This window comes from Alteromonas sp. a30 (assembly GCF_026788005.1).
In the GTDB taxonomy this organism is placed as follows: domain Bacteria; phylum Pseudomonadota; class Gammaproteobacteria; order Enterobacterales; family Alteromonadaceae; genus Paraneptunicella.
Genome location: NZ_JABEPE010000011.1, coordinates 115,343 through 168,905, shown reverse-complemented (window position 1 = coordinate 168,905; position 53,563 = coordinate 115,343). Strand labels below are relative to the sequence as shown.

At 42.9% G+C, this 53,563-nt stretch carries 50 protein-coding genes and 1 pseudogene (1 of these 51 only partly in view); 45 read left to right on the top strand and 6 right to left on the bottom strand.

All coding sequences use genetic code 11. The features are described from left to right. Positions 1–154 precede the first annotated feature (154 nt). The 21 genes and pseudogenes from HJG39_RS12455 (at position 155) to HJG39_RS12360 (ending at position 20,957) form a co-directional block, all read left to right on the top strand. On the top strand, positions 155–559 hold the full coding sequence (locus HJG39_RS12455; protein WP_268409561.1) for a hypothetical protein: 405 nt from the start codon (positions 155–157) through the stop codon (positions 557–559). A gap of 45 nt (positions 560–604) precedes the next feature. Then, positions 605–748 (top strand): hypothetical protein, encoded by a 144-nt coding sequence (locus tag HJG39_RS12450; protein WP_268409560.1) that lies wholly within the window; start codon positions 605–607, stop codon positions 746–748. Continuing rightward, positions 741–890: a hypothetical protein gene (locus HJG39_RS12445; RefSeq protein ID WP_268409559.1), complete on the top strand. Its 150-nt coding sequence runs from the start codon at positions 741–743 to the stop codon at positions 888–890. The genes HJG39_RS12450 and HJG39_RS12445 overlap by 8 nt, the downstream gene beginning before the upstream one ends. 167 nt (positions 891–1,057) lie before the next feature. Then, on the top strand, positions 1,058–1,456 hold the full coding sequence (locus HJG39_RS12440) for a hypothetical protein (protein WP_268409558.1): 399 nt from the start codon (positions 1,058–1,060) through the stop codon (positions 1,454–1,456). Positions 1,457–1,776: 320 nt separating this feature from the next. After that, positions 1,777–2,193 (top strand): annotated as a pseudogene (locus HJG39_RS19435) (DNA/RNA non-specific endonuclease); the annotation flags it as partial. 2 nt (positions 2,194–2,195) lie between these two features. After that, entirely contained in the window at positions 2,196–2,633 is a 438-nt protein-coding gene (locus HJG39_RS12435) for an immunity protein YezG family protein (protein ID WP_268409557.1), read from the top strand. A gap of 579 nt (positions 2,634–3,212) precedes the next feature. Continuing rightward, complete coding sequence (locus HJG39_RS12430; protein WP_268409556.1) at positions 3,213–4,808, top strand: S8 family serine peptidase; 1,596 nt, start codon at positions 3,213–3,215, stop codon at positions 4,806–4,808. 503 nt (positions 4,809–5,311) lie between these two features. Next, positions 5,312–7,483 (top strand): S46 family peptidase, encoded by a 2,172-nt coding sequence (locus HJG39_RS12425; RefSeq protein WP_268409555.1) that lies wholly within the window; start codon positions 5,312–5,314, stop codon positions 7,481–7,483. Positions 7,484–7,838: 355 nt separating this feature from the next. Continuing rightward, positions 7,839–9,404, top strand: coding sequence for a hypothetical protein (locus HJG39_RS12420; protein ID WP_268409554.1), 1,566 nt, complete (start codon positions 7,839–7,841; stop codon positions 9,402–9,404). A 22-nt stretch (positions 9,405–9,426) separates the two neighbouring features. Continuing rightward, positions 9,427–10,251: a hypothetical protein gene (locus HJG39_RS12415; protein WP_268409553.1), complete on the top strand. Its 825-nt coding sequence runs from the start codon at positions 9,427–9,429 to the stop codon at positions 10,249–10,251. Positions 10,252–10,267: 16 nt separating this feature from the next. Then, the gene (locus HJG39_RS12410) at positions 10,268–11,104 is read left to right on the top strand and encodes an N-acetylneuraminate synthase family protein (RefSeq protein WP_268409552.1); all 837 of its coding nucleotides are present in this window, start codon (positions 10,268–10,270) and stop codon (positions 11,102–11,104) included. A 20-nt stretch (positions 11,105–11,124) separates the two neighbouring features. Next, positions 11,125–11,787 carry a KdsC family phosphatase gene (locus tag HJG39_RS12405; RefSeq protein WP_268409551.1) on the top strand — a complete coding sequence of 221 codons (663 nt, stop codon included), beginning with the start codon at positions 11,125–11,127 and terminating at the stop codon, positions 11,785–11,787. Next, positions 11,784–12,491 (top strand): acylneuraminate cytidylyltransferase family protein, encoded by a 708-nt coding sequence (locus tag HJG39_RS12400; protein ID WP_268409550.1) that lies wholly within the window; start codon positions 11,784–11,786, stop codon positions 12,489–12,491. The genes HJG39_RS12405 and HJG39_RS12400 overlap by 4 nt, the downstream gene beginning before the upstream one ends. Continuing rightward, positions 12,488–13,303 (top strand): SDR family oxidoreductase, encoded by an 816-nt coding sequence (locus HJG39_RS12395; protein ID WP_268409549.1) that lies wholly within the window; start codon positions 12,488–12,490, stop codon positions 13,301–13,303. The genes HJG39_RS12400 and HJG39_RS12395 overlap by 4 nt, the downstream gene beginning before the upstream one ends. 39 nt (positions 13,304–13,342) lie before the next feature. Then, complete coding sequence (locus HJG39_RS12390; RefSeq protein ID WP_268409548.1) at positions 13,343–14,197, top strand: sugar phosphate isomerase/epimerase family protein; 855 nt, start codon at positions 13,343–13,345, stop codon at positions 14,195–14,197. After that, the gene (locus HJG39_RS12385; protein ID WP_268409547.1) at positions 14,184–14,945 is read left to right on the top strand and encodes an SDR family NAD(P)-dependent oxidoreductase; all 762 of its coding nucleotides are present in this window, start codon (positions 14,184–14,186) and stop codon (positions 14,943–14,945) included. Before HJG39_RS12390 ends, HJG39_RS12385 begins: the two co-directional genes overlap by 14 nt. A 23-nt stretch (positions 14,946–14,968) precedes the next feature. After that, positions 14,969–15,808: an SDR family oxidoreductase gene (locus HJG39_RS12380; RefSeq protein ID WP_268409546.1), complete on the top strand. Its 840-nt coding sequence runs from the start codon at positions 14,969–14,971 to the stop codon at positions 15,806–15,808. A gap of 23 nt (positions 15,809–15,831) precedes the next feature. Next, on the top strand, positions 15,832–16,911 hold the full coding sequence (locus HJG39_RS12375; protein WP_268409545.1) for a methyltransferase domain-containing protein: 1,080 nt from the start codon (positions 15,832–15,834) through the stop codon (positions 16,909–16,911). A gap of 50 nt (positions 16,912–16,961) precedes the next feature. Next, positions 16,962–17,594, top strand: coding sequence for a class I SAM-dependent methyltransferase (locus HJG39_RS12370; protein ID WP_268409544.1), 633 nt, complete (start codon positions 16,962–16,964; stop codon positions 17,592–17,594). A gap of 111 nt (positions 17,595–17,705) precedes the next feature. After that, on the top strand, positions 17,706–18,566 hold the full coding sequence (locus HJG39_RS12365; protein WP_268409543.1) for an FkbM family methyltransferase: 861 nt from the start codon (positions 17,706–17,708) through the stop codon (positions 18,564–18,566). A gap of 582 nt (positions 18,567–19,148) precedes the next feature. Then, entirely contained in the window at positions 19,149–20,957 is a 1,809-nt protein-coding gene (locus HJG39_RS12360; protein WP_268409542.1) for a hypothetical protein, read from the top strand. Between the two features lie 120 nt (positions 20,958–21,077). Here the strand turns inward: HJG39_RS12360 and HJG39_RS12355 are convergent, their stop codons facing one another. Beyond that, entirely contained in the window at positions 21,078–21,905 is an 828-nt protein-coding gene (locus HJG39_RS12355) for an FkbM family methyltransferase (protein ID WP_268409541.1), read from the bottom strand. Positions 21,906–21,940: 35 nt separating this feature from the next. Next, positions 21,941–25,570 carry a motility associated factor glycosyltransferase family protein gene (locus HJG39_RS12350; protein ID WP_268409540.1) on the bottom strand — a complete coding sequence of 1,210 codons (3,630 nt, stop codon included), beginning with the start codon at positions 25,568–25,570 and terminating at the stop codon, positions 21,941–21,943. A 247-nt stretch (positions 25,571–25,817) separates the two neighbouring features. Between HJG39_RS12350 and HJG39_RS12345 the strand changes: the two genes are divergently transcribed. The 4 genes from HJG39_RS12345 to HJG39_RS12330 are packed head-to-tail and all read left to right on the top strand — an operon-like array spanning position 25,818 to position 29,354. Beyond that, complete coding sequence (locus tag HJG39_RS12345; protein ID WP_268409539.1) at positions 25,818–26,885, top strand: Gfo/Idh/MocA family oxidoreductase; 1,068 nt, start codon at positions 25,818–25,820, stop codon at positions 26,883–26,885. Further along, positions 26,878–28,083 (top strand): methyltransferase domain-containing protein, encoded by a 1,206-nt coding sequence (locus HJG39_RS12340; RefSeq protein ID WP_268409538.1) that lies wholly within the window; start codon positions 26,878–26,880, stop codon positions 28,081–28,083. The genes HJG39_RS12345 and HJG39_RS12340 overlap by 8 nt, the downstream gene beginning before the upstream one ends. After that, positions 28,080–28,601 carry a WbuC family cupin fold metalloprotein gene (locus HJG39_RS12335; RefSeq protein ID WP_268409537.1) on the top strand — a complete coding sequence of 174 codons (522 nt, stop codon included), beginning with the start codon at positions 28,080–28,082 and terminating at the stop codon, positions 28,599–28,601. The genes HJG39_RS12340 and HJG39_RS12335 overlap by 4 nt, the downstream gene beginning before the upstream one ends. Before the next feature lie 18 nt (positions 28,602–28,619). Next, the gene (locus HJG39_RS12330; protein ID WP_268409536.1) at positions 28,620–29,354 is read left to right on the top strand and encodes an SDR family oxidoreductase; all 735 of its coding nucleotides are present in this window, start codon (positions 28,620–28,622) and stop codon (positions 29,352–29,354) included. A gap of 18 nt (positions 29,355–29,372) precedes the next feature. On the opposite strand, the gene HJG39_RS12325 is transcribed toward HJG39_RS12330, so the two are convergent. Both HJG39_RS12325 and HJG39_RS12320 read right to left on the bottom strand, forming a co-directional pair. Beyond that, on the bottom strand, positions 29,373–30,662 hold the full coding sequence (locus tag HJG39_RS12325) for an O-antigen ligase family protein (protein WP_268409535.1): 1,290 nt from the start codon (positions 30,660–30,662) through the stop codon (positions 29,373–29,375). Positions 30,663–30,681: 19 nt separating this feature from the next. Next, positions 30,682–31,635 (bottom strand): Wzz/FepE/Etk N-terminal domain-containing protein, encoded by a 954-nt coding sequence (locus HJG39_RS12320; RefSeq protein WP_268409534.1) that lies wholly within the window; start codon positions 31,633–31,635, stop codon positions 30,682–30,684. Between the two features lie 303 nt (positions 31,636–31,938). Between HJG39_RS12320 and HJG39_RS12315 the strand changes: the two genes are divergently transcribed. The 8 genes from HJG39_RS12315 (at position 31,939) to djlA (ending at position 39,757) form a co-directional block, all read left to right on the top strand. Next, the gene (locus HJG39_RS12315; protein WP_268409533.1) at positions 31,939–33,399 is read left to right on the top strand and encodes a PfkB family carbohydrate kinase; all 1,461 of its coding nucleotides are present in this window, start codon (positions 31,939–31,941) and stop codon (positions 33,397–33,399) included. Then, the gene (locus HJG39_RS12310) at positions 33,396–34,121 is read left to right on the top strand and encodes a nucleotidyltransferase family protein (protein ID WP_268409532.1); all 726 of its coding nucleotides are present in this window, start codon (positions 33,396–33,398) and stop codon (positions 34,119–34,121) included. The genes HJG39_RS12315 and HJG39_RS12310 overlap by 4 nt, the downstream gene beginning before the upstream one ends. A gap of 66 nt (positions 34,122–34,187) precedes the next feature. After that, positions 34,188–34,853 (top strand): HAD hydrolase family protein, encoded by a 666-nt coding sequence (locus HJG39_RS12305; protein WP_268409531.1) that lies wholly within the window; start codon positions 34,188–34,190, stop codon positions 34,851–34,853. A 124-nt stretch (positions 34,854–34,977) separates the two neighbouring features. Further along, positions 34,978–35,892: a DUF2608 domain-containing protein gene (locus HJG39_RS12300; protein ID WP_268409530.1), complete on the top strand. Its 915-nt coding sequence runs from the start codon at positions 34,978–34,980 to the stop codon at positions 35,890–35,892. 267 nt (positions 35,893–36,159) lie between these two features. After that, complete coding sequence (locus tag HJG39_RS12295) at positions 36,160–36,831, top strand: hypothetical protein (RefSeq protein ID WP_268409529.1); 672 nt, start codon at positions 36,160–36,162, stop codon at positions 36,829–36,831. Between the two features lie 188 nt (positions 36,832–37,019). Next, positions 37,020–38,042, top strand: a complete 1,023-nt coding sequence (locus HJG39_RS12290; protein ID WP_268409528.1) for an aminoglycoside phosphotransferase family protein — start codon at positions 37,020–37,022, stop codon at positions 38,040–38,042. A 60-nt stretch (positions 38,043–38,102) separates the two neighbouring features. Then, positions 38,103–38,810 carry an N-acetylmuramate alpha-1-phosphate uridylyltransferase MurU gene (murU, locus tag HJG39_RS12285; RefSeq protein ID WP_268409527.1) on the top strand — a complete coding sequence of 236 codons (708 nt, stop codon included), beginning with the start codon at positions 38,103–38,105 and terminating at the stop codon, positions 38,808–38,810. Next, positions 38,807–39,757 (top strand): co-chaperone DjlA, encoded by a 951-nt coding sequence (gene djlA, locus HJG39_RS12280; RefSeq protein WP_268409526.1) that lies wholly within the window; start codon positions 38,807–38,809, stop codon positions 39,755–39,757. The genes murU and djlA overlap by 4 nt, the downstream gene beginning before the upstream one ends. 1 nt (position 39,758) lies before the next feature. On the opposite strand, the gene HJG39_RS12275 is transcribed toward djlA, so the two are convergent. Both HJG39_RS12275 and HJG39_RS12270 read right to left on the bottom strand, forming a co-directional pair. Then, positions 39,759–40,391, bottom strand: a complete 633-nt coding sequence (locus HJG39_RS12275) for a peptidylprolyl isomerase (protein ID WP_268409525.1) — start codon at positions 40,389–40,391, stop codon at positions 39,759–39,761. Between the two features lie 27 nt (positions 40,392–40,418). Next, complete coding sequence (locus HJG39_RS12270; protein WP_268409524.1) at positions 40,419–41,660, bottom strand: methyltransferase; 1,242 nt, start codon at positions 41,658–41,660, stop codon at positions 40,419–40,421. A 46-nt stretch (positions 41,661–41,706) separates the two neighbouring features. Here HJG39_RS12270 and HJG39_RS12265 point away from each other — a divergent pair, with 46 nt between their 5' ends. The 12 genes from HJG39_RS12265 to nqrF form a co-directional block, all read left to right on the top strand. Further along, complete coding sequence (locus HJG39_RS12265; protein WP_268409523.1) at positions 41,707–42,330, top strand: alpha-ketoglutarate-dependent dioxygenase AlkB family protein; 624 nt, start codon at positions 41,707–41,709, stop codon at positions 42,328–42,330. A gap of 278 nt (positions 42,331–42,608) precedes the next feature. Beyond that, positions 42,609–42,944 (top strand): transcriptional regulator BolA, encoded by a 336-nt coding sequence (gene bolA, locus HJG39_RS12260; protein WP_268409522.1) that lies wholly within the window; start codon positions 42,609–42,611, stop codon positions 42,942–42,944. Between the two features lie 323 nt (positions 42,945–43,267). Further along, on the top strand, positions 43,268–43,738 hold the full coding sequence (locus HJG39_RS12255; protein ID WP_268409521.1) for a TRAP transporter small permease subunit: 471 nt from the start codon (positions 43,268–43,270) through the stop codon (positions 43,736–43,738). Between the two features lie 2 nt (positions 43,739–43,740). Then, entirely contained in the window at positions 43,741–45,102 is a 1,362-nt protein-coding gene (locus HJG39_RS12250; RefSeq protein WP_268409520.1) for a TRAP transporter large permease, read from the top strand. A gap of 115 nt (positions 45,103–45,217) precedes the next feature. Further along, positions 45,218–46,312 (top strand): TRAP transporter substrate-binding protein, encoded by a 1,095-nt coding sequence (locus HJG39_RS12245; protein ID WP_442781024.1) that lies wholly within the window; start codon positions 45,218–45,220, stop codon positions 46,310–46,312. 180 nt (positions 46,313–46,492) lie between these two features. Continuing rightward, positions 46,493–47,674 (top strand): enoyl-ACP reductase FabV, encoded by a 1,182-nt coding sequence (fabV, locus tag HJG39_RS12240; protein ID WP_268409518.1) that lies wholly within the window; start codon positions 46,493–46,495, stop codon positions 47,672–47,674. Between the two features lie 544 nt (positions 47,675–48,218). Continuing rightward, positions 48,219–49,559, top strand: a complete 1,341-nt coding sequence (locus HJG39_RS12235) for a Na(+)-translocating NADH-quinone reductase subunit A (protein WP_268409517.1) — start codon at positions 48,219–48,221, stop codon at positions 49,557–49,559. 2 nt (positions 49,560–49,561) lie between these two features. Then, on the top strand, positions 49,562–50,779 hold the full coding sequence (locus HJG39_RS12230; protein WP_268409516.1) for an NADH:ubiquinone reductase (Na(+)-transporting) subunit B: 1,218 nt from the start codon (positions 49,562–49,564) through the stop codon (positions 50,777–50,779). After that, positions 50,766–51,524, top strand: coding sequence for a Na(+)-translocating NADH-quinone reductase subunit C (locus tag HJG39_RS12225; RefSeq protein WP_268409515.1), 759 nt, complete (start codon positions 50,766–50,768; stop codon positions 51,522–51,524). The genes HJG39_RS12230 and HJG39_RS12225 overlap by 14 nt, the downstream gene beginning before the upstream one ends. Before the next feature lie 12 nt (positions 51,525–51,536). Beyond that, positions 51,537–52,172, top strand: a complete 636-nt coding sequence (locus tag HJG39_RS12220; protein ID WP_268409514.1) for an NADH:ubiquinone reductase (Na(+)-transporting) subunit D — start codon at positions 51,537–51,539, stop codon at positions 52,170–52,172. 5 nt (positions 52,173–52,177) lie between these two features. Then, the gene (gene nqrE / locus HJG39_RS12215) at positions 52,178–52,786 is read left to right on the top strand and encodes an NADH:ubiquinone reductase (Na(+)-transporting) subunit E (RefSeq protein ID WP_268409513.1); all 609 of its coding nucleotides are present in this window, start codon (positions 52,178–52,180) and stop codon (positions 52,784–52,786) included. Positions 52,787–52,822: 36 nt separating this feature from the next. After that, positions 52,823–53,563: the 5' portion of an NADH:ubiquinone reductase (Na(+)-transporting) subunit F gene (gene nqrF, locus HJG39_RS12210; protein ID WP_268409512.1), read on the top strand. It continues 492 nt past the right edge of the window; the window shows 741 of its 1,233 coding nt (coding positions 1–741); its start codon is at positions 52,823–52,825; the stop codon falls past the right edge of the window.

The window sequence follows — 53,563 nt, the reverse complement described above, 5'->3', positions numbered from 1 at the left end:
CACAGATTGCAGAAACAATGGCAGCTATTAAAGCAATGAACAAACTTACCAGGATAGGTATGCCTGAAACCTACAAAGTGGCCTGAAATGGGGCTTCATTACTGATGTTTTGTCTATGGAATGAATTGATCAACAGAGCCTGTTGGAGGTTGAAGTGGATATTGAGTTATTAGCTAATTTAGGTTTAGATCTATTGGAATTTGACGACAGATTGCCGTCAATGAGGTTTAAGTTGTTGTATGAAGTTAAGTATTTTGGAGGAGAGTTTAGATTTAACTATTCAAATCTTTGGGTTGAGTGTGGAGTTTGGGAAAATTGGTTAGAACAGCTTTTAGAGTTGCAGTTTGATGCGCCGAAAAAGGCGGTGTTTCATGATATGGATAAAGACTTTTTTATTACTATTACTAAAGAGTCCGAAGGTCAATTCGTGTTTGAAGTTGATTTTGCGCTTGATGAATTTGAAATGCCAACTACTCGGATCAATAGTACTTTTAAAGTCTCTCAAGACAAATTGAGTAAAATAATATCTTCTTGTCAGAGTTTCCCGGTGGTATGGTAATTACCTGTCCCGTTTGCTGGTGGCGAGTTACTTGAACTGGCGCAAGTGGTTTTAGGCGGTGCATCACAGGCAATTGTGGGCGTGGTATTTGACCAATTAGCGCAAACGGAAGCGGGTGAAGAAATACTTGCCCGAGCGGCGCAGCATTCAGAAACCTTGTCGGAAATGATAGGGGCGACGGGTGCGTAATGTTGAAGGACCGGATGCATTGATAAATGGTGTAAATTGGGAAATAAAAGAGGTTTCAGGCACGGGTAAGCATTCTTTTTACGATAACATTGGTAAGGGGATTAGCCAATTTGATAATAGCGCTGTTAAAAAATGGGCCTAACTACAAATGATAGCAGGATTCTTGTTGATGTTAGAGGTAATTCTACATGGGATGCGGAAGCTAATATTAATAAAGAGCTTGTTAAAAGAGGGGGGATTTTAGACAAAAAGGGAGGAGAGAGATTAAAGTAGTAACAAGTCAAGGTATAATTAGTTGGAAGCTGTAAAATGAGTAACTGCTACTTTTTAGTTTGTATGGATTGTAAATCAGGTATTTTATTAGGAAAAACTGTTGAAGCTAAATATTCTGATATTACCAAGTCTACAAGTGGATTCAGTGAGTTGGGCACAAATAAAGACCATTGGCATTTCAATTATAAATGTGCTGTAAACTTGCAGCATTTTTTGATGCTTCATCGGGGGCATGAATTGAGGGTATTACCGGACACGGTAGATAAATTGGCTAGAGATAAGGGATTTCCCAATACATGGGTTGGTGAAAACAACGATCCTGATCCTGACTATGATCGATTGAGCTTTCTTAATCAAGATGTGGGAATCCCAGATCCAGAGAGTGAAATGGAAAATCTTCCAAATGAGTTACTTGAGCGATTGTCAAAATTTTAATTGCCTGTCCCGTCCAAACGTCCACTAGATAACGGATAATATTGATTTTAGGTTATTGCATAAAAATCAACCTGTCATTTCTTAAATCCTTACCAACATTTTCAAAATCACTGCTGAATTTTCAAATCTTGTCTCAATTTCAGAACAAAAAACAATCAAAAAATTCATTTGAAGCATGGCTGTCCCGTGGACGGGGATACCGACCTCCACTGGTCAACAAATCAACTCCACACCCGTTAATAATCCACCCCATTTTTCAAAAGTAACCGTCCGTCGATTGGAATAAAGTTGTAAACAATCCAGAAGCTAATACGCGGTATGAATTTGAAAACGGCTACGCATACCAAACTGATAGTGATGGACGGGTGAGTTCTATGGAAGCAGACTTGCAATTAGATCCTTGGGATAGAAATACTTATAGGCAAAGAGCGTCTGGCGGGGAATGTAGGGAAAACGCCGAGAGTGGCGGACATTTAATTATCTCAGTGTTTGGAGGGTAGAGAGAAAGTGTTAGCCTTGTACCAATGAATGTCAAACTGAATGGTTCTGGGGGGAAATGGTATCAGCTTGAGCAGCAATGGAAGTCTGTATTGCAAAACAATGGTTCTGTGAAAGTGAAAATTCAACCCGTTTATTTAGGTGGTAGTACAAGACCTCAGTCATTCAAGGTCAGTTATTCAATCGATAACATACCCCAGCAACCAGTTACATTAATGAATACATCTACAGGAAACTAATTATGAGTGAAGCTCATTTATACGAGAAATTAGGAAAGCTTTTGTTGGGAATTATGCCCGGTGAGGTAGAGTTGATTTATTGTGTTGGGAGGATATATCCGGAATTTCATCAATTGGGTCCAGAATGGGTGAATAAAGATTCCAGTATTGGGCGTTTTGGATTTGATGATTATCCAGATGAGTGGTGTGATGAGTTCTTCAGTGTTGTTTCTTCATTGCAGAAATTAAGCATTTCGAGCAAAGAGAATTGGACTCACTTCAAAGCCTCTCTAACAGAAAAAGGTAAATTCAAAATTGAATTTGCCTATATACCAGAAGATGATTCGTGGCCGGGAGTATATATGAAGAGAGTTAGTGATTTAACAGAAGAAGAAGCCAAAGCTCACTACATTCCTGAGCAGGATTGGCTTGAAAGAGTGAAGAAATATAAAAGTCAATAATGTCCCGTCCAAATGTCTGCCCTGTCTGCCTCGTTCAAACGTCCAAAAGATAAAGGGTAGTATTTTTTAGGTTGATTTTAGGGGTTTATTTAAAATCAGTCGTTTTCTATTAAATTCCTACTAGAATTTTCAAAGTCCATTTCGGAATTTAAAATTCCGTCTTAATTTAATAAAAAAACAAAATTTAAACTCCTCCGAAATACAAAATACATCCAAGAATATTTAAACGCAGAGCCTCAGCCGCAGGGATGCGGCTGCGGAGCCTCCAAGGTAGGATTAACGGCGACTCTGCGTTAATATTCTTGGGTGTATTAGCTCTAACGCCTCTATTTTTTTCATCACGTTATTTGTTATTAAAAACAAATCCATACAACGTAATTCCGTCAATTTAAAAAAGAATTACGCTCTATAAATACTTCCAATTTGTTCCTTTCTCCTCCACCTTGCGTAAATCCCAAAAGCGTCTATACCTACCTTTCAGGCCACATTGCTTTCCTAATAAAAACTTCCAAGTCAAACGTTTTAAATAGCGAAGTAATAACGCCTATAAAAAATAATATTTACGAGGATTTAAAACATATGAAATTAAAACATGTCGGAATAGGTGTTTCCGCGTTATCACTGGTTGCCACTAGTGTAATCGCTGCATCACCACAAAAATCGTCTGAATTTAGATTCGACAATGCATTGCAAGCAGCGAAACAAGATCAGTCCAGCCAGTACATGGTGGTATTCAAAAAGGGTGCGAAAACGTTTGCTGGTAATGCAACTAGCCGTGGTGCTCAGGAAGTGGCATTAGTGAACAACGGCGTACTAAATGCGAAAGCGGCAGCTTCAGTGATTGAGCGTGCAGGTGGTCAGTTTTTGAACTCAATTGATAAGCAGCGAATTGCCGTCGCGAATTTAAATAAAAAAGCGTACAACGCGCTGCTGAAAAGCGATGAAGTTGAAATCGTAGAAGAAGATCCAAAGCGTTATTTAACGGCGCAAACCACGCCTTATGGCATCACCATGGTGCAGGCTACGTCCTTGGTACAAAGCAATAAAACTAACCGAAAAGTATGCATTATCGATACCGGTTACGACTTAGGTCATGAAGATTTGCCAACCGATGCAACAGGGCAGGCGAATAATTCGCAGGTGGGAGCGTGGAATAATGATGGTCACGGTCACGGTACGCATGTTGCGGGTACGGTTGCAGCGCTAGATAACAACGTTGGCGTCGTCGGCGTGCATCCCGATGTGGCTTTGCATGTGGTGAAAATATTCAATGATTCCGGTAGTTGGACATCCGCTTCTGACCTCATTCAAGGCATTCAGCAGTGTAAAGATGCAGGCGCAAATATTGTCAGTATGTCCCTTGGTGGTGGTAGTTCGTCAACGGCTGAAAGTAACGCCATGCAAGGCTTTGTGGATGATAACATGATGTTGATTGCGGCGGCGGGTAACGATGGCAACAGTTCGTTATCGTATCCTGCATCTTACGATGCGGTGATGTCCGTGGCAGCGGTGGATTCCAGTGCGAATGTCGCGTCTTTTTCTCAGTACAACAGTCAGGTAGAAATTGCCGCGCCGGGTGTTGCAGTCAATTCTACGTTACCCGGTGACACTTACGCTTCGTGGAATGGTACTTCGATGGCAACGCCACATGTTTCGGGCGTAGCAGCGTTGGTGTGGTCGTTCCATACCAGTTGTACTGGCGAAAATATTCGTAAAGCATTAAACGATTCTGCCCAAGATCGCGGTGCTGCTGGGCGCGACAACTTCTACGGTAATGGAATTGTGAAAGCACTCGATGCTCACAACTACCTGAATACGTGGGGCTGCGCTGGCGATCCCAATGGCGGCGGTGGTGGCGGCGGCGGTGACGTCGATCCGTACGAAGAAACCTACACGGGTCTATCCGGTGCAACTAGTAGTTGGCGAGATTACACGCTTGATGTACCAACAGGCGCGTCGGTAATGACGGCAACCATGAGTGGCGGAACGGGTGATGCGGATTTATATACGCGTTATGGCTCCTTCCCAACAACATCTTCGTATGAGTGCCGACCTTACTTTGTGGGTAACAACGAAACTTGCACCCACAACAACCCTGCCGTGGGTACGTGGTATATCAGTATTCGTGCCTACTCAGCGTACAGCGGTGTTACTTTGACCTTCGGTTACGAGTAACATTTGATGTTTTAGTTAATAAATTTCTTCATCATGACTAAGTTCAAGCCCGGCTCATGCCGGGCTTTTTTAAAAAAAGGTAAGCCATTGGTGGTTAGTAGTATATAATCCGAGCATCGGAATCATCCCCAATTAATTAAAAGGACGTTTAATGAAAAAGCGTTTCCCACTTGATTTGCTCATTCTCTTTCATCATTCAGTTATGTGGAGGTTGTAACCGTTTTTGTTTACAGCTTCTTGTTTACGATCCCTAACCCATTTTTTACCAACACTTACATAGTCTTTTCAATCTCTGCTATCTTAACTCGCGAAAAATTCGCAGCGAGTTTGCGATAAATCTCTACTGGTGACTGACAATTAAACACAGTTATTCAGCGCTTGCTAATCATGTGAAACAAAAATTAACGATTAAAACAGCTAACTTACTGTGTCGTGCGTATCGGGCATTACACTTTTGTTATATTGTAACGTTTCTACAAAGAACAAAATTTAGGAATACAACAATGAAAACAAGGCTCGCCATCGTAGCTGCTAGTATTGCTGTTGCGACTTTTGCAACGCCTAGCATGGCAGACGAAGGGATGTGGCAACCACATCAGCTTCCAGCACTTGAGAATGTATTAAAAGAAAAAGGGTTGGAAATCAATCCTAAGAACATTTCGAAACTCACCGAATTCCCAATGAATGCTGTGGTCAGCTTAGGCGGCTGCACTGCGTCTTTTGTTTCTCCCAAAGGTTTGGTGATCACAAACCATCACTGCGCTTATGGCAGCATCCAGTTTAATTCTACCGCCGATAACAACTTGTTAGATAAAGGCTTTTTGGCAAAGTCATTAGACGAAGAGTTACAAGCTGCGCCGGGCTCTCGTGTATTTGTTACCGAAGAAGTCACCGACGTTACTGCAAAAGTTAACGACGGTATTCCCGATTCTTTAAGCGGCGAAGCGCGCTACCAAGCCATTGAAGATAATCGCAAAGCTTTGGTTGCAGAATGTGAGCAAGACAAATCTTATCGCTGCACTGTTTCTAGCTTTCACGGTGGTTTAGAGTTTTACTTAACTAAAGCGTTAGCCATTCGCGATGTGCGTTTAGTTCACGCGCCAGCTAAGTCCGTTGGTAAATACGGCGGCGACATTGATAACTGGATGTGGCCCCGTCACACCGGCGATTACTCTTTCTATCGCGCCTATGTGGGTAAAGATGGCAAACCAGCGGATTTCAGCGAAGACAACGTACCTTACGTGCCTAAAAGCTTCTTGAAAGTGTCGGCAAAAGGCGTATCCGACAGCGACTTTGTGATGGTGGCGGGGTATCCGGGCCGCACAAACCGTTATCGTTTAGCGGAAGAAGTGCGTCATGCCTTTGGTAAGTCTTACCCGCAAGCGAAAGAGTATCGCGAGCAATTCATTGATATTATTAAAGAAGTGGCGCCAGAAGGTTCCGATGCGCGTGTGAAATATGAAAGCACAATTGCTAGCTTAGCCAATTACGCGAAAAACTACGGTAGCATGTTAAACAGCTACAGCCGCAGTGACTTCCAAGCGCGTAAAGATCAACTTGAAAAAGACTTAACCGCATGGATTAACGCCGATAAAAAACGCATGGCGAAGTACGGCGAGTCGTTATCTCAGTTAAATGCGCTGATTCAAAAAGAGCAGGCAACATGGTTGCGCGACTTAACCTTGGGTTATGCCGGGCGCACTAATTTAATGCGTGCCGCGAAAAACTTGTATCGTTTAGCCCATGAAAAGCAAAAGCCGGATGCAGAGCGTGAAAGGGGTTATCAAGAACGTGATTTAAAGCGTTTTGAACAATCCATGAAGCGTATTACGCGTCGCTACGAGGCAGAAGTGGAAAAAGCGGTATTGCAACACTTCTTTAGCCTGTACGCTAAGCTTGATAAGTCGATGCACCTTGAATCCATCGACGACTTCCTTGGCACAGACAAACTGAACGAGAAAAAGCTAGCGAAGAAGCTCGACAAAATGTTCAAGAAAACCAAGTTGGGTGATGAGCAAACACGCCTTGATTGGATGAATGCCTCAGTTGAAGACTTCAAAAAGAGCAAAGACCCCTTCATTCAGCTAGCAGTTGCTACTTTTGACGACGACATGAAGTTGGAAAAGCAGCAAAAAGCCATTGCCGGTGAGTTCCAAACGCTGCGTCCGAAATTCATGGAAGCGATAATTGTTTATAATCAATCCATCGGTAAGCCCGTTTATGCCGATGCCAATAGCACATTGCGTGTAACTTACGGAAACGTAAAAGGCTATTCACCTAAAGATGGTAACTTCATGCTACCGTTCACTACCTTGCGTGGCCTTGAACAAAAAGAAACTGGCGAGTGGCCGTTTAATTCACCTGAAAAATTGCTGAACTTGGTGAAAGCGAAGCAACATGGCGACTACTACTATGAGCCTGTGAATTCTGTGCCGGTTAACTTCCTCAGTACCCTTGATACCACAGGCGGTAACTCAGGTTCGCCAACATTGAATGGCAAAGCCGAGCTGGTGGGCTTGTTGTTCGACGGCGTATTTGAAAGCGTGATTGGCGATTGGGACTTTGACGACAACCTGAATCGTTCTATTCACGTTGATAGCCGCTACATGTTATGGGTGATGCAAAACGTGGATCACGCAGACAATCTGCTTCGTGAAATGGCCATCGTAAAATAAGCTTTCTTGTTGTATGTCAGCCCTATAGTTAATCCTATAAAAGCGCCTGTTCAGGCGCTTTTTTCTTATGTGCGTGTTGGGCGTTTTTTCGCGACTCTTGAGAGGGAAAGGTTAAGAATTACCATCTTCACCCGATAAAAAACCGAACGCTTAGATTGCCACTTGTGTTTTCCTAATAGAATTGTCATTCTTCGCGCGTTAATACAGATGAGGCTACGTACTTGTTTCAAACTATCAGTCACTTGTAGAGAATTAAGCACAGATGCATAGTAGGAAAAGCCCAGATAAGTGGCGAAAAACACAAAGAAAACGTTCGCTTGCACAGAGCAGAATGTGTGTCATTAGAGAGGATTAGGTGCAAGATCATAGCGAAAAAAGCATGGTGGATTTGTTCGTCGAAATGGAACAAACGCTACCCGTTAATACCTATGACATTAATGGCGTTAATGCTTGGCCTTATATCCGCCTTTCCATTAAAAACAAAATTGATTCGCATTTTCTTGTTCATGGCGGGAACCCTCGTTCTGCCTCTACACCTTCATTTATCTCTCGTGTAAAGCTTGCAGCTCGCCTATTTGGGCAAAGCTGTCGGCTAGTCATAAAAGGGGTTTGGCAATTTCCGTGGCGTCATTACTTCAGCAAAACCTCTATCGATATCTTAATGTTTTGCTTTAATTCGGCTTACATGAGAGTAGGTGAAAAAGAGATTAATCGTAATCTGATAGGTATGGTTGATGGACTGCAAAAAGCACAAAACCAACGTTTTTATATCTGGGAATATACCGCGATAGACGATGTTAAAAGCAAGCCCGATTTTCCGGGGCTAAACATTACGCCAGTTAGCGCTGCGCTTAACGAATGGTGTCGTTTTCGTATTGCCTTTTCAGACTTATTTCCCAAAAAAGAGTGGGATTTTGTTACCCAAATTAATATTTTTCTCGAAGCGAAAGGTTTGCCTGTAAGGCTTGAGTCACACAAGTTGTTTCACGAAATGCAGCGTATTATTACGTTCTCCCAGTTTTTACGCCCTTACTTGGTTCGCCATAACGTTAAAAAAGTAATCAACGTATGCTATTACAGCTATGTTGGTATGGCAGTGAATTTGGCTTGTTATCGAGAAAAACGTTTGAGCATTGAGTATCAGCACGGGGTTCAAACGGAATTCCATCCGCTATACAGCAATTGGTCTAACGTGCCCGAAAAAGGTTATGCCTTGCTACCAGAAGCCTTCTGGTTGTGGGGAGAAGCCACGTATCAGGTGATTCACCAATGGGCGCAACATCAACGCTTTCATGTTGCCAAAATCGTGGGCAATGCATGGCTTCCTTATTTCTCAGAGCAAATCGCAGGAACTCTCACGCTTACGCCAGCGCAACAGGCGCGCTACGCCAATAAAACATTGATTTTGGTCTCTTTGCAGGCGTTTCCCGAGCATTATCGAACTCATGTTACCGAGGCGATGAAACAATCAGACGATAATTGGCTTTGGGTGTTAAAAGAGCATCCACGGTATCTTCTTTCCGATGCGCAATTAGAGTCTGAATTCGGTACATTATTGCAACAAGGGAAGGTGATTGTTGAGCGCGACTTTTCCTTGTACGAAATGTTGTCACTCATTTCATTTGATGTGCATCTAACCGCTTATTCTACCGTTGCCTTTGAATGTGAATATTATGGTATTCCAACCATTTTCTTTCATGAAAATGGCGTAAAAGGGAATGCCACTTTGCTTGAGCAAGCTGCGCATTTTTATTCAGGGCTGCAATGCGATGAACTTTTGAGAAATATGCAGTTAGCACTGAATATTGACGAGATTCAGCCGATATACATGGCTAAAGATGTTTCGGTTGTGGATGCCTTGTTACTCGATAAAGAGAAATTGGCCGCCATTAATCATTCTTCTCATTATTCAGCGCGGTGATTGAGCGGTCAGGAAAATGACAATGAACAAACATTTACACGAACCCACCCAAGCGCGGTTTTCGAAATATGAAGCCAAGTATGGCGCGCATCATTCGCAGTTGCTATCCGAGCCTGTATTATCCGATGTTCTAACAAAAGGATATTGTGTTATTCCGCAATATTGGAGCGCGGAAAAATGCCAAGCGGCTCGTCAAGCTATTGATTCATTAACCGGAAATGCGCCGCCTACTGCGGTGAAATTATGGACAGATGAGCTTAGAGCGGATAAACGTATAATGGGTTCGAATTACCTAATGCGAGAGCTAAATCTCTTTGATGATGCTTATATTACTGAAGTCATTCAGGCGCTTTATGGGGTTGAAACCTTGTACGGTTTTTCCATGGCGGCGAAGTTAGAATCTTGTGAAGGAAATTTGGGATCAGGGCAAGGCTGGCATAGAGATAGCTGCATTGAACATCAATTTAAAGCTATTTTGTACCTGAGTGATGTAGATTCTCAACACGGACCTTTCCAATACTATCGGCAAAGTGGCAATGCTCAGAACATTGTTGAATTTGAAACCAAAACGCACATTCCTGTGGATGAAAGCCGCCTAAGCGCTTACGAAAGCGCCTTCGATTTAGCGCAAATTGATGAATTGTGTGCCAGCGAAGGAACACTGATTATTGCCAATACCCGAGGCATTCATCGTGGTAAACCTATTCAAACAGGCACGCGCTACGCGCTCACCAATTATTACTGGAAGCGCGCGATTCCAGCGCATATTGCACAGTATTTAAATGATAAAAACGGCGTTACTGAACACCAATCAGAAAGCCGCCGTTCCAGCATGAAACAGAATTAATGAACCGGAGTAAAAAATGAGTATTTTTATTATTGCTGAAATCGGCATTAACCATAACGGTGATGTTGAGTTAGCAAAACAAATGATTGATGTCGCGGTAGAAAGTGGTGCCGATGCGGTGAAATTTCAAAAACGCACATTAGATAAAGTCTATACTCAGGCGGAACTCGATACCCCAAGAGAAAGCCCGTGGGGCACAACCAACCGTGAACAAAAGCAAGGTTTAGAGTTCGGCGTTGAAGAATTCCAAAGCATCGATAGTTACTGCAAAGAAAAAGGCATTGAATGGTTTTTCTCTGCATGGGACGTAGATGCGCAAGTATTGATGCGTCAATTTGAGTGTCAATACAACAAAGTCGCCTCTGCGCGCATCTCTCACATGCCATTATTGGAAGCGATTGCCGCCGAGAAGAAACACACCTTTATTTCAACGGGTATGGCAACAGACCAAGAAATTGCTGATGCGGTAGCCTTGTTTAAAGCCGCAGGTTGCCCATTTGAATTAATGCATTGCGTATCGACTTACCCTGCAAAAGTGGAAGACTTGAACCTCAAATGCATCCACACACTTAAAGACTTGTACGGCTGTAACGTAGGTTACAGTGGTCATGAAACAGGTTTAGCTACATCGGTGGCAGCAGCCGCACTTGGCGCAACGTCTATTGAGCGTCATTTAACACTCGACAGAGCCATGTATGGTTCAGACCAAGCGGCGTCCGTTGAACCTCAAGGTTTCAAACGTCTTGTTCGTGATATTCGTGCGGTAGAGTCTGCAATGGGTGACGGTGTTAAACGTGTACTCGAAGCAGAAAAGCCTATTGCGGCAAAGTTGAAACGTACAGACGATCTGTAATTTTTTGAATAAGTGATTGAATGTTAAAACCTTGTCAGCACGAAACGCTCCGAGACATGATCTCGGAGCTGCTCCAAAAAGAACCCAGCCTCAATGCGCATCATTCATTAATTACGTCTTCTTTTGAAGCGTGGGTAAGCACACTTTTCCCTCAATTTTCCATCGCAGAAAATCATATTGCGTTACAGGAAAAGCTCAGCGGCGTGAGTCATGTGTTTTTCGACTTTGATGGTGTACTAACCGACAACAAGGTTTACACCGACGAACACGGCAATGAATCCGTTGTTTGCGATCGCGCAGATGGTTTGGGCGTAAAGCAGCTAAAACAGCAAGGAAAGCAGGTTTATATTTTGTCGACGGAAGCAAACTCAGTGGTACAAATGCGCGCAAAAAAATTGGGCGTGGCGTGCTTCAATGCGTGTGAAGACAAAGCGCTATTTATGCGTGATTGGATGCAAGATAATGCGGTTACAGCCCAGCAGGTTGCTTTTATCGGTAATGATATTAATGACTTAGGCGTGATGGCAGAAGTTGGCTTACGCTTGTGCCCTGCGGATTCAGATGCCTCTGTGCTTGCTGCGGTGGATTATGTTTTAGCGCGTAATGGTGGAGATAAGGTCGCAAGGGAAGTGGCCTCGTTGTTTGAAAAAGCGATTCAGTCTTCTCAGGAACATCATTCATGAATATTGCCTGTATTATTCCCGCTCGCGGCGGCTCAAAAGGCATTCCGGGAAAAAATGTCAAAACGTTGGCAGGTAAACCGCTGATTCAGTGGAGCATTGAGCAGGCGTTAAATAGCCAGCGCATCAATAAAGGTGTGTATGTTTCTTCGGATAGCGATGCCATTTTATCAGTGGCAGAAACCTGTGGCGCGATTGCGGTAAAAAGACCGGATGAATTATCCTCCGATACCGCGTCATCGGAAGCCGCATTACAGCATTGCATTGATGTGATTCGCTCACAGCATGATATTGATTTAATAGTTTTTTTACAGTGTACTTCACCTATCCGTCAGCAGGATGATATTGATAACGCCATTGCCACGTTATTAGCAAGTGAGGCCGATAGCTTATTGTCGGTGTTAACCATTAAAGACTATTTTGTTTGGCAAGATTCCGCGAACAATAACGAGTCAGCGCATTCGGTAAATTTTGATTTTCAAAACCGTAAGCGTCGTCAAGATTTGCCAACGCAGTATTTGGAAAATGGCTCAATTTACGTGTTCAAACCTGATGTGTTAGCGCAATACAACAATCGCCTTGGGGGCAAAATCGCTCTGTACCCAATGGAAAAATATTGCTCGCAACAAATTGATGACGATGCAGAGTTTATGCTTTGTGATGCCATTTTACGTGGCTTGAATCGCAGTTCGGGAGTGCAGTCATGAGCTTATCAGAACAACAACCTTGCGTTGTGGTGACGGGCGCAACGGGTTACTTTGGTGGGTACTTTGTGTCGGCATTGGCAAAACATTATCGTGTGATTGCCCTAGCCCGCAGTGCCGACAAACTCGCCGCGCTTAAAGCACAAAACTCCGAAGCGGCGCAAATCAATATCGACACACAAGTTTGCGACTTATCTGATTTACAAGCGAGTCGAGATTTGATGCGTCAGTTAATGCAAACCAACAATATTATTGGACTGGTTAATAACGCATTTCCTTTAGGCAAAGCAACGGGCTTCAACACGCCAGAAGGCGCGTTGAACAGTATTAATACTGACATGGTGAGTCAGGCGTTTTGTGCAGGTGCGCTTGCGCCTTTGGTGTTAATACAGGAGTTTGGCAATGCGCTCATGCAGCGAGGTGCGGCTGGGAAAATCGTTAATATCTCGTCGATGTATGCCAGCGTTTCGCCAGACCCAGCTTTGTATGAAGGTAAAACCACCTTTAATCCTGTGTCCTACGGCATGACAAAAGCAGCATTGGAATACCTTACCAAATATGTGGCCAGTTTTTGGGGAGCAAAAGGCATTCGTTGTAACGCCATTGCGCCGGGGCCATTTCCCAACACCGAATTTGAAAGTGAAAATGCCACTCGTGACGAGCCCTTTTTGGCACGATTAAAAGCAAAAAATTGTAATCACCAAGTGGGCCATCCTTCGCAATTAATTGGCGCATTAACCCTGTTATTGTCGGACGATGCAGAATTTATCAACGGTGAGATTATTCGTGTGGATGGCGGCTGGACGGTGCGTTAACGCGATTTCGTTTATTCAATTTTGAGGGCAATAAAAACAATGAACAATCCTCTTGGTATTATGCAAGGACGGCTATCACCACGCAGTGATGGTCGTTACCAGTCTCATCCGGTTTTGCATTGGCAAAATGAGTTTTTTGTTGCCAAAACTTTATCCTTACAATTAATCGAATTTATTCTTGATAGCTGGTCATTGGAGCATAATCCGCTGTTATCCGATGCTGGTATTGATGCAATAAAGCAAGTGGCCTCGCGAAGTGAAGTGGGTATCAAAAGCATCTGTGCCGATGTTTTTATGGATTACACCTTCGCCAGCGAAAATCCAAACCACGATGCTTCTCAAGCGGTGCAATTGCTAAAGCAATGTATCTACGCCGCTTCAAAACTCAACATTCAAGACATTGTTATTCCTTGTGTTGATCGTTCTTCGTTACCAAGCGAATCGTCGCAAGCGCGTTTTGTTGAACAACTCACACCGCTGTGTTTACTGGCTCAAGAGCAAGGCGTGCGCCTGAATATTGAAGCCGATTGGTCGCCAGAGGTTTTTGCATCGGTACTAGACGCCATTGGACGCGATAAAGTTTGGGTGAATTACGACATTGGTAATTCTGCGGCGCTAGGGTTTGATCCCAAAGCCGAGTTTGCTGCTTACGGACACAACATTTCAGACCTGCACATAAAAGACAGAAAACGTGATGATGCTTCTGTGCCATTAGGAACTGGAGACGCCGATTTTGATTTTATAATGGCTTGGCTTCAAGAGAACCACTTCAGTGGACACATGATTTTCCAAGCCGCGCGCGCAGAAGACTACCTTGACGATTTAATACAAGTGCGCTCGCAAATTACGTGGTTTAAAAATAAATGGAACGAGGTTGCTCATGGCAGAGGTTGAGCGGGGTAAATTGGCATTAGTGACCGGTTCGACCAGTGGCATTGGGTTTGGCATCGCGAAAGCCTTGCTCGAAAATGGCTATCATGTGTTGCTTAACGGGCGTGACAACACCAAGGCTCAACAGGCATTAAAGGCTTTAGCGGAATATGCCGATCGTATTACTTTGGTGATTGCTGACACCACAACTGAACAGGGCGTTCAAACCATACAAAGCGCGGTACAGGCCCTTGCCAAACCGCTCGATGTGTTAGTCACCAATGTTGGTAGTGGGCGTGCGGCCAACGACATTTGCGTTGGTGCAGCAGCGTACCGGCAGATGTTCGACATCAATTTTTATTCTGCGGTGAATGTGTGTGAGGCGTTGTTGCCTTATCTTGCTCGTCCGAGTGCCATTATTTGCATTAGTTCCATTGCTGGCGTGGCGCCCATTGGCGCACCGATTCCTTACGCCTGTGCGAAATCCGCACTAAATATGTTTGTTAAAGAATGGGCTGTGCGTTTAGCAGAGCAGAAGATCCGCATCAATAGCTTAAGCCCCGGCAATGTGATGTTTGAGGGCAGTGTTTGGCACAAAAAATACCAAGAAAACACCGAAAAAACACAAACCTACATCCAAAATAATGTGCCGTTAAATGATTTTGTCACACCGCAAGAACTTGGCGAAATGGTCCTGCAAATGGCTACTTCTCCCATGTTAACGGGGCAGAATATCGTGATTGATGGCGGTCAGTCTCGCGGTATGAGTTAACGTTTTCAAACTAGGGTAACAACATGAGTTCATCAAGCATCCAAGCTGATTTATCGCATAAGCGAGTGGTGATTACAGGAGCGGCCGGTATGCTCGGCGCGCAATACGCGACTTCGCTTGCTGGCAGTGGCGCGTCGTTGCTGTTAGTGGATATTGATACCGATAAATTGGCTTCGCTGAAACAGCAACTGATGCAGGCGCATCCTGCGTTGAATTGCTGGACGGAAGTGCTGGATATTACCGATGAGACCCAGGTGGCGAAGGTGAGTGGGCAACTGTGTGCTGATTTGTCCGATGAAGAAGAGCTGGTACTAATTAACAATGCCGCCATTGATGCAAAAGTGGGGGCAAGTCACGGTGAAAACCTCTCACGTTTGGAGCACTTTAGCTTGCAGCAATGGCAAAAAGAAATTGATGTTGGGCTAACAGGTGCTTTGCTTTGGGCCAAACATTTAGGCGCTGTGATGGCGCAAAGAGGCAAAGGTAACATTATTAATGTGGCATCGGATTTGGGTGTCATTGCGCCTAATCAAAATTTATATAAGCAGGAAGGCGTACCAGAACATCAGCAAAATGTGAAACCCGTAACCTACGCTGTGATTAAACATGGATTAATTGGATTAACCAAATATTTGGCAACGTACTGGCCAACGCAAGGGGTGCGATGCAACGCGATTGCCCCGGGTGGCGTGCAAACGCAGCAGCCTGAAGCTTTTGTGGAGCAGGTGTCTGCGCTCATTCCCATGGGAAGAATGGCCAAAGTCGATGAGTACAATGGTGCGATGTTGTTCTTGGTGAGTGAAGCATCGCAATACATGAACGGACACACGCTTGTGATGGATGGCGGCCGCAGCATTTGGTAATGCATGAGAGGAATCAGTAAATCATGAAAATAGAAAGAGTGGACATTGCCCCTTTTACTGTTTTACATACAACAGAATGGTCGAAGCTCAATGAAAAGTTAGTCCACCAAGGTCAGCCTATTTTGTTTGTTGTGGATGCAAGCGGGTTTTTTCTTGGCGCGATTACCAAAGGTGATTTACAAGCATCTGGGAAAAGCATACAGGCAGCTAACAGTGAAGTTACTCACCTGAACGCTGCTGATGTTTGCAATAAAAATGCCCGTAAACTCAATGTCAATTTACCCGATGCTCAAATTTCACGATGTTTCGATTCTCGGATTCATTGCATCCCACTGGTCGACGATTTAAATCGCCTGATAGCGCTAGCGCAACCCATATCAAAAAAGAATCGCGTTAATCTTAATATTGGCGCCGGAGCCACAGTTTTTGCCGGGTTTACTAATTTGGATGTGAAATCGGAGTGGTATGCAAAACATCAACAACAAGCCAATCCAGAACAGTTTGTTGAGTTCAATATTGTTAATGACATTTTGCCTTACGCCGATGACAGTGTTGATAACATCTACCTTTCCCATGTGATAGAGCATCTTGAGGACAATATGGTACAGCGCTTTTTAAGCGATTGTTTACGGGTATTAAAACCGAATGCGGTGATGCGGATTGCGTGTCCTGACGCAGAGTTTTTAGCGCAAATCAGCGCATTTGAAAATGATTTTTGGTTTTGGCGTAGAGACTGGTTCAGAGTTTACGCGCCGCACATACCTCCTCATGAGATTACGCAATTTGATTATCTTGTAAGAGAAATTGCTACCGAAAGGTATTGGACTTTACGAGAATCCGACTTTCCTGATGATTGCTTGAGCCCAGATAACTGGTATACGACATTGGAAAAGATGGTAGAAGGGTTAACGTTCAGAGAAGAAAAAATTGGTACACACATCAATTTCTGGACATTTGATAAATTAAAACAGTGCGCTCAGCGAGCGGGCTTTGAAAACATTTTGCGAAGTCGTTATCAGGGCTGTGTTTCTCAGGATATGAAAGGCCCAGAGTTTGACCAAACACGACCGGAAATGTCGTTATATGTCGATTTAGTCGGCTAACGAATAAACACCAATACAATCAGAGACCAATACAATCAGAGAGTAATGCAATGAGTAAATTGTACGAATTAGGGTTGAAGCACAACACGGACAAAACCATTTTATCTGCCACTCATGGTATGAGCTATCTGCATATTTATGAGCGTTTATTCGCATCCCTCGATCAATATGAAGAAATTCGTATTTTAGAAATTGGTGTGCGTGGTGGGAATTCCGTTAACATGTGGCTTGAACGTTTCCCGAATGCCATTGTGGTTGGCATCGACATTTGTGATTGCGATTTTGAGGTGCTCGATCCAGAGCGTTTTATTTTCTATAAAGCGGATCAACGAGACATTCCCGCGCTAAAAGAAATAGGCTTAAAGCATAAATCCTATGACCTCATTATTGATGATGGCAGCCACCAAATTGGCGATTACATAGAAAGCTTCTATGCCTTGTATCCCTTCTTAAGACGTAACGGTTTTTACGTCATTGAAGATTTATACAACAACTACGCTGAGTGGAACCGAATGCGAACAACCCGGATTAACGCGAATGGTGAAGCCTTTGATGAATTCCAAAATTTCATCACCAAAAATATTCATTTAAGCCGAGCGTTTAATTACAAAGACACCATGTTGAATATTTTTTCAATCCATCAATACCCTGGGTTTATGGTAGTGAATAAAGATTTGGTTTAAATCAAGGATGTTGAGCCAAGGTTTTCCAGCCGAAAACACCTCAAATTCGTTGGATTAAAAATAAATAGCGCCGATACATAAAATAAGTGCAGATAGAGGCAGATTTTCAGAATGAACTTTTACAGTAATACCCCAGAGCAGTTTTCTATTGTTTACGATGCATTTTATCCACTGCTTGTAAAAGATAAATATGTGCTTATTGATGGTGGTGCTGCCGGCGATGTGTCTCAGCCGTTTTATACGGCTAAAGACGTAGTGATTGGCGTTCGCTTTGAGCCAAGAGGTGAAGGCGAGATAGTGTCGTCGGAAAATGGTATTTTCATTAATGGCGGCCTGTGGAGTCACGATTCAACACAAACCTTACATGTAGCGGAAGTGCCTTTTTGTTCTTCCATTTGCCCGCCAAATGAAGCCTTGCTTTCTCAGTTTGAAGAAAGGTTTGGCTATCCGCCACGAAAAACCATCGAAAAGCGTGAAGTGCCTTGCCGCAGTATTGATTCTTGTGTGGCGAATGGCGAAATTCCACTGCCTAACTTTATTAAATTGGATGTGCATTCAGCAGAATTGCCGGCGTTGGAAGGTGCTGAAAATAGCTTGTCTGAGTGCGTTGGTTTGCTGGTGGAAGGCTGGCACTCTGAAGTGCATTCTGGGCAAGGTTTACATCACCAAGTTGAAGGTTTTGCCTGTGAACATGGATTCGAAGTGTTTGATAATACTGGCTTAATGCGCTGGAGACACCAATATAACGGCGAAGCTGATTTAGCCGATAGACCACAATATGTGGGTTCTGAAATGCTGTTCATTAAGAAAGATGTTCCCGAACATTTGCTGATTAAAAAAGCCTTTACGTTGGCATTATTCAAGTTCGGTAACGCAGCTAAATCGGCGTTAGATAAATTGGGAACGGAAGAAGCAAAACAACTTATTCACGCCATTAGTCAGCAACAAGATAAAAACCGTCCGAAGCCGTAATCACGGCTTCCTTCCAAAGCTTTCTCATTTCTATACATTGCATCTTCTTTCTAACCGCGTCATTCCTGCACCTAAAGAAATTGGCCTTAAACACAAAGTCTACGACATCATTATTGACGATGATAGCCACACAATTGCAGACTCCCTAGAAAGCTTTTACGCCTTGCCCCCTTCTTAAGACACAACGGTTACGTGATTGAAGACCTATAAAACAACTTATTCAACAACTGTACAGAATGGAATCAAATGCGTTCTGCACGCCACAATGCCAATGGAGAAGCGTTTAATGAATTCCAAAACTGAGACCAAACACATCCACTTAAGCCGAGTGTTTAATTACAAAGACTCCCAGCTTAATTTATTCTCAATTCTTTAGTATCCCGGCCTTATGGTGGTGAATAAGGACTTAGTTTAAGTTTGTTAAATTATAGCCACTGATGGCTTATATACCTCTTTTACTTCCTGCTTTAGCAGATCTTTAGTATTCCTGAAAAAAAACTGATTTTTAATTTCTTTAATAAGTCTTTAAAAGTTACCATTGGTAAGGCATCCGTCGATGCTATACTTTTAGGAGACTAACTGGTGGATAGTTTAGAAATTGAACTGTTAAAAAAAGATATAGCCCCATATCTCTCTATATTGTTGGCGATAAAGAATAGTGGATGTGGCTCCCATGATTTTCACGAAATAATTGTCCAAATTATAAAGGAAGAGTGTTCGGGAGACTTTTCTGTAAAAGATACATTTCGTGATAGTGTTGATGACATTGGTGGAATCAAAATTACTCTATATAAAGTTGAGAGAAAGCCAAGTTGGACTAATAATTCCCAGTTAAAAGATATTGAAAATCATGTGGTTATTAGCTTTGACATTGGTGAATATCAGGCATTTTATTTTTCAGAAAAGGGAAAGAAAGACTTGATTCGAAGCTTTTTTGGCAATGGCAAGTTAGTTGATCTTCTTCCTGTTCCTATAAGCATACTTAACGCATGCTTTATTAATGAAGATGAAGTGAGAATGCTTTGGTTGTCGGGGATTAATGGAAGAGATAATTTTAAAGCCGACTCGAAAGTCCTTGGTGGTAAAAGTGTGGCAGATACTTTAGACCCATTACTCGACCAGTCTTATATGATGTCTGCTGTTAGAACTGCTACTGGAAGTGGGGGAAAAAGTTCAATTGGAATAAACCCGTTCAAGTCTTCTATTTGGAGAGGCCCGTGTAATGATTGGAATGTTTTTGAAAGTCGAGTTATTGAGATTTTAGACACGCTTTCATCAAATAGCGCAAAATCTGACACACCTATTTCGATTCTATCCTATCCAATTTCTTCTGTTGACGAAGTTTCTACACCTTATGACTTTACTTTAGTGGACTATGAATTTTTACCAGAAGAGGATGGTCAGCACAGAAAGGACCTTCTCAACAACTTACAGCATGATTTCTTTGTTGAATTAACAGATTCTTTCTCAGAAAAAGATATTGCTTTGAATATCTTTCATAAGGGAAAAAAGGTAGGAAGTATTTGTGTTGAATTAGACGTAGTAGAATACAAAGTGAGTTTCAAAATTAAGAATGAAGTTTTCATTAATAAAACTCACTGTGAGAAATACAAAAAGGTTTTCAAGTATCCTGAGCTTATTAGGTGTTGGTTCGAGTCTGGTCATTCAGTAATTAATGGGATGGTTTTTCAAACTGGTTATCGAGACGTTGAATTTAATCGTTTTTTGTGGGCGGGTTTTGAAGATTTTGATGTTTCGAAAGAGAAACCTGGAATAGATCCTAGAAAACCCGATTTAAAGAAAATCGGGAAAGAGAAGTCTTTATTTTGTTGGATTCAAAGTCGGTGGAGTGGTAGTTGGTTGACTTCTGACGAATTTAAAACGACGGAAAAGCAAAAAGGTTGGCTTTATTGTGATGATGGAGCTGGAGAAAAAGCGGACTTTATTCATTATGAAAAGTATAAACAATTTCATATTATTTCACTTATCCACGTTAAAGCGGCAAAGACTTCGAGACCTGAAAGAAAAATCTCAGTAGGTGCTCATGACATTGTTTTGAATCAAGCAGTGAAGAACCTACGTTATACCAATCGTAAAACGTTGTTAGAAGACTTGCAAAGCAGACATAGTGAAGTAGTCCATAAAGGATGTTGGCACAATGGAAAAGAAGCTGAGCCCGAGAAATTCTTTAGCGAATTATCTAGTTTGAAAGATAATAGGTATGTGAAATATAGAGTAATAGTTATTCAGCCACACACTCAGAAAGAGGTATATGAAAAAAGTGGAGGGACAAAAATTAAAACACAGTTAGATGTATTATTAGTAAGCGCTGAAAATGATATTCGTTCATCTGGTGCCGAGTTTTATATTGTCGGTTTTGCGGGTAAATAAAGTGGTTATATTCAATTTAGCTAAATTGCACTTGTTATAGAGGTCGCTTTCGTGTGGCGACCTCTAATCCTTCCTTATCATTAGCGTTTTAAAAACACCCTCGTTATTCTATCGGCTTTATCACACATGCCGAACAAAAATCAGTTCTATCGAGAAGTATTTGTATTTGTCCCGCGGGATGACATACGCCTTATACCCTAAGTTTTTAAGCTGGTTATTAAGGTGAATGAGGCGTGTGTAAAAGTTGAAAAAGTTCATCACATCGTCGCGATTCATCCGCTCAAATTCTGCAATGATTTGCTTGGGATACACTTCAATCTCCAACAAGCGCTCTAAAATAGCGAATGCCGCACCTTCAATATCCATCTTTAGAATATCAATGCGATCATGTTGATGTTCTGCTAAAACGCTTTTTATATCCACGCATTGATGCACGAATTGCTTGCCATCGTGGCTGGCGATCATGGAAGGTGAACCGCCGTATTTGGGGGTTTTAAAGTTCATTTCCACGGTTTCATTCCACACGCCGATTTGCTGGAATTTAAACAGCGGATTATTCACTTTTTGTAAGTGATCACGGGCAATATTCGATGGGTCGAACAGGTAAATCGGGCACAGGTATTTGTCGGCAACGGCTTGGTCAAAATCGGTATTGGCTAGCACGCCTAACGAGTAAACAACACTTTCGTTACTGAGGGATTTGTCGTCATAAATAACGTAATTACCCATGGTTAAAAAATGGGTGTTGTCGACTTTGGGAAAGGTGGCTTCAAAGCGTTTCGCTAAACGCCGTTCAGCGCTAAAAGGTATCCAGAAGTCAGCGTGTAACACAGGCTTTATAAGACGGTTATAAAAGCGGTGTTTAATATAATACAGAACGCCTTTTAAGCCATCTCTAGCGTAATAAGTCTTGATGCCTTTGATTTGTTTTTGTATCCATTTTTTCATAAAAAGTGAGCCTGCATTTACCTGTGCTGCCTGAATTAATGGCTTTCGCCCGTGAATGGAACATCGTTAACAACGGTTGGCATCACTTTGTTTATAACATCTACTGCGTGCGCGAGTTGTTCTTGTGTCAGTGTGAGTGAAACAAAATCAGTGTGTCGATTGAGGTTCTCCAAAATATCCCCACGATCACCAATGCCCATTATCCCTGTGCTGCCACGCTCGCCTTCTAAGTCGATACAGACATAACGATAGTGCGAGTAAATATGATCTGTGCTGGTGGTTTCGAAGGTGACCGCATCGGCAAACTCTTGACTGTCGGTGTCTTCGAGCCTTAAGTATTTTAAGAAAACGATGTGGTAGTGTTTTTCTAGTGCAGCGCTTAGTGCGCCAAGGGCAACGCGGTTAAGGTCGCTCAGCCAGTGCATTTGCGCGAATGGACGCGGATCGCGGGCAACTTTTAATAAGGTTAATTGGCCCGACCAAGCTTCATGTAATTCAAGGATTTGCTCTCGATTCAAATGGTAATCCACAATCACGGTATTAGCGCTGCCTTTTAGCGGCGTATGCGCGAGCGTTGTGGCAACATCATTAAAGCGAGGGCCATCAAACTCATCAACATAGTGATAAATCACATAGTCAAATGAAGCCTTATTCTGCGCGGCTTTTTCCGCTTCCTGCACGCTTAAAAAACAAAGTTCGGTATTGTTAAAATGTATGGCGTTTTTGTCGAAGTACTGAATCGCTTCCACAAAACCTGCGGAGTTATTCACAATCGCTACTTTGGTATTTCTAAACTGATATTGCATGTGATTGTAAATAATTTGAAGCAGATTGTTGGGCGATTTCGACACGTCAAATGCCGACTGATGCTGTAATATCATGTGTTTAAAGCGGGTAAAGTAGCGCTTCCATACGTCCAATCCTTTTACGAATTGCTCTACGCCGTTTTCTTTCGATGAGTACAGTAGTTTGGTGAGCATCGCGTTGGCAAAGTTCACTGTGCCGTACAAGTAATAGAACAATAATGAACGACCATGCTGGTACGACAAAAACAGCAGGTTTTTTTGCTGTTCCACTAAAGCTTCGGCATCGCGCAAGGTGGAAATGGGTTTATCTAACCATTGTTCAAAGGTGTTGAGCTCGGTTTCTAACGAGTCCGAGGCGTATTTTTCTTCATATTGTTGAATGACTTTTTCGCCTTCTAAGCGGCGGAAGGCTTTTTCCCGCGTGGCTTTGATGGCGTCTGCTTTGTCTTGTTCTGAGGTCGTGATTAATACGCTATTGACGGCAAGTGGTGTTGCCCCAACAATTTGCGCGCCATCACTACAGTTAAAGAAGCTGACATCTTTGGATGAAGTAGAAATAAGCTGTTCTAACACCATTTTGGCAATTTTAAATTCGTGCTTGGTAAACACGGTTTTACGGAAATTGCCGGGTACAACAAACGAAGTATTGATGCCATCGGAATACTCGTACAGCTCTTTGCCATCTTCTAAATAATAGGCTGACTGCTGCGAATGGTGGCGTTTGTCGTTAACAAAGCCCATGTCGATGCCGATTAAATACAGGCTCTTAAAACCCAGTTGAGTAAACAGGTTACAGGCAAAATTAGCCACAGTTGGAAAGGCAAATTGCAGCACGGAATAGTCTTTTTCACCAATCACTTGTAAAGCAGAAACCGTGGACGATTCCCCTTCTTTAAAGGCAACAAACACATCTTTGTAAAGATCGCAGGTGTCGGGGTGAATGCCGTTACAGGAAATCAGTGTGACTTGCTTTAAGTAGTCGAAATCACCAATGGTTGAAGCCCAATCGAAGCTACTGCGGTTTTGTTCTATTTCGGCGTGAAAGTCGGGCACAATACCATTGCGATACATGACTTGTAGCGCTGTACCACAGGACACAATTATGGCTTTATCTTTCCATTCCTGAATCATTTCTAAGGACTGGTCCAACGATGGGCCGTTACCTACTAAAAACACCGGCACTTCTTTTTCATCGTAAGAAAAGGCTTTTTCTGGACGGCTGATTAGGTTCGGATATTCTCGCTTTAGGGCTTCTTTGGTTTGGGCGATACCGTGATAGGCGTGGTCGAAGTATTCGCCCATGGTAATTACCACTTGTAATTGCTCACGTAGCTTTGCAATTGCGGTGTTTAATGAGGCGTTGTAATAACACTGATAGAAGAAAGTGTTGTTAAGAATATACGGGCCAATGGAGTAAAATTGGCTTAATAAGTCGCGGAAAAGGTTGGTGCCATCGTCACCAATATTAATATACAGCTTGCCTTTTTTATCGTCGATAGCGTCGAAAATAGCTTGCCAATCAATGGCGTACAAGGAAGCGTAAAAGAAGTCTGGATTCGGTTCGCATAAAAACAGTTTTTCCAGCGAGTGGTTTTGTGCCAGAGCTTCAAGCTGATAGCCCACGCCTAAACCAAACATAATCATCGACTGAATATTTTCAGGTAACGCGCCTTCTTCATCTTCGGCGGCCTCTAACAATTCGTCGGTTTCTTTAACAAATTTATAGTGCAAATAGTGCGCGAGCTTTTTGCCTTTATAACCCAAAATTAGCCCGTCTTTGTGCGGGTAGTCGGAAAAACCTTGGAAGTTGGTCATGCAATCGTCTTTGGGCGTGTCGCTATACCAGCACACTAAATTTTCTTTATTAACGATATTGATGTCGCCTTCTGGCGTGACCACGGGCAACCAGTTTTTCGGCTGGTAATCCTTAAATTCTTTGGCGATGTTAGGAAAGTAAGTTTCGAAGGCTTTAATGTTGTTGGCAAAGGTGCCTGAGTCCTCAGAAACCGGGTGATAGCGCTCAACTTGGCAGGTTTCCGAGAAAAACTGCATATACTGATTGGCATCCTGATTCATATCAAAATGAAAGCCTGAAGCTTTGATTTGTTCCCAACTTTGCGATGCTAATTGCTTTTGTATGGAGTTAAAAATCGGGTGATGGAAGTGCTTGTATAAGTAAAAGCCGTCGATCGGGTAATGCTCGCGTAGCTCTTCAATGTTGTCGATAATATCGCGCCCGTCTTTTTCCAGCATAAAGAACAAGGAAATGTCTTTTTCTTTGACGTCGTTAAGAATGCTTTTCCAATCGAATACTAAATTTGATGCGGAAAAATATTGCGGTTCCGGTTCGTAAATAATCACAAAGCGGGGCGAACAAGCTTCCAGCAAGGCTTTAATGTGATAACCCAAACCAATGCCCAAGATTACCAAACAGTCGATTTTTTCTGGCACTTTCGGTTGATGTAAATAATCCTCTAATTTGGGAAGTTCGGTAATCAGTGTTGGGTCGACGTCGCTAGGAAGGCTTGTAGAAGTGGGTTGTTTCCCTGAAAAGTGTATGTATTGACCATGTTGTAAGAAAGCCTGAACTTGGGCGTTGTTGTCCTTCTCTGGATTAAAACCATAAAGGACACGACCAAGGCCATAATCGACAATGTTAAAGTGCCCCAGCTTGTTGCAAAAAATCGACAAATTTTGCGACTGAGTTTGGGTGATGTAAGGCATTAACGAGGGAATGCTGCGCTGAAAGGCGTTGATATTGTCTTTATGGACGGTCTGCAACGACTCGGCTAATTTAGCTTCTAGCGCTTCCTGTTTTTGCTCATCTTTTTCGATGTGCAACCTAATATTCTTTAACATTTCTTAATCCAGCGACTAACTTGATGTTTATTTGGGCTCTAAGACTGAAAATTTAGCCCGATTTCGTATTTCTGGTGTGTAACTGACAAGATTACTGCATGTTATTTATTTATGTAAGTATGATGATCTATCGACATAAATCGTCATATCTAAAAATATATTTAAAAATGACTGTTTCGGCAGATAATACAAATAATGTGTGCCTTAAATTTAGGTGCGCACTCTTATGATTAACACAGGAGTATCCATGATTAAATTTGGCATAGTGGGTTTTGGACTGGCCGCGAAAGTGTTTCATCTACCTATTTTGACTCGGTTAGCCGGCGCAAAAGTCACTGCGGTGTATTCTTCCAAACCGAAACAGGAAATCCAAGCCGTCGTTCCCGATGCTGAAGTATTCGATTCAGTGGATCATTTTATCGCGCAAGCGGATATAGACGTGGTGGTGGTTTTAACGCCTAATGACTTTCATGCCGACATTGCCAGTAAAGCGATGCTTGCTAATAAGCACGTCATTATTGATAAGCCTTTTGTGTGCAGTGTGGATGAAGGCACGGCGTTAATTGCCTTAGCGGAAAAACAACAAACGTTGCTCAGTGTTTATCATAACCGCCGTTGGGATGGCGACTTCCTTACCGCGAAAAAATTAATTGGAGAAGGAAAATTAGGCGAGCTACGTTATTTCGAGTCTCGTTTCGATAAATACCGCCCGCGGGTTTGGGGACGTTGGCGCGAACAAGATCGCCCCGGCGCAGGTTTAATCTTTGATCTTGCTTCTCATCTTATTGATCAAGCTTTGCATTTACTGGGCCTGCCTGAAAAAGTTTTTGCCAAAGCCTTGGCACAACGTGAAGGTGCCGAAGCCAATGATTACTACGATATTCAGCTTTCTTACAATCGCGGTTTAACCCAAGTGCGTTTGCGCGGCTCTTCCTTTGCACGAGCCACGCCTTTTCGTTTTTACATTGAAGGCACAGAAGGGACTTTCATTAAACAAGCGCAGGATGTGCAAGAAGCGCAGCTTGCTGCGAATATGTCGCCATTTGATGATGCATTTGGTGTTGATAAGCCAGCAAACTATGGTCAATGGTTGAGGATGCCACCTGAGGGTAATATCCAAAACAAAGAACATGATGAACCCGTTATCATTGAAACGGAGCGAGGTTCTTATTTTTCTTACTATGAAAACTTTGTTGCTGCGGTGAAAGGAGAGTCTTCGTTGGATGTGCCGGCAGAACAAGCATTGAACGTCATTAAAGTGATTGAATTGGCGTTCCAATCTTCTCAGTTAGGGCAGGAATTAGATTTTGTCTGAAGTTAGCGCTGAAAATGCGTATCGGTTAGTGACAGGTGAAGCGGCTGAATTGTTGATAGACGTAGGCGAGCATCCTGTTGCGCATAAGTTTTTAGCATCGCAGGATGCGCCAGAAACCCTATTCCCGATTCGTTTAGGGGTGGGTAAGAACTCTGGTTTAGTCGGGTTGATAGACCCACCAGACTGGCCGTCTATCACGCCAATTTATTCGTGGATTCAAATTAATGAACCGGAAGATCATCTGGATGATTTAGTGAGTCAAGTCACCGGTTTATTGACTCACGTTTCCGAAGGCGCAGAGCTGAGTATCTTGGGCTTAAGCGAAAAAGATAGCAGTACATTGGCACGTTTTAATGCCTTGGGTTTTACTCAAACGGAGCTGTTTTCGCATCCTAAATTAGCGGGGCAGGTAAAGCCGGGGGTTGAAGTGGTGCAGGCGGCAATTTCGGAGCCGCTGCCGGCTGAAGTTGCTCAATTAAAAAAATACGATGTGATTATCGGTCGTCATATTCTTGAGCACACTTGGGAAACACAAGCTTTTCTGAACAACGTGGTGGCAATGCTTTCACAAGAAGGCGTGGCGTTATTAGAAGTTCCTGATAATGAAAAAGCATTTAAAGACGTTCAACATACGATTATTTGGGAAGAGCATAGTTTGTACTTTACGCAAAATACCCTAGTCGATTTGCTAGCACGTTATGGCTTGCAGGTTGAGCGTATTATCCGTTACCCAATGGCTCTCGAGGATATTCTGGTTGCTGTGTTAAAAAGGTCTGATGGAGATACAAAAAGTTTAACGGTTTCGGATGTTCGAGATGCCGAACTAACAGCGCATTTTCAACAACGCTTTTTACCAATGCAGCAGTTTTTTCAGCAGAAGCTTGAAGCTTACAAGATGCAATATGGCGGTGTTGCCATTTTAGGCGCTGGGCATTTAGGTGCGGCGTTTGTCAATTATTACGGCCTTGCAGATGTGATTGATGTTGTGATTGATGACGATCCTAACAAACAAGGTTTATTTATGCCGGGGTGTCGTTTGCCGATTGTTGGCTCAAACAAACTCCGCGATGGCACTTACCGCTTTTGTTTGCTTACTTGTAACCCTTGGAATAACGAAAAAATCGTAGCAAGGAACCAAGCCTTTATTGAATCTGGCGGTGTGTTCCTATCGATTTTTCAGCCGGAGACATGGTCGTGAAATATAAAACCATTAATGAAGCCGTGCTATACAACGACGAGGCCATATGCACGTTAACGCAAGCTGATTTAGCGGAGCTTTCCACCTTGGGCTTGGCAACTAAAGAGCAGCGTACACGCTTATGTGTACATGAAGAGCCCGATTCCTTGGTACATGAAATGTTTATTGTTCATACCAAGGACACCTATGTTAGGCCGCATCGACACATCACCAAAAGCGAATCATTTCAGGTGCTTGAAGGTGAAGGGTCGTTAATCTTGTTTGATGAAGACGGTAATATTGAGCGCTGCATCGCGCTGGGCTCGCTGCAAACAGGCAAAACTTTCTACTTCAAAATGCCAGCAAAAGTGTGGCATATGTTAATCATTCAATCGGATGTTATTGTCTTTAAAGAAGTTACCCAAGGACCGTTTGATGCGTCCGATTGTGAATTTCCAGATTGGGCGCCAATGGGGCGTCATATTGAAGAAGTGCCTGATTATATAACGTTTGTTAAAAGTGCGATAAATCTTAAATAATCTCAACGAGCAAGTGCAATGAATCACAACTCTTTTTATATCATTATCACAGGCGCAAGCCGCGGTATTGGTTTGGAATTGACCAAGCAATATGTATTTAACGGTGTGTCGGGAGGGCAATCGTGTCGTGTGATTGCTGCCTGTCGAGACCCAGAAAATGCGCAACAGTTACAAGCCTTAGCGCATGAGGTTAGCCGTAAAGGCCAAAACAACTTGGTGATCCGTGAATTAGATGTCACTAATCAGGACTCCGTTCAAGCTTTTGTTTCCACGTTACGAGACAGACCGATAGATGTGCTGATTAATAATGCCGGTATGTTTGGGCCCAACGCCCCGTTACTGGATGTGGACATTGACAAGTGGCATGAAGTATTTCATATCAATTGCATGGCTCCAGTGTATTTGTCGCAACAATTGTTTGAAAACGTCAGACAAAGTCAGATTGGTAAAATCGTGACTATTAGCAGCGATATGGGCAGCATCGGCTTAAATGAAGGCGGCGGTGCTTATTTGTATCGCTCATCAAAGTCAGCATTGAACTCCGCTATGTACAGCTTGTCACTAGACGTTAAATCCATGGGCGTTACTGTCATGATGCTGCATCCGGGACACGTTATTACCGACATGGGTGGCCCAAATGCCAAAGTACCTGTACAAGAGTCGGTTGAAGGGCTACGTCGGGTGATAGATGACACCAATCTTGATGAAACCGGCGCTTTTAAAAATTGGTTGGGCGAAAGCTTACCTTGGTAGTCTTTTAAGCTTGTAAAGTTATGATTCGGAGAGCGCTGGATTGGTGCGAGATCTGGACGATTTGGACCACACGATAGCAGAGTGGTTTTGATCAATACAAGCTAACAGCACTATCAAAAATGAAACGGTGTTGATCCCAGTTAGCACTGCGGCAGGGACCATATACATAAATGCACACAATAGTATCGATAAGTTAAAACTTTTTAAGTTTTTCCCCCATTTATGGGCTGGACGGAATAAGAGTAGAGGCAGCGTCAGCGTCATTACTAACCAGCCCGTTCCTACAAGACCATAGGAGCGCAGAAGCACTAACCATTCGTTATCGGCGAAATGAAATATTCCTGCTCGTGGAAGGGGGCCAACACCAAAAATAGGACTTTCCAAAAAGTACCTGATGTTGAGCATCCATTGATTAAATCGTGCGGAAAAGCTGCCTTCTTCTAAGCCATTTGCTAACAGCTCAAATCTAAACAAAATAAGGTTGTAGATGACTTTGTTGTCTCGTAGGAAAACAAACATAACACCAATAATGGCAATCACTGATGCCAGCAGTACATACTTATAAATGGTTAGTTTCCAACCGCCCCTGAAAAGCAGAATTAAACATACAGTGCCACAGCCCCAAACAATAAAGGCACTTCGAGAAAGCGTCATAATTAGGGCGGAAAAAAGCACTACAAAAAGCACGGAACCATATTTAATACGCTTTTCGAGAATAAGGTATGTAAGTGTAATCAGGGTGAAGGCCATGACCAACCCTTGTGCATTGGGATTGCCAATGATGCCAACAACACGAGGTGATGAATAACCCGGCATAAGGGTGTTGAATTGAGTCGGTGCAATAATAGGAACGTAATAACGGTTCAGCGAGAGAATATCAAAGTATTGTTGTATACAGATCAACGCCGACACAAAGCCGAAAATAACAAATATCCTTAGAATGTATATCAGTCGCTGGTAATAATCCGAGTCACTATGGATGAAGTTATACAAAATGCTGTAGATGAAGAAGATTTTTACAATCCAAATTAATTTTACTAAATCCAACAATGACGCTGGAAGTTGCATGATACTGCCAACCGAAATGGAGGTAATTAGTAAGATACTAAAGAGCAGAAAAAAGAAGGCTCTAAAGGGGATGAGCATTCTCAGAGAGGGGCGAAATAAAAACGAGAGGGCCAACCAAGGCACAATAAACAATTCTTCAAACCGAATACCAATAAAACCAGGAATGGAAATGGTGGGAGTGAGAAACATGCAGAAAAGGATAGTTACACTGCTGTATCGATAAAATTGTGCTTTGGTCACTGCAAGGTCCCTCAATCAATTATTTCGATAAGGTACCACGAATAAATCCCACGACGACCACGACTAAACCTAACATCGCACCTAAGAAAGTTGTCAGAATAACAATAACAGCTCTAAATGGTTTGGATTTTTTCTCAGCTACTTTTGCCGGGCTTAGGGTTTTTAAAGCATATTCTTGAGAGACTTCTGCGAGCATAAGGGTTTGCGTTTGTTCTTTAATTAACTCGAAGAAAATATTACGCATTTCTGCAACGTGCGTTTTCTCTGTTTGTTCTTCTAAGTAGCGGATTTTCTTGTTTGTTTCTGATATTTCACGCATTTTAAGTTCATCGTTAATTGCTGAAACAAGTAAATCCACCCATTTTTTGGCGACATAGGGAGAAAAGTGTTCAACAGAAACGGTAATAAACCCAGTTTCTTCGTCTTTCGAGATATTGATGCGCTCCATTATTGCTTCATATAAAAGCCAACTGGTAGGCTTCAAGGTTTCGTTTTCGTCTCCATCTGGATCTGGCAACCAAGTGTTTTCTTTGACGTTATAAATATCATCATTATAAATCGGAATGTTGTTTTCTTTGTCCCAGCCTTCTAATGCAAAAACTTCAGCTTCCAATTGGTTATCTTGAATAAATTTCTCAATAAATCCCCAAGTTTGAATAAGTTCAATAGCAATTGTGGACTTATCGCCATCTTGCATACCGCCAAGGCTTAGCCCGGCTAAAGAGGCAATACCACCCAAGCCGCCCAAATTCGAAAGGCTTGGTGATGAAGTGGAGGAGGTTGACATTAGTATTGCGGATGACTTGTATTGGTCGGACAAACTTAACGCATAGATAATGGAAATAATCGCTGAAAAAGCAGCAAAGGCGAAGATGGAAAGTTTCTTTTTCCAGATATAAGAGATAAGTACACCTAAATCGATACTACTGTTATCTTCAGACTGTGAATTTTGAGTTATAAAATTTTGATCCATGGCGTTAAAAGCGGGTCCCTATTTACTGTAGTTGGGATTGACAGACAAATTGATCTGGCGATTATACCGCTAAATAGTTGAGTGTCTATGGTTCCCTAAGCTCTTAATTTGTGAGCGAAGTTCAAGATATGAGGGAGCGCTATTATTTTTGGCTAAATTACTAACCTGTTCTTGGGATTTTCAAGAAATAAGCGCATTTTCCGATAACCTTTAGAGGTAGCCTATTTCTTCTTGTGTTTTGCTGTGTATCTTGTCAATCTTGCGCACAAAACACGACGTTAGAGCGTGGATCGGAACAAAAGCATGAGCAATAGCAAGCAATTCAAACCTAAAAAACATCGCGTTTTCATTTCTGGCCTTTTTAATGTGCTACATCCCGGGCACATCCGCCTTTTCAAATTCGCTTCTGAATTAGCTGACGAAGTTGTCGTTGGCTTGCAACAGAAAACCGATTCTGAACCTAATATGTTTGAAGACAGCGAACGCTTGCAAGCATTAAAAACGGTAAGTCTGATTGACCACATCGTTTTAGTCGAAGATTTAGAAAAGACGCTGCGTGAACTAAAGCCCGAAATTGTACTGAAAGGCAGTGAATTCAAACATCGCCACAACCCAGAAGAAATGTGGTTGAAAGAGTGGCACGGGAAATTGATGTTCAGTTCGGGGGAAAGTCAGTTCAATGCGGAAAAGTTTGTACACAGCAATGGCTATAAAAATGAGGCCCATTTTCCAACGGCCTATCGTAACTACCTATCTCGGCATCATATAGAAAGGCAACAAATTGAGTTAGCGTTGGACAAAATATCGCAAACTCGGGTTGCAGTGGTTGGTGATATTATTCTGGATGAATACATTGATTGCGATCCGGTGGGCTTGTCTCGAGAAGATCCGACCATCGTGGTGACACCGCAAGATACGAACTTGTTTGTTGGTGGAGCCGCTATTGTTGCCCAGCACACTAAAACACTCGGGGCTCAGGTGGACTTTTATTCGGTATCCGGGGTTGATAGCAGTGCAGATTGGCTGGAAACAAAGATGTCCGGCCACGGCGTGAATACTTATATTTATCAAGATGATTCGCGTCCAACAACGGTCAAGCGTCGTTACCGAACGCAGAATAAAACTTTATTGCGAGTAAACGAGTTCCGTAGTCACTCTTTGCCTTCAACGTTGCAAGCTCAGTTGTTAAAAGACTTTGCAGCCAACATTCATCGCTATGATTTAGTGGTGTTTTCCGACTTTAGTTACGGCTTACTTACTTCCGATGTGGTTGAAGCTATGCAAGATATAGCGCGTCGTCAGGGAGTGAATATGGTGGCAGACAGCCAAACATCCTCTCAAAGAGGTGATTTAAGTAAATTTACGCATTTAATGCTTGTAACACCGACCGAAGTAGAAGCACGACTTGCAGTCAATATTCAAGACAATGATGTTGGTTTAGCTGTCATCATTGAAAAACTTGCAGCAAAACTAGAAGCTGACAATGTGATAATTACATTGGGTGCTGACGGTGCGTTAATGTTGGATTTCAGCGACCCCAATAAACCTCGCTTAAGCTCCCTGCCAGCGCTGAATAAGAACCCGGTTGATGTCTCTGGAGCAGGAGATTTGCTATTAATTACGACTTCTTTGTTGAAACAAATTGGATGTGATTTGTGGCATGCATCTTTAATGGGAATGGTGGCATCCGCGATTCACATTAGTCAGGTAGGTAACAAGCCTATTGATATGCAAAAAGTTAAACAGTATTTAGAGCAGATATGAAGGCGTTATTGTTAGCCGGAGGGTTTGGCACACGTTTGAAGCCGCTTACCGATCACACCCCAAAATGCTTAGTACCCATCGCCGGAAAACCGTTGCTTGGATATTGGCTAGAACAACTTGCTGAGCATGATTGTCATAAAATAATAGTAAATACTCACTACCTTCATAAACAAGTAGAAAATTATATCGAAGCTTCTCCTTATCGGCATTTAGTGGAGTTAGTCTATGAACCTGTACTGTTAGGTACACTCGGTTCCATTCGTGCTTATCGAGATTTTTTCGATGAAGACGCAACGCTCATTGCGCATGCCGATAATTTTTGTTTAACCGATTGGCAAGGATTTAAGCAAGCATTTACTCAGCGTCCTGCATCGGCGCGGCTCACGATGATGTTATTTAAGACTCCAACACCTTGGAGTTGCGGGATTGTAAAAACAGATGCAAATGGGCTGTTGTCTGATTATATTGAGAAGCCTCAAGCAGCAAAAGAGGAGCCTGAGCGCTTTGGGTATTTAGCCAATGCCGCTGTGGTGATAACAAGTCAAGCGGGCTTGGATGATATGTGCGCGTTGCAAGACCAGTATGATGACCTGTGTCGTGATTATTTGCCGTTGCAAATTGGGCGAGCGAATACTTATTTGAATCAGGGGATTCATATCGATATTGGCACGCCCCAAACTTATGCATTGGCAAACAGGTTAATGCAAAAGTCTGACTCGTAGCACGATAATATTGTTTAAAGATAAGCCCGTCACATTCAACGTACAAGAACATAGTGCAACATTAACGTGAATCAAATTAATCGCAAAAAACTCCAACAATTCATTACTGAGTTAGTAAAACAAGAAGGGTTGCCACCCAATAGTGTATTTGCCATCGAAACGGCTTTTCTGTTGTGGCAAACCGAAATAACCCATGATGAAATTTTAAGCCAAAAACCCAAGCCTCCCGTGCAACAGATCGCCCAAATTGAGTATATTTTCTTTGGTTTTAACGGGGTATTGACCAATAACAAAGTTTATATTGATAGCAAAGGTGATATATCAGTTCGTTGTGACCAAAGTGACTTGAGAGGCATCAAACAACTCCGAAGTATTGGTAAATTGGTTAGTTTACTCTCGTCTGGCTCGGATGTGGTTTCCCAGTCTGCGGCTGAGTTTTTATCGGTTGACTTGTTTGATCAATGTATAGATAAAGCCGGTTTTTTGCGTGAATGGATGAAGAAAAATGGCGTAGAACCTCAACAAGTTGCTTATGTTGGAAGTGGAGAACATGATGTCGGGGCGATGCAACAAGTGGGTTTAAAGCTGTGTCCAGCGGATGCTGAATCAGAAATAATAGCGATTGCCGATTATGTCATCCCTTGTTTAGGAGGGGAAGGAATTGCCTCGGGGGTTGCTGAGCTATTTAAAGTCGATTTATCTGATAATCAACCTTTGGGAGAGTTTGCCTAACCTTTTGATATAGCATTGGTTTACGTTTAAAAATTAAAATCAATGCCTCGCTATATTCGTAAAATTCAATAAGGCTGCTAAAGTTAGTTCCGACAAACTATTTTCGCATTTTTAGGAAAAAAGAATGAAGTTTCGGAATATCTTCCCCTTGGTTGCTTTATTGGCTCCTTTCACCGCAGTTTCGGGAGCAAAACAAATCACCTCTGCTGCGTTTGATGTGTTATCGAATACAGTCAATGAATGGAATCTACCCGCTCATACATTAGTGGTTTCGGATAACGACGACACATTAACCGCTATGCCTTGTCCAGATCTCTCCTCGCCGCGTACCTGTCAATTTTTGGGCGGAGCATCGTGGTTTTCTTGGCAAGAAAAATTGTTAGAAACCGATCATCACCAAAAAGTGGCCGATTCTTTTCCCGAGTTACTTGAAGTATCTGCTTTGTTATTCGCCATGAATGACATGGTTTTCACTCAAGACAATGTGCCATCGGTGCTGGCTTCATTGCAAAAAAATGGGGTGAAAACATTAGTGGCTACCGCACGAGGGAATGAAAATATTTCCGCTACGGAGCAACAATTTACCAGTTTGAAGGTCACAAAAGAAGAAAGCCTGCTAGCGCATTTTGCTGCAAATTCCCCTAAGTTTAAGGATGAGCCGATGCAAAGCCCTTATCTGAATTGCGTTAATGACAGAGCAATCAGCTATCGCAACGGTGTGTTATATCTCGCTGGGCAAAATAAAGGGGAAAATTTGAAATGCTTTATTCACCGTTACAACAGAGAGCAACCCGCGGCTAGGCATATTACTCATATGGTGTTTATTGATGATTCTTTGGGAAATGTCGAAGATGTGACAGAGGCATTTGAAAAGTCTACGTTAGAAGTCGTGTCTATTTATTACACCGCATTGAAAAAACACAAAGAAGCGTTTATGAGTGGTTCAATGGCAAAACGTTACCAGCAAAAAGCGACAGAAAGATGGAATCAAATTAACGGGGTTTTGGAACGACAATTGCTTGATCCTGCGTTGGATTAATCCAAGATTAGATAACGTTAGAAGTCTTCATATGGGTTAAAAAGAGAAAAGCCTGAAAGAGTAATACGGTAAATATTTGCGTCTGTGTAGTTTTTTTCTTATTTTATTCCTTTAGTATGAGTAAGAAACAACGTAAATATTAGGGAGAGGGTGAAGTATTAACGAACGAGCTTGCTGGTGGCGTGTAGTAAATCAGAGTGCGAGTCACGTTGCTAAGGACAGCCTTTCAGAGTTTTAAATTGCATTTTTAGAAGATAGGAAGATTTCATGGCAATTGAAAAAGCAGACTACGATTTTATTAAGCAAGCCCGAGAAAAAGATTTCGCTGCGAATGATGCGAATAAATGCGGGGGACGTTTGGCGATATTAGGAGATTGCCAATTCCATCATCCTTCGAGCGTGATTGAATTCCAAGAAAGTACTCAATTTGCACACGTCGATACCTTTGATATTCATGGAAACCCTACTTACAAAGTCGACTTGAATGAGCCATTGCCTGACGATTTCACCAACAAATACGATTGGGTGATTGACTCTGGCACGTTATATTGTTGCTTTGATATTGCTACTGTGATGGCTAATATTATCAAAATGGTGAAATTGAATGGGAAGGTATTCCATACCAGCAACTTAGCAGGCTTCTTTGGCCGTGGATTTTACTCTATTAGTCCAGCTCTGTTTTATGAGTTTTATCGCTGTAATGGCTTTGAGGTGGATGCTATGGGCACTCGTACCAATGCTAACCCCGAGCCTTGGGATTTAATGACGCCGGGCGATACTTATTTGTTATCAGCGGATGATTCCAAAGTACAATTCACGGATACTCAAGATACGGAATATACCCCCATGATCCCCAACGATTCACTAATTTGCTGTTTAGCAACGAAGCGAGAATCTGTGCCGTTTACTAAACCCGTGCCTAAACATTTTTGTCCTTGAGTAGGAGCCTAACCACTTAGTATCTAAGGAAGGGCAGGTATTTTTTAGGATGATTTAAATTAAAGCCTCCAACACTCGGAGGTTTTGTTTTATTGGGAAAGTTTATCGGTGGTATTCAGCGCTTTTTCAACCCGCTATACTGTCCAGCAACATCAATACACTTAAAAATCGCCTAAATTCACATACCAATGACACACTCTCACGCAGAACGCGAAACCCAACTAATACACTGGTTGCAAACACTATCGAATTTTCAACCCGATAATTTCCATATGATTTCTGGTGATGCGAGCTTCCGCCGCTATTTTCGCTGTTATTCCAACGGAAGCGCTTTTATTGCCGTTGATGCACCGCCACAAACGGAAAAAAACCAAGCGTTCGTCGCCTTAGCTAAGGCATACCACGCCAAGGGGGTGGCAGTGCCGGAAGTGCTTGAAGTAGATTTACAGAATGGGTTTCTCTTGTTGCAGGATTTCGGCGACGTGTTGTTTTCTCAGGTCATTTCTGAAGGTAATGAAGCGCAGTGGTACGCAAAAGCACTAGCGCAGTTGCCACACATTCAGCAAGTCACAGAAGTGAAAGCATCTCACGAGCAACAGCACTCCATGATGCCTTTACCAGCTTTTGATGACGCGCTACTAGAAGCAGAATTTCATTTGTTTAATCATTGGTTATTGGTAGTGCATTTAGGGCTTGAGTTGACTGATGTAGAGTGGCAAATCATCAAACAAGCCCAAGATTTTTTAACCTCGGTCTTCTTAGCACAGCCGCAAGTAGGCGTGCATCGAGATTATCATTCACGAAACTTAATGATCTTGGCTAATGATGAGATTGGCGTCATTGATTTTCAGGATGCTGTAACGGGGCCCATTACTTACGATGCCGTGTCATTACTGCGAGATTGTTACGTGGTTTGGCCTGATGAATTTGTGCAGTCGCAACTTAAGGCGTTACATCAGCAATATTATTCGCAGTATGATTGGGCAGCGTTTGCTCATTGGTTCGATTGTGTCGGGATGCAGCGGCATATCAAAGCGAGCGGTATCTTTGCGCGTTTGTGTCATCGAGATGGGAAAACCAGCTATTTGAATGATATTCCCCGCACGCTGGATTACCTAGTCCGTATTGGACGTAATATTCCACAGTGTGCTGACTTTGCTGTGCTGGTAGACACCAAAATAAAGCCAGCGGTAGAAGTAAAAAACCGTTAATTACATCACGTTTAAAAACCAAGGAATACGTTAGCAATTAAAGAGGAAAACAAGCACGCCATGCCGATTGAAACTGCCATGATCTTAGCCGCGGGAAAGGGGGAGCGAATGCGTCCCCTAACCGATCATACTCCTAAGCCTTTGTTAGAGGTTGTGGGTAAACCGCTGATTGTTCATCACATCGAAAAGCTGGTGCAGGCGGGGGTGAAACACATCGTCATTAACCTATTTTGGTTGGGTGAACAAATTCCAGCGCGTTTAGGTAACGGTGATAGTTTTGGTGTGGATATTGACTACATTACCGAAAGTGAGTTGCTGGAAACCGCTGGTGGTATTACCAATGCGCTTGCGTTGTTAACTAAAAATGGCGCGGAGCCTTTTTGGGTTGTGAACGGCGATGTTTGGTGTGATGTCGATTTTAGTGAAGCGGCTGATACGGCGCTAAGCATTCTTTCTCAGCAAGATAGTGCGGCATTGATGATGGTTAACAATCCTGCGCATCATCCGTTAGGAGACTTCCCCGTTACTGAACAGCGTTTAATGGCCGCTGAGCAATCCCCCCACAGCCCACGTTTTACTTATTCTGGCGTTGGGGTGTATCGTCCTCAAATGTTTACTGCTTTGCAGGCAAAGCCTTTGCCGTTGCGTCCAGTGTTAGATGATCTGGTTGCTCAAAATAAGCTAGCTGCATGGGTTTATCAAGGACAATGGCAGGACGTTGGTACACCCCAACGCTTAGCGGAATTAAATCAGGAGCTTGCGTCATGACGGTCTGGGGGAAAATACTAGGCACCCTGTTTGGTTTTATGTTTGGGCGTATTCCCGGTGCGATAATTGGTTTTATCGTGGGGCATATGTTCGACAAAGGATACAGTCAGGACTTTAACAGCGTTGGCGGGTTTGGACGTTTTTTCACTAGCCAAGAAGACGCACAAAAACAAGCTATTTTCTTTCATGCTTTGTTTTCTGTTTTAGGTCATATTGCGAAGGCTGATGGTCGGGTAACAGAAGAAGAAATTCAAGTTGCTTCAGATTTGATGGACCAAATGGCGCTAACAGGTGATACCCGAAAAGAAGCACAACAAGCGTTCCGTGAAGGTAAAGCGGCTGATTTTCCCATCAAGTCGATTTTGAACCAATTCAGTGAGTCTTGCTATGGTCGCAAAGACATATTGCAAGTCTTCTTAGAAATTTTAATCCAAGCGGCCTTCGCTGATGGTACGTTGGATAAAGATGAATTAAGAGTGTTGGAAAATGTAGCGAAACAGTTAGGTTTCAAACAACACCATTTGCGATTTTTAATTTCATCTTATGAAGCAGAATTACGTTTTCGCAGAGGTTGGCAGCGTGCTCAGCAAGCCAGTGCGAAATATCAAGAGACACAAAACCAAAGCTCACGTAGCCGCAGCGCACATAGCGGTAGGACCCACCATCAAGGGCAACAACAGTCACAGAGCCATTGGCACAGACAACAGCAGTCTCAAGCAAATTATACACAGCAACAATCATTAGCCGACGCGTATCGTATTTTGGGGGTGAAGCAATCTGATGATACGAAAACCATAAAGCGTGCCTATCGAAAGCTAATGTCTGAGCATCATCCCGATAAGTTGGTTTCCAAAGGTTTGCCTAAACAGGCACTAGAATTGGCGAAGCAGAAAACGCAAGATATTCAGGCGGCTTACGAGTCCATTCGTAAGCATAAACAATTCTAAATTATTGAAGTGGTGCTTGGGGCAGCACGGTAACGTGTTTTAACACTACAGGTTCTACAGGAACATCTCGCCAGCCTACATCGGGATTAAAGGCAGTTTCCACAGCGGCAATACTATCTAGGACGTCGCTGCCTTCTACTACTTGTCCAAATACTGTGTATCCCCAGTCTTTGCCCGGATCAAGGTTAGTATTGTCATTCATGTTGAAGAAAAATTGACGCGTTGCTGTATGCGGCTCATTTTTCCGTGCCATAGAAATGCTATACAAGGTGTTTTTTAAACCATTACCAGATTCGTTAATGATGGGAGGAAATTCGGGTAATGCTTCATATTTCACATTGTAGCCGCCACCTTGAACAACAAAGTTATCGATGACGCGATGAAAAATTGTATTGTTATAGCTGGATTTAGACACGTAACGTAGGAAGTTGTTCACTGCGAGCGGCGCTTTGATTCTGTCCAGTTCTACTACGACGTTCCCCATAGATGTTTCAAATTTTACCATGGGAAATAAGTTATCTGGTTGGATTGCTGCACCATCGCTCACGGTTAAAACAGGTGGAACGGCCAATGCTGGCTGTGAGGTAAGCAGGCTTGTGAGAATAAGCGTTAAATACAATGCTAGGCGGCGCATAGTGTTTCCTTTTGGTTGAATTCGACGTTATTTTTTGAAAGAAGATAAAATACTGAATTTTTTGTTGCTTGCAACCACACGAAAGCCGCCGAACAAACGTTTCATTTTATCGTGATGTTGTAAATGTCGGTTGGCTACAACACGTAACTCGCCATTTGGGTGGAGTATGCGTTTCGCTTCATTGAACATTTGCCAAGCAACGTGATCGGTAATGGTGTTTTGCTGGTGAAACGGCGGGTTACACAGCACCAGATTCACTTTTTCTTTTTGTAACTCTTCAAGGCAGTTGCTTAGGATAAATTCGCAATGAGGTAATGCTTTTGGAACATTAGCTTCCACATTTTTATAGGCAGACGCGAGCGCCATACTGGATTCATCGACAAAAATCATTTTCTTTATCGGTGTGCCATTTTCCAATGCTTGATACAGCAGAGTTAATCCTAAAATACCGTTGCCACAGCCTAAGTCGATTACAGATTGATTCCCTGCATTGGGCAAGTTGTCGAGCAATAGTCGAGCACCAATATCAAGTTGAGCACGGGAGAACACATTGGCGTAATTGAATAAGGTGAAATTCGGCGATTCGGTTTTCCACACCGTTGGTTCGGGAAGCGGTTTAACGGTTTGTGCAGGCTTTCCTTCCGGTTGTTGTTCTGTTTGTTGTTGATCGCCGGAGAAGATGAGTCTAGCTTTTTTCACGGCTAACGAGGTAGTGGTCTTGCCTAAGTACCGGGTAAATACATCTAGCACAGAACGCTGCACAGATTTCACCTTTCCCGCCGCTACAATAGGCGTGTTTATGGCTATCTCTTGTAATGATGCAAGTTGATATTCCAATAAGGCATGGCTGCGTGGTAACTTCATCAGCACTAAATCCACCTTTGGAATATGGCTTGAACTCAAAGGCGTCAGAGAATCGAGGTAACGTACGGGCCTATCTTGTAACTGATTAAGAGAAAGGTTCGTTTGGCAACCTTTGCGCGCTACCCAGGAATCTGATTGCCATGTAACGGCGTAGTGAGATAGGGCACAGGTAAGCGCACCAAAATCATCGTTTAAAATAATGATATGGGCGTTTTCAGGCAATGCTAGCTCGCTGGCGTGATTGAGGAGATACTCGTCGGCAGCGTCCCACGCTTGTAAGCTTACGTGCTGATGCTGAGCAGGGTATCGTTGTAAAGTGAGTGATGTTGGCGCACCTAAAGCGGGCAACGCAGGCAATGAAAAAAGCGTGTTAGGCTGAGGCTGTTGAGAAGGGTGTGCTGGCATCGGTGTTTTTTATCGTCCGCTCAATCAATAAGGCAAAGTATTATATATGAAGCAAACCCACTTGTTCGACTTAGATTGCATTCGTTTTGATGTGCCTGATGCTGAACTTATCTATATTCCTGAATTTATCTCTTTTGATCAGGCTGATGGTTGCTTAGAAACACTAAAGCAAACACTGAGTTGGTCACAAGATGAGATTACTTTATACGGTAAATCAGTTACCATTCCTCGGCTTCAAGCGTGGCATGGTGATGCAGAAGCTGAGTACCGTTATTCTAATTTGTCGATGCGTCCACAAGGTTGGACTCCCATGTTGTACGAGTTGAAACAAGCCTGTGAAGCGTATCTTTGCTGTACGTTTAATAGTGTACTGGGAAACTGGTATCGAGATGGGCAAGATAGCATGGGAATGCATTCGGATAATGAACCAGAACTTGGCCCTCATCCAACAATTGCTGCGCTGAGCTTTGGGCAAACGCGGAGGCTGAAATTTCGGCATCGAAATAAACGTGACAGGCTCAATATTGATATGCAATCAGGCAGTTTATTAGTGATGTCAGGGAGCACGCAACGCTTTTGGCAGCATGGCATTGCCAAGTCTGTTAAGCCGATGCAAGAACGAATGAGTTTAACTTTCCGACACATTTTTAGCAGGACAAATTATACATAATTCTCGTTTTTTGCTGCTTTTTTGAACCAAAAAAATATATGGCTTAGGCTCAAACGCTTACCGAATTGCAAGTGATATTTGTGTTTGTTTTTGTGTCTAATTCCTTTTTAAACGGCTAGATTTAATAAAGCACAGTTTGTGCCTGTTGGTAATTTTATTGGCATAAAGATTTCTCTATTTGATGTTTTATCGGGTGATTTTTTAACGCTAATGCCGAGGTGAAATATGTGCTAAATCACTCTGTGTCGCATCGCAGGTGGGTTTAGTGAGGAGTGAGTATGAACATACAAAACGCAATTGAAGAAAAGTTGGCGCAGCATTTTGAACCTGCGTTTCTTGAAGTAGTTAATGAAAGTTCTCAGCATAACGTGCCGATTGGCTCTGAAACGCACTTTAAAGTAGTGTTGGTGTCACCTCAGTTTGATGGGCAGCGTTTATTGAGTCGGCATAGAGCTGTTAATACCGTGCTAAAAGATGAATTAGAACATCATATTCATGCGCTGGCATTGCATACCTTTACCGGACAAGAATGGGAGAGGCTATACGGTGATGTGCCTAAGTCTCCAAATTGCATGGGTGGTTCCAAACTTGGAAGTGTTAACGCCACCTCATAAGTCGTTATGAAAGCAAACACTATTTAAGGTTACAGACCAGCATTTCGAGCGGGGATTTCCCCGCTTATTATTTTATCCCTTCTGCATGACTCCCATTGAATGAGTCGCACTAACTGTACGCTACCCCTTAAATTGGATTTTTTTACGCGCTTTTGGTGAGTTTCAAGCGATAGTTATTTCACTTTGAGGCGTTTTTTGTTAAAACCTTGCAAAAGAAAATAATCCAAATTGTTAATCCTATGTCCTTTCTTGCTTCGCTGCGTGTAATAATTGAACGAGTTAATGTCTTTTTAGGTATCTTGGTTAGTTGGTTTACATTAATCATGGCGCTTTTGACGTTTTTGATTGTCGTTTTACGCTATGGTTTCGACCTTGGCTGGATAGGGTTGCAGGAAAGTGTCATGTACCTACATGCCGGGGTTTTTATGTTGGGAGCGGCTTTCACCTTGAAAGAAAACGGTCATGTCCGTGTTGATATTTTCTATCGTCGAATGTCACCTAAACAACAAGCTTATGTTGATATCTTTGGTGCGCTATTTTTGCTTCTTCCTGTTTGTCTATTGATTCTGTTCAAAAGTGGCGAATACGTTATGAATTCATGGCGATTGCTGGAAAGCTCGCAAGCTGCGGGTGGCCTACCTTTAGTCTTTATCTTGAAAACCTTAATATTGTGCTTTGCAATAACACTTGTGCTGCAAGTCATTGCTGAGGTTGCTCGTTTAGTTTTCTCGCTTTCCAATGGCTTCCAGGATGAGCAAGACGCTTCCTATTCATCTACAAAAACGGGAGCGTAACAATGGAATACTTGTCTCTGGTAATGTTTGTTGTGGTGTGCCTAGTTTTGTTACTCGGCTACCCGGTTGGTTTTTCTCTGGCAGGTACAGCTTTTGCCTTTGCTGGTTTTGGTCTCTTGATTGGTGGCTTCGATGCCACTTACCTAGATTCTGTCCCAAGCCGACTGTATGGCATTATGACCAATCAAACCTTACTAGCTGTGCCGCTATTCATTTTAATGGGCGTCATTCTTGAAAAGTCCAAGGTGGCTGAAGAACTACTTGTGGCGATGTCTGCCCTATTTGGAAAAATGAAGGGGGGATTGGGCATTTCCGTTGTTGTTGTTGGTATGTTGTTAGCTGCAAGCACCGGCATTGTTGGTGCCACAGTTGTAACCATGGGCTTATTGTCACTGCCAACAATGTTAAAGCGAGGCTATAGTCCAGAGCTGGCAACCGGTACAATTTGCGCCACGGGAACTCTAGGGCAAATTATTCCACCTTCCATTGCTCTTGTGTTGTTAGGAGATGTGCTTTCAAGTGCCTATCAAAAAGCGCAAATTGACATGGGGATTTTCTCCCCTGATACGGTTTCCGTAGGCGATCTATTTGTTGGCGCAATTGTACCAGGACTGATTTTGGTTGTGCTGTACACGCTATATGTATCGATATTGGCGCTAATGGGAAAGGCCGAAACGGGCGAGAATATTAGTTCTGGGGATGCCGATTTAAACTTGTGGAGTGCATTACTGCCGCCATTGTTATTAATTATTATCGTACTAGGTAGTATTTTGGCAGGTTATGCAACGCCGACAGAAGCTGCGGGAGTAGGAGCGGTCGGTGCATTGGTCTTAGCGTTAATAAAACGTAAGCTCGATTTAAGCAGTCTGAAAAGTGCAATGCTAGATACCACCAAAGTCACCTCTATGGTTTTCGTCATCTTAATCGGTGCTTCGATATTCTCACTAGTGTTCCGTGGCTTCGGAGGTGAAGAATTAATTAATGATTTCTTTACAGGTTTGCCAGGTGGTGTCTTCGGTGCTATGGCCGTTGTTATGTTAGTTATTTTCCTGCTTGGCTTTATCCTTGATTTTATTGAAATAACTTTTGTTGTGGTGCCTTTAGTTGCGCCAGTTTTGCTGGCAATGGGAGTCGATCCTATTTGGCTCGGTATTATGATTGCAGTGAACTTACAAACATCATTTTTAACACCACCATTTGGATTTGCCCTATTCTATTTACGTGGCGTTGCCCCAAAAAGTATTCGCACAGAGCAAATATATAAGGGCGTGGCCCCGTATATTGTATTACAAGTTATGTTGCTAATGGCTTTAGCAATATGGCCTGAATTAGTAACTTGGTTACCGGAAAAGGTATACGGTTAACATTCTTAACGTTTCCTATCTTGCTTGGTCTCGCATTTTGAATTAAGTGCGGTAGTGATGCTGAAAACACAGTCTAATAATGGAGAACCACTCAATGCTTGGTTTTATGACATCAATGAAGTTAACGCGATTGCTAGCAGTTTTAACGGCTGCTCTTTTTCTTGTGTCTTGTGGAGATAACGATGCCAAAACGGCAGGTGTTAACGCCGACACGCAGCAAACCTACGAATGGAAATTAGTAACTAGTTGGCCGAAGAATTTTCCAGGGTTGGGTAAGGGACCAGAGACATTTGCACAATATGTAAACGAAATGTCGAATGGGCGTTTAAAAATAAAAGTTTATGGTGCTGGTGAACTTGTTCCTGGATTCGAAGTGTTTGATGCTGTTTCAGGAGGCTCTGCGGAGATGGGGCATTCTGGACCTTATTATTGGAAGGGGAAAGCCCCTGCTGCCCAAATTTTCACTGGCGTTCCTTTTGGCATGAATGCACAGGAAATGAATGGCTGGTTGCATTATGGCGGCGGCTTAAAATTATGGGAAGAATTGTATAAACCATTTGGTTTGATTCCATTTGCAGGCGGTAACTCAGGCGTACAAATGGCAGGTTGGTTTAAAAAAGAAATTAACTCAGTGGACGATTTAAAGGGCCTGAAAATGCGTATTCCGGGATTGGGTGCGGAAATTTTGAAAAAAGTAGGTGGTGTGCCTGTGTCATTAACCGGTGGTGAGCTTTTTACAGCGCTGCAAACAGGCGCAATTGATGCTACGGAGTGGGTTGGTCCTTACAACGATTTAGCATTTGGCTTGTACAAAGCCGCCAACTATTACTATTACTTTGGCTGGCATGAAACGGGTACAACGTTAGAGTTTATGGCTAACGAAAAGGCGTTTAATAGTCTACCGAAAGATTTACAAGCCATTATTCGTGTGGCTGCGAGAGCTGTAAACCAAGACATGTTAGATGAGTACACAGCACGTAACAACACGGCATTACAAAAGTTAATTAACGAACACAACGTTGAACTACGTCCATTACCGGATGATGTTATTGCAGCATTGCGTGAAGCCTCTAAAGAAGTGTTGGAAGAGCAAGTTAAGGCGGATCCAATGTTTGATAAGATTTATCAGTCCTATCGTGCTTTCCAAAAGGATGTAGCAAGCTTCCATGCTATTAGCGAAGCAGAGTTGTATCGCTCTCGTCAGAACTAACTTCCTACTCATTTAAGTTCCTCCTGTACTTCCGGTACAGGAGGAAATTCAATCATCGGATTTGCCAGTTTCGTTTCTCGCTATAAAATGGCAACCTTGTTGACTCATGGTAAATCGTTAATTTACCGTTGTGAGCCTTTTCAAATAATTCATACCCCATTTAGTAAAGGAACCTTAAGTATGGTTATCCAACCTAAAATTCGTGGTTTCATTTGTACTAATGCTCACCCAGTTGGTTGTGCAACAAATGTGAAACAACAAATCGCTTACGTAAAACAACAAAACCATTGGGCAGATGGGCCTAAAAATGTATTGGTGATAGGTTGTTCAACCGGTTATGGCCTTGCCTCTCGCATTGTTAGTGCATTTGGATATGGCGCCAAAACATTGGGCGTGTGCTTCGAAAAACCGCCTACTGAGAATCGTACTGGCACAGCGGGTTGGTACAATACGGCGGCTTTTCATCAAGAAAGTAAAAATGCTGGCGTGTATGCAAAAACGATTAACGGCGATGCTTTTTCTCGCGAAATTAAAGAGCAAGCTATTGACGCCATTAAACAAGATTTAGGTTCAGTTGACTTGGTTATTTATAGCTTGGCTTCTCCTAGACGCGTAGACCCAAGCGATGGCAAAGTTTATAAATCAACGTTGAAGCCAATTGGTCAAGCTTACACCACGAAAACTTACGATACCGATAAAGATCGTATCCACGACATTTCACTCGAACCCGCAAACGACGAAGAAATTGCCAATACAATTAAAGTCATGGGTGGGGAAGATTGGGAATTGTGGATGCAGGCGTTAAACGAAGCTGGCGTGTTAGCGCAAGGATGTAAAACCACTGCATATACGTACATTGGTAAAGAGTTAACATGGCCAATTTATGGACAAGCCACTATTGGAAAAGCGAAAGAAGATTTAGATAGAGCAGCAGCAGCCATTAATGAAAACTATCAAAACTTGTCTGTTTCAGCTCACGTTTCATCGCTGAAAGCGCTAGTCACTCAAGCTTCTTCTGCTATTCCGGTTATGCCGTTATACATCTCCTTGATTTACAAAGTCATGAAAGAAGAAGGCACGCATGAAGGATGCATAGAGCAAATTGCAGGCTTGTATACCGAAAAATTGTATTCTGAAAATGCTTCGGTTGATGAGACGAATCGTTTCCGTATGGACGGAAAAGAAACCAATGATGCAACGCAGGCTAAAATAAAAAAATTATGGGATCAAATCTCCCAAGAAAACTTCCATGAACTAAGCGATTACAAAGGCTATCACAAGGAATTTTTGCACTTGTTTGGCTTTGGTTTTGAGTCGGTAAATTACGAAGAAGACGTAAATCCACTTGCCGATTGGGTTTGATTAGGTTAATTTATTGCGCGGTTGGATTAAGTGGTTGCGCATAGAGGCGTTTTAATTGCTTGGTCCACCCGCAAGATTTCTTTGCTTTAGCGTCATTCTTATCGACGCTTTCTGATTTCTCGCACCCCTCAGAGTTGATTTTTACTCTGCTATAGTTACGTGAATCTAAAAAGTGTTTGTTTTCGTATCAACGAAAGATAATTTGTTGTTTAAAAATGTAGCAAATGTGTTGGGAATTGCGTTTTTGTTTGGCGAAGTGCGGCCTCTTAATGCTAGAATCGCCGAGCTGAGTGCAGCACTCTCCTAAATTGTTACAAAACACAAGATTTTTTGTCGCCTAAGCCGGTTCAGGTTTCGGCGTTTTTTGCTGCTTTATCGATGTTTTTGCGTATTTTTAGCCTACATTATTGCTCGGTTGCGGGGCGTTACTTAAAAATCGCAATGACAACAATGGACATCAAAGTAGTAATCGCATGAGGATTGTGTTGTCAACAACAGCATAATCCTGATGGGTTTATAACTTTAAATTGTAGTGCTAGAGAGTATGATCAAAATAACGAAAGGGTTGGATCTCCCTATTGATGGATCTCCCCAGCAACAGATCTCCGACGGGCCTACGCTCAGTCGGGTCGCCGTTCTGGGGGAAGAATACATCGGCATGCGACCAACTATGATGGTTAAAGTCGGTGACAAAGTGGCAAAAGGGCAAGTCCTTTTTGAAGACAAGAAAAACCCTGGGGTTATTTTCACAGCCCCGTTAGCTGGTACGGTGTCGGAAGTTAACCGTGGCGCAAAAAGGGTGCTTCAATCTGTTGTTATTTCCGTTGAAGGTGATGAGAAAATCGCATTTGATAAGTTTGATGCGGCGAACCTCAGCAACCTTGAGCGTGAGAAAGTACAGGAACAACTGGTTAAGTCTGGTCTTTGGACTGCTATTCGTACACGTCCTTTCAGTAAAATTCCTGCTGTAGGATCTGCACCGAAAGCGATTTTCGTTAGTGCTATGGATACCAATCCGTTAGCCGCAAATCCTGAAGTGATTATTGCTGAAAACGCAGACGATTTTGCTAATGGTTTAACTGTTCTTTCACGTTTAACCGACGGTAAAGTTCACGTTGGTAAAGCCCCGGGATCAAATATTCCTACAGGCAACTCTTCTGCTCAAAGTAATGAGTTTGCCGGTCCTCACCCAGCGGGTTTAGTTGGAACACATATTCACTTCATTGAGTCCGCAGGTGCTGAGAAGATTATCTGGCATGTGGGTTATCAAGACGTCATTTCAATCGGTAAATTATTCACAACTGGTGAGTTAGATTTAACCAAAGTTGTGTCGCTAGCGGGTCCTGCTGCAAAGAATCCTCGCCTAGTAAAAACCATTGTTGGCGCAAGCACTGAAGATTTAACCAAAGGCGAAACAGAAGGCAATGAAGTTCGCGTTGTGTCTGGTTCTGCTTTACATGGCAACCATGCGCACGGTGTTCACGCCTACTTGGGTCGTTACCACAATCAAGTGACTTTGCTTTCAGAAGGTCGTGAGAAAGTGCTTTTCGGCTGGTTAACGCCGGGCGGAGACAAACATTCAGTCACCCGAGCCTATCTTGGTCATTTAAGTCCGAAACGTTTATTTAAGATGACGACATCAACTAATGGTTCAGACCGTGCCATGGTGCCAATTGGCAACTATGAACGTGTTATGCCGTTAGACGTTATCCCTACAATGTTACTTCGTGACTTATTGTCTGGTGACGTTGATAGCGCTCAAGCGATGGGTTGCTTAGAGTTGGACGAGGAAGATTTAGCATTATGTAGTTATGTTTGCCCCGGCAAATACAACTACGGTGAAGTTCTTCGCGAGTGTTTAACTAAGATTGAGAAGGAAGGTTAAGCATGGGTTTGAAAGCTTATTTAGAAAAAATCGAACCTCACTTTGAACCGGGTGGTAAGCACGAAAAATGGTATGCGCTTTACGAAGCCGTAGCGACCGTTTTCTATACCCCGGGTATGGTGACAAAATCTACAACACATGTTCGTGACAGCATTGATTTAAAACGCATTATGATCATGGTGTGGATGGCAACATTCCCAGCCATGTTCTACGGTATGTTCAACATCGGTCAGCAAGCCCATATGGCGATTCTAGCTGGCGGCGGTGCGGTAGGTTTGCCGGATGTTTGGCAAGCAGGCTTGTTCACCGCATTAGGTGGTCAGCTTGGTGTCGATGGTGTTAGTTGGTTAGGAATGATGGCGTATGGTGCCTGTTTCTTCTTACCAATCTACCTTGTTACTTTTGTGGTGGGTGGCTTCTGGGAAGTCCTGTTTGCTTCTATTCGTAAGCACGAAGTAAACGAAGGCTTCTTTGTTACTTCGGTACTGTTTGCATTAACGCTTCCAGCAACCATTCCGCTTTGGCAAGTTGCCCTTGGTATTTCTTTCGGTGTCGTCATCGCTAAAGAAATCTTCGGTGGTACAGGTCGTAATTTCCTTAACCCGGCGCTGTCTGGTCGTGCTTTCCTTTACTTTGCTTATCCTGCACAAATTTCAGGTGATGCAATTTGGACAGCAGCAGACGGTTTCTCTGGTGCAACCATGTTAGGTAAAGCGGCTTCTGGTAGCTTAGATTACAACAACATGGCGCTTTGGTGGGATGCCTTCTTCGGTAACATCCAAGGTTCTGCGGGTGAAGTATCAACGTTAATGTTATTGATTGGTGGCTTGTTCATCATCTACTTAAGAATTGCCTCGTGGCGCATTGTACTTGGTGTGTTATTTGGCGCGGCTATTTTTGCGTCATTCCTCAATATGGTAGGTAGTGATACTAACGATATGTTTGCCATGCCTTGGTACTGGCACTTAGTAACAGGTGGCTTTGCATTCGGTATGTTCTTTATGGCGACCGACCCTGTTTCTGCCTCGTTTACTAATCAGGGGAAATGGGCATATGGCTTATTGATTGGCGCAATGTGTGTCCTAATTCGTGTGGTTAACCCTGCGTTCCCAGAAGGGATGATGTTAGCAATCTTGTTCGCTAACTTATGGGCACCTCTATTCGACTATTTCGTCGCTCAAAGCAACATCAAGAGGAGACAAGCACGTGTCAGCGCATAAAGAAACTCTTGGAAAAACCCTCGGCGTTGTTGTCGCGGTTTGTTTAGTGTGTTCCATCATTGTGTCTGCCGCGGCGGTAGGCTTGCGTGAGCAGCAAAAAATAAACAAAGCGTTAGATAAGCAAACCAACATACTTGATGCAGCCGGTTTGTTAGAACAAGCTGGTCGTGATATTTCTGGAACCTACTCAAAGTTCATAGAAGAGCGATATGTTGATTTGGCTTCTGGTGAATATGTTGACGGCATTGAGTCTGGTTTCGACATGTTTAAGGCTGCTAAAGACCCAGAGTATCAAGTGATTCCTGATCCTGATACCGCAAGCATTTTCCGTCACTCTAAAGTGGTTAGTGTTTATCACGTTAAAGATGAAAATGGTCAATTGAAGCGTTTGGTTATGCCTATCTACGGAAGTGGTTTGTGGGGCATGATGTACGGCTTCCTTGCGGTAGATAGTGATGGTAAAACCTCTCGTAACTTAGTGTACTATGAGCACCAAGAAACTCCGGGGCTTGGTGGTGAAGTACAGAATCCTAAGTGGAAAGCACTTTGGGATGGTAAAAAGTTATACAAAGATGGCGAGGTTGCTATTCACCTGTCTAAAAGTGCTAGTGCGGAAGATAAGTACGCAGTTGACGCATTATCGGGTGCTACCTTAACAAGTAACGGCGTTCAGAAAACGCTTGAGTTCTGGCTTAGTTCCCAAGGTTTAGGTAAATACCTAATGAACCAACCTTGGAAAGCGTAAGGAGGTATTAGCATGTCTGCTGATTCTAAAGAAATGAAGAAGGTCCTCTTTGGACCGATTTTAGACAACAACCCAATTGCGCTTCAAATTTTGGGTGTTTGTTCTGCCTTGGCAGTAACATCTAAGTTAGAAATAGCATTGGTTATGTCGTTGGCATTAACCTCAGTAACTGCGTTTTCTAACTTGTTTATTTCTATTATCCGTAATCACATTCCATCCAGCGTACGTATCATCGTTCAGATGACTATTATTGCGTCATTGGTAATCGTGGTTGACCAAATCTTGAAGGCTTTCTCTTACGAGATCTCTAAGCAGCTTTCGGTATTCGTTGGTTTGATTATCACCAACTGTATCGTAATGGGCCGAGCTGAGGCTTATGCGATGAAGAGTCCACCTGTAATGAGTTTCCTAGATGGCATCGGTAACGGACTAGGTTATTCATTCGTGCTTATCGTTATTGGCACTATTAAGGAAATCGTAGGTTTTGGTACCTTGCTTGGTTTCGAAATTTTACCTCTTATCCAAAACGGTGGTTGGTATCAAGCTAACGGCTTATTGATTCTGCCGTTCAGTTCATTCTTCTTGATCGGCGGCTTAATTTGGTTCATTCGTACCATTCGCCCTGCACAAGTAGAGCCTAAGGAGTAAGCACAATGGAACAGTATATTAGTTTATTCGTCCGCTCTGTTTTCCTTGAAAACATGGCACTTTACTACTTCTTGGGTATGTGTACTTTTCTTGCAGTATCTAAGAAAGTAAAAACATCAATTGGTCTAGGGATTGCGGTAATCGTAGTATTGACGATTTCTGTACCGGCTAATCAGCTTATTTACTCAAACTTCCTTGCGCCGGGTGCGCTGGCTTGGGCAGGTTTTCCAGAAACGGACTTAAGTTTCTTGAACTTCCTAACCTTCATCGGTGTTATTGCCGCTTTGGTGCAAATCTTGGAAATGGCTTTAGACAAGTTCTTCCCAGCTTTGTACAACGCATTGGGTATCTTCCTTCCGCTAATCACAGTTAACTGTGCAATTTTCGGGTGTGTTGCGTTTGCAGTACAAAGAGAGTACGGCTTCGGTGAGAGTGTCGTATTTGGTTTAGGTAGTGGCGTTGGCTGGGCTTTAGCTATCACTTTGCTTGCGGGCATTCGTGAGAAGCTGAAGTATGCAGATATGCCTGATGGTATCCGTGGTTTAGGTTCTGTGTTTATGATTGCTGGTCTAATGGCATTAGGCTTCCAGTCTTTCACAGGCGTAACTATTTAAACAGCAGACACCAAGTAGGATAGGAGTTTTTGAAAGATGAATCCAACTGACATCTACCTTGGCGTAGGTATGTTTATCGCTATTGTCGTTATCTTGGTAATGGTGATTGTACTTGCTAAATCCAAGCTAGTTCCAAGTGGCGACGTTCGTATATTGATTAACGGCGACCCAGATAAGGCGATTACAACGTCTCCGGGCGGCAAGTTGTTAGGTGCGTTAGCCGATAGTGGCATTTTCGTATCATCAGCTTGTGGTGGTGGTGGCTCATGTGGTCAGTGCCGTGTAAACATCAAATCTGGCGGTGGCGATATTTTGCCAACAGAACTTGATCACATCACGAAAGGCGAAGCGCGAGAAGGCTGTCGTTTATCGTGTCAGGTTGCTGTAAAGCAAGACATGGATATTGAACTGCCAGAAGAAATCTTCGGCGTGAAGAAGTGGGAATGTACCGTTATCTCTAACGATAACAAGGCAACGTTCATTAAAGAATTGAAATTGCAAATTCCTGATGGCGAATCGGTACCTTTCCGTGCGGGTGGTTATATTCAGATTGAGGCGCCACCTCATCACGTTAAATATAAAGATTTCGATATTCCTGATGAGTATCGTCCTGATTGGGAACGATTCAAGTTCTTCGATATTGAATCAAAAGTGGATGAAGAGACCATCCGTGCGTATTCCATGGCGAACTATCCTGAAGAGGAAGGTATCATCATGTTGAACGTGCGTATTGCAACGCCTCCACCAAATAATTTGACACTACCCGCAGGTAAAATG

Bases quoted from the DNA above. Each gene is read 5' to 3' on its own strand.
- HJG39_RS12230 (WP_268409516.1), top strand. From the start codon at position 49,562: ATGGGTTTGAAAGCTTATTTAGAAAAAATCGAACCTCACTTTGAACCG.
- HJG39_RS12380 (WP_268409546.1), top strand. From the start codon at position 14,969: ATGAGTTCATCAAGCATCCAAGCTGATTTATCGCATAAGCGAGTGGTG.
- HJG39_RS12385 (WP_268409547.1), top strand. From the start codon at position 14,184: ATGGCAGAGGTTGAGCGGGGTAAATTGGCATTAGTGACCGGTTCGACC.
- fabV (WP_268409518.1), top strand. From the start codon at position 46,493: ATGGTTATCCAACCTAAAATTCGTGGTTTCATTTGTACTAATGCTCAC.
- HJG39_RS12425 (WP_268409555.1), top strand. From the start codon at position 5,312: ATGAAAACAAGGCTCGCCATCGTAGCTGCTAGTATTGCTGTTGCGACT.
- murU (WP_268409527.1), top strand. From the start codon at position 38,103: ATGCCGATTGAAACTGCCATGATCTTAGCCGCGGGAAAGGGGGAGCGA.
- HJG39_RS12345 (WP_268409539.1), top strand. From the start codon at position 25,818: ATGATTAAATTTGGCATAGTGGGTTTTGGACTGGCCGCGAAAGTGTTT.
- HJG39_RS12245 (WP_442781024.1), top strand. From the start codon at position 45,218: ATGAAGTTAACGCGATTGCTAGCAGTTTTAACGGCTGCTCTTTTTCTT.
- HJG39_RS12355 (WP_268409541.1), bottom strand. From the start codon at position 21,905: ATGAAAAAATGGATACAAAAACAAATCAAAGGCATCAAGACTTATTAC.
- HJG39_RS12365 (WP_268409543.1), top strand. From the start codon at position 17,706: ATGAACTTTTACAGTAATACCCCAGAGCAGTTTTCTATTGTTTACGAT.
- HJG39_RS12270 (WP_268409524.1), bottom strand. From the start codon at position 41,660: ATGCCAGCACACCCTTCTCAACAGCCTCAGCCTAACACGCTTTTTTCA.
- HJG39_RS12370 (WP_268409544.1), top strand. From the start codon at position 16,962: ATGAGTAAATTGTACGAATTAGGGTTGAAGCACAACACGGACAAAACC.
- HJG39_RS12350 (WP_268409540.1), bottom strand. From the start codon at position 25,570: ATGTTAAAGAATATTAGGTTGCACATCGAAAAAGATGAGCAAAAACAG.
- HJG39_RS12400 (WP_268409550.1), top strand. From the start codon at position 11,784: ATGAATATTGCCTGTATTATTCCCGCTCGCGGCGGCTCAAAAGGCATT.
- HJG39_RS12255 (WP_268409521.1), top strand. From the start codon at position 43,268: ATGGCGCTTTTGACGTTTTTGATTGTCGTTTTACGCTATGGTTTCGAC.
- HJG39_RS12220 (WP_268409514.1), top strand. From the start codon at position 51,537: ATGTCTGCTGATTCTAAAGAAATGAAGAAGGTCCTCTTTGGACCGATT.
- HJG39_RS12310 (WP_268409532.1), top strand. From the start codon at position 33,396: ATGAAGGCGTTATTGTTAGCCGGAGGGTTTGGCACACGTTTGAAGCCG.
- HJG39_RS12390 (WP_268409548.1), top strand. From the start codon at position 13,343: ATGAACAATCCTCTTGGTATTATGCAAGGACGGCTATCACCACGCAGT.
- HJG39_RS12410 (WP_268409552.1), top strand. From the start codon at position 10,268: ATGAGTATTTTTATTATTGCTGAAATCGGCATTAACCATAACGGTGAT.
- HJG39_RS12265 (WP_268409523.1), top strand. From the start codon at position 41,707: ATGAAGCAAACCCACTTGTTCGACTTAGATTGCATTCGTTTTGATGTG.
- HJG39_RS12235 (WP_268409517.1), top strand. From the start codon at position 48,219: ATGATCAAAATAACGAAAGGGTTGGATCTCCCTATTGATGGATCTCCC.
- HJG39_RS12440 (WP_268409558.1), top strand. From the start codon at position 1,058: ATGAGTAACTGCTACTTTTTAGTTTGTATGGATTGTAAATCAGGTATT.
- HJG39_RS12320 (WP_268409534.1), bottom strand. From the start codon at position 31,635: ATGGATCAAAATTTTATAACTCAAAATTCACAGTCTGAAGATAACAGT.
- HJG39_RS12405 (WP_268409551.1), top strand. From the start codon at position 11,125: ATGTTAAAACCTTGTCAGCACGAAACGCTCCGAGACATGATCTCGGAG.
- HJG39_RS12375 (WP_268409545.1), top strand. From the start codon at position 15,832: ATGAAAATAGAAAGAGTGGACATTGCCCCTTTTACTGTTTTACATACA.
- HJG39_RS12395 (WP_268409549.1), top strand. From the start codon at position 12,488: ATGAGCTTATCAGAACAACAACCTTGCGTTGTGGTGACGGGCGCAACG.
- bolA (WP_268409522.1), top strand. From the start codon at position 42,609: ATGAACATACAAAACGCAATTGAAGAAAAGTTGGCGCAGCATTTTGAA.
- HJG39_RS12250 (WP_268409520.1), top strand. From the start codon at position 43,741: ATGGAATACTTGTCTCTGGTAATGTTTGTTGTGGTGTGCCTAGTTTTG.
- HJG39_RS12430 (WP_268409556.1), top strand. From the start codon at position 3,213: ATGAAATTAAAACATGTCGGAATAGGTGTTTCCGCGTTATCACTGGTT.
- HJG39_RS12290 (WP_268409528.1), top strand. From the start codon at position 37,020: ATGACACACTCTCACGCAGAACGCGAAACCCAACTAATACACTGGTTG.
- HJG39_RS12415 (WP_268409553.1), top strand. From the start codon at position 9,427: ATGAACAAACATTTACACGAACCCACCCAAGCGCGGTTTTCGAAATAT.
- HJG39_RS12330 (WP_268409536.1), top strand. From the start codon at position 28,620: ATGAATCACAACTCTTTTTATATCATTATCACAGGCGCAAGCCGCGGT.
- HJG39_RS12300 (WP_268409530.1), top strand. From the start codon at position 34,978: ATGAAGTTTCGGAATATCTTCCCCTTGGTTGCTTTATTGGCTCCTTTC.
- HJG39_RS12435 (WP_268409557.1), top strand. From the start codon at position 2,196: ATGAGTGAAGCTCATTTATACGAGAAATTAGGAAAGCTTTTGTTGGGA.
- nqrE (WP_268409513.1), top strand. From the start codon at position 52,178: ATGGAACAGTATATTAGTTTATTCGTCCGCTCTGTTTTCCTTGAAAAC.
- HJG39_RS12315 (WP_268409533.1), top strand. From the start codon at position 31,939: ATGAGCAATAGCAAGCAATTCAAACCTAAAAAACATCGCGTTTTCATT.
- HJG39_RS12275 (WP_268409525.1), bottom strand. From the start codon at position 40,391: ATGCGCCGCCTAGCATTGTATTTAACGCTTATTCTCACAAGCCTGCTT.
- djlA (WP_268409526.1), top strand. From the start codon at position 38,807: ATGACGGTCTGGGGGAAAATACTAGGCACCCTGTTTGGTTTTATGTTT.
- HJG39_RS12295 (WP_268409529.1), top strand. From the start codon at position 36,160: ATGGCAATTGAAAAAGCAGACTACGATTTTATTAAGCAAGCCCGAGAA.